Raw genomic sequence first — 57671 nt, 5'->3', positions numbered from 1 at the left:
TGATTTGCCGTTAACAGATGCAGGTGCTCCTTGCCAACTAATGTTTGAGCTTTTGCAGCATCGCTGGTGTCGCTAATAATCACGGTTGCCTGCGCGCGATCCGATTCACGTCCAAGAGCAATCCACACTTGCTCTAAGCTATACAACGCGTTTTCGCAGGCTTGGGTGCAAGCGGAAGGCAAAACATAGAGGATGCGCCAACTCGGATCAGCAGTTTCCAAGAGTACAGTGGCGTCCAATGGCGGTTGTAACAGCTCTCCTCGGTTCGTTGCCGCGCGATTAAACCAATCATTATCAAGCGCAAATTTGGCAAGAATTACCGGCAAAACAAAAACGACAACAAGCAATAAGATTGTTACTTTGTTTGATTTAGTCACTGTAAGAGTTCCTTTTAAACAGGGCAATGAGAAAAATAACCAGCGCAGCAACGGCCAACCCAAACCATTGCAACGCATAACCAAGATGTTTTTCCGGCGGCATAACCACCGGTTGCCAGTTGCGTATAAAGCCTTTGTCAGGAGTCTCAACACTTACCAGAAACGGCAATAGTGAACTGCCAAGCATCGATTCCATAAGGGCAATATCAATTTGCTGGATCACAATGGGAAAGCTTTGCGTTGGAGCAGCCGTTTCACGGATCACGGGATTTAACGTGGGTACGACAATATTACCTGAGATGCTAACCGTCGACTCCGGTAGCTGAACCTTAGGTAACTGTTCACGCCGCTGTCCAGCCATTACCCAACCAAAATTAAGTAATACTAGCCCCTGATTGGTCATACCCGGCACTATGATTTCGTAACCTACAGCACCATCCACGACTCGATTATCCAAGTAAAAGATACGCTCACTGGTCACTACGGCGCTAAACTGCACCGGTAAATCAGCTATCGCCTCATTCACTTGCAAAATCTCACCCAAACCCATCGGTTTTTGCTCGAGGCTTTGCTGCAGCTGATCCAAACGCGTTTGTTTTTCTTGCATCCGCTCCAGTTGCCAAAAGCCAAGCTTTAGCAGGGTGACAATAGCTAAAAATGTCACTAGAGTAGCTATCCATGGAAAGGTTCTTTTGCCTGTCGTCATTCTTTATTTGGAAACCTGATGCTAATAAAAATAATATTGTGCGCACTAATCCTGTTTATGATCTACAACTTATTCAAAGCGATGAAGGTCATGATGAATCACGACCCGGAAGGTGAGCCGATGAGCAAATACATCGGTCGTCGTGTATTAACCTCTGCGATTATCGTGGTAATTATCCTACTAGCGGTAGCGACCGGTTTGATAACCCCAAATCCAAGACCTTTATAAGCACTAAAACAAAAGAGCCGAATCACTTCGGCTCTTCATCTTCCTTCGCTTTATATTCAGCCTACAGAATATAAACAAAGAAAAACAGCATCACCCAAACAACATCAACAAAGTGCCAATACCAGCTTCCGGCTTGGAATGCGAAGTGCTCTTTGGGGGTAAAGTGACCTTTTAGGACGCGCAGATACAACACAATCAGGATGATGGTGCCTAACGTCACGTGCAATCCATGGAATCCAGTCAACAAGAAGAAGGTATTGCCATAAATCCCACTTTGCAAAGTTAAGCCTAAGTCCTTGTACGCGTGCACATATTCATACGCTTGTAGACCTAAAAAGGTAACGCCCAACAAAATCGTCACTAACAACATGAGATTTAGCTGCCCGCGTTTGTTTTGCTCCAAACCGACATGCGCAAAATGCAACGTGACCGATGAGACTAATAAGATAATTGTGTTATACGTGGCTAGCCCTTGCCATGGCATAGCGGTAGTTTCAATACCACCTGGCGTTGACACAAGCGGCCACATTGCTTCAAATGTAGGCCACAACACTTCGTTGGTCATTGCATTGTTAGATGCTCCACCCAACCAGGGTACGGCGATCGCACGGGCGTAGAAAAGAGCGCCAAAAAATGCCGCAAAGAACATGACCTCAGAAAAGATAAACCACATCATTCCCTGACGATATGAGCGTCCTAATTGCGCTGAATACAAACCACTCATTGACTCATCAATTTGGTTTTTGAACCAACCAATGAGCATTACTAACAATGTGAGTAGGCCGGCTGACAACACATAACCGCCAAATCCTGGCTCGCCTTTGGTTGATTCAACAACGAAATTTCCGGCACCTACGGCAATTAAAAATAACGCGACCGCGCCTACAATTGGCCAGACACTTTGGTCAGGCACATAATATTTCTCGTAGTGCGTTGGCGTATCTTGCTGAGACATGGTTTTCTCCTTCTAGCTGTCAATCGCTGCTGTTTTATTTTTTATACTTGCGACTGTTTCTCCGGCCTTCGTAGCAGCCTCAGTCACGTCATAAAGGGTGTATTGCAGAGTAAAAAACGAAATATCATCCGGTAGCTGTGGATCAACGTAGAATTGCATTGGCATTAACGCTTCCTCACCCGCACCCAACGGCTGATGATTAAAACAAAAACATTCGGTCTTATTGATGTACAAAGCGGCTGTCCCTGGAGATACCGATGGAATGGCTTGCGCAATGATGTCGCGTTTCGCGGGGTTTTGAACATAGAAGTTGACCGTATGTAACTCCCCTGGATTCACTCGAATGCGCTTAGTCTCAGCCTCAAACTTCCACGGCATACCACTGTTGGTGCGAGTCAAAAATTCAACCGTGACCCAACGTGATTCATCCACCATTACCGCCTCATAAGTAGCAGCTTGGTCGTCAGTCTTACCGTTGATCCCCGTAATATCACAAAACACTTCGTACAAAGGGACAAGTGCAAAACCAAAGCCAAACATACCAATGACAATACCGACTAGCTTTAACACTAGTCGGCTATTGGCTGATGCGTTCGGAGACTGGCTCATCATCCAAGTCCTACTTAACGACCGGTGGTGTTTCAAAGGTGTGGTAAGGCGCCGGTGATGGGATCTCCCACTCCAAACCTTCAGCCCCTTCCCAAACCTGATCAGAGACTTTTTCACCTTGCTTACGGCACGCTTTAATCAGCAAAGCCAAGAAAATCAGTTGCGATAAACCAAAGGCGAAACCACCAATACTGATCCACTTATTGAAATCAGCAAACTGTAATGCGTAATCCGGGATCCGACGTGGCATACCGGCTAAGCCAACAAAATGCATTGGGAAGAACAGCACGTTCACAGAAATTAATGAACACCAGAAATGCCATTTCGCTAGGGTGATGTCAAACATGCGCCCCGTCCATTTAGGCAACCAGTAATATACCGCCGCCATGATGGAGAAGATGGCCCCCGTCACCAATACATAATGGAAATGAGCAACGACAAAGTAGGTATCGTGGTACTGGAAGTCTACCGGTGTGATCGCCAACATGAGCCCTGACAAACCACCAATGGTAAACAATACAACGAAGGCAATCGCAAACAGCATCGGTACTTCGAAAGTCATAGAGCCGCGCCACATTGTCGCGACCCAGTTAAATACTTTCACGCCGGTAGGCACTGAAATCAGCATCGTCGCAAACATGAAGAACATTTCTGCAGCTACAGGCATCCCGGTGGTAAACATGTGGTGGGCCCAAACGATGAAGGATAGCAAGGCAATCGATGCCGTCGCATAAACCATCGATGAGTAACCGAACAGCTTCTTGCGCGAGAACGTTGGAATGATCTGCGAGATAATACCAAAGGCTGGCAATATCATTATGTAAACTTCAGGATGCCCGAAGAACCAGAAGATGTGCTGGAATAAAACTGGGTCACCACCGCCCGCGGCATCAAAGAAGCTAGTGCCGAAATATTTATCGGTTAGAACCATGGTTACCACACCTGCGAGTACTGGCATTACAGCAATCAATAAGAAGGCCGTGATCAACCAAGTCCACACGAACAATGGCATTTTCATATAGGTCATGCCAGGTGCACGCATATTGAAAATCGTTACGATGACGTTAATCGCCCCCATAATCGAACTGATACCCATAATGTGTACTGAAAATACAAATAGGGCTGTACTATCACTGCTATACGTCGTTGACAATGGTGCATAGAACGTCCAACCGAATGCCGGGCCACCACCTTCAACAAATAACGATGAAAGCAAGATTAAGAACGCAAATGGCAGGATCCAAAAGCTCCAATTATTCATGCGCGGCAGCGCCATATCTGGCGCACCAATCATCATCGGCACCAGCCAGTTAGCTAGGCCAGTAAACGCCGGCATAACCGCACCAAAGACCATGATCAAACCATGCACCGTAGTCATTTGGTTGAAGAAATTAGGGTCGACAATTTGTAAACCTGGCTGGAATAATTCAGCACGAATGACCATTGCCATCGCACCGCCAACTAAGAACATGATGAAGGCAAACCATAGGTACAAGGTACCAATGTCTTTATGGTTAGTCGTAAATAACCAGCGCTTTATGCCGCTCGGTGGCGCATGATGGTGATCATCGTGGCCGTGACTATCATGCCCATCGACGCTCTGGCCGTGAGTAGCGTCATGATCTACGTTTTCAGTTACAGAACTCATCACTCTCTCCTATTGTCCAGTCGCGATTGCATTAACGTCTTTAGCTTGCACCATCTCACCGGTGTTGTTCCCCCAAGCATTACGCTCGTAAGTAACCACAGCAGCAATTTCAGATAAGGTCAATTGCTTACCAAAGGCCTGCATGGCTGTGCCGGTTTTGCCGTTAAGTACAATATCAATGTGCGCGGGAATGTCATTTAGCGCCATTGGGCTGCCCTTAAGTGCAGGGAATACACCAGGTAAACCTTCACCATTAGGCATATGGCAGGCCGCACATGCAGCTAAGTAAACACGTTCACCTTCAGCCATTAGCTCTTCCATACTCATGCTCATTGCTAGAAGTCGTTGCTCTTCTTCGCGGGCTTTGCGCTGAATGTCTTCTTGTTCGTTGATCCACGCCTGATACTCTGCAGGTTCTTTGGCAATAACGACTACCGGCATGTAGCCATGGTCTTTACCGCACAGCTCTGCGCACTGGCCGCGATAGATACCTGGCTCATTAACCATCGTCCAAGCTTCGTTGATGAAGCCCGGATTAGCATCCTTCTTAACGGCAAAATCAGGCACCCACCATGAATGAATAACATCATCTGACGTGATCAAGAATCGCACCTTTTGACCGGTTGGAATAACCAGTGGACGATCCACTTCAAGTAAGTAGTTTTCGCCTTTCGCATAGCGATTTTGAATTTGATTCTGTGGTGTGGCTAACAACGAGAAGTATTCAACCTCGTTGTCCATATATTTGTAATGCCATTTCCATTGAGAGCCCGTCACCAAGACGGTCATATCTGGCTCAGAGGTATCTTCCATCGCTATCAAGGTTTTCGCCGCGGGAATAGCCATTCCAATCAAGATCAGGAAAGGTACCACGGTCCAGGCGATTTCAACCTTGACACTTTCATGGAAATTCGCCGGTTTAGCACCGCGCGATTTACGATGTAAGTACATAGAGATGAACATGACCCCAAATACCAGTACAGCGATAACAACGCAGATCACAAACATCAGCATGTGCAGGTCATACACCTGATTACTGATATCGGTTACGCCGGTGCGCAGGTTTAATTGGTAGGGATCCCCCTTAGTGGCGGTTTCTGCTAACGCAGTTCCAGCCGTGAATAGTCCAAGCGTGGCGGCAGCCTTGTATAAGAGCGATCTCACTCAACACCTCCGTGGAAGTTCTTTATAGTTCGATTTTTAAGCGCGAAAACGAGGTGTATGGCGTCTTGTCCATCACCTATTTGTAAATAGTCTTTTCGACTTTTGTTATTCTTTTGTTAAGAAGTGTATAAGAATTACTCGGATAGGTAGGTTTAGTCTAGTGTTTTCTCAATTTTTTTTTAACAATCGATTGTTTTTTAAACGAAAACACTAGCGACATTGATAAATATCAATGCACTCTTAGTATTCATTTGTTATTTGCAGGAATGTTTCACATGCAACCGCGGATTAGCAAGAAATGACACCTTCATCAAAGACGGGAGTGAGCCAATAACGCATAGGATGCTCACTTCTAATCGTGGCGAGCGCGTCAATTATGCACTTGGAGTGTTCCTTATTGTGCAGCACATCTATTTTAATAACACTTCTGTAACCCGCAACCTGCTCGTTAAGATCATACTTAGCATGCTCTCTGCTGTAGCCTTCTGCTTTAGTGATTGTAAAACCCTGACACTCATTCAAGGCAATCAATGTATCAACGACATTTTCACGTAAACGATTAGTCACAAAAACGGTTAATAAGACCTTAGACATTGTTTCGCTTCTCCACTAAGTAATACATCGCAGGCAACAAGTATAAAGTGATAGCGGTTGAAGTAATCAGCCCGCCGATAACCACTATCGCAAGTGGTTTTTGGATCTCTGCGCCAGGACCAGATGCAAAAGCCAATGGCAATAGACCAAAAATAGCTGTCGTCGCTGTCATTAGAATCGGCCGCAACCTCGTTACAGCACTCTCAACCACTAGGTCGTCAAGCTTGCTTTTAAACGCCCGTTGTTGAGTAAACTGGTCAATCATTACGACACCATTCAGCACTGCAACTCCTAGCAACGCAATAAAGCCAATGGACGCTGGAACGGAAACAAATTGATTGGCTAACCAAAGTGATAACACCCCGCCCATTAGTGCAAATGGCACATTCGCCATGATTAATCCTGCCACTTTAAAGCTGCGAAATAAGCTAAACAGGATAATCACGATCAATAACAACACTACAGGAATAACCGTTAGTAGATTGCGACTTGCCCTAACTTGATTCTCGAACTCTCCACCGAACGTCACATTGTACCCTGCAGGCAGAGACATCTGCTCAGCAACGGTGGCTTGTAGTTGCTCAACAAAGGATACTAAATCCCTGCCCTCTACATTTGTGGCGACAATCGCAAACCGGGCCGCGTTTTCCCTCTCGATAAGTGCAGGCCCCGCTTTCATCTTCAACGTAGCAATACTACCTAATTCAACGATCTCGCCGCTGGGTAGCATAATGGGTAAAGAAGCTAATGCGCTAACTGAGTTGATAGATGCGATACCGGTATTCGGATTAGAAAACTGGATAGGCGTGATAATTCTACCATTCACCAACTGACTCACCCGCTTACCGTTAATTTGACTTTGCAGCTGCTCGGTTAAGGCTTTTACGTCCATGTTGAGCTGTTCTGCAATATAAGGGTGAGGAATAATTTGCAGATAATCACCACCCTCTATCAGAGTCATTTGGACATCGACAGCCCCTTCTACTTGATGCACAATTGCTGCCAGGCGCTCCGCCAATCCGGCTAACATGGCGACGTCATCTCCAAATACTTTTACGCTTACCATACCCGTGCTGCCAGTTAGCATTTCTGAGACGCGCATTTGAATGGGTTGGGTAAAACCTATATTTATGCCCGGAAAATTTTGTAATAGGTCACGAATGGCCTGTATCAAATCTGCTTTTTGGGCAAAGCGCCAAGTCTCTCTTGGAGCCAGTTGCATAAAGATATCAGTCTCGTTGAGGCTCATGGGATCTAACCCCAATTCATCTGAACCCGTACGAGCAACAACTTGCAAAACTTCAGGTATATTGTCTAAAATCGCGCGCTCAATTTGTTTGTCTATATCCAGCGACGCTTGCAAAGAAATTGTCGGTGACTTCTCCAACTGCACAATAATATCGCCCTCGTCCAACGTGGGCATGAACGTTTTACCCATTTGATTAAACACTAATGCGGTTAGTAATAACATCAAAACACTGACCGCGATTAACAGCTTGGGTTTATTGAGCGCTCCCTGCAAACTGCTCGCGTACATAGACTGCATACGTTGAAGTAAAATTGGCGATGCATTTTCCTTACGTTTAATTAGTAGTGATGCCAGCGCTGGGATTAAAGTAAATGCTGTGATCAATGCCGCAGACATTGCAAAGACGATTGTCAAAGCTACCGGGCTGAACAACTTACCTTCCAACCCCGTCAAAGTTAACAACGGCGAGAAAACAATCAATACAATTAGTGTGCCGGCAATGACAGGTGCAGCTACGGCGCTAGTGGCGCGATAAATAACATGAAGTCGTGGCAGTTGCGGTTGCGACGCTAGCTTAGTGACTATATTTTCAACAATAACGACTGCGGCATCAACTAGCATGCCAATGGCTATAACAATGCCTCCCAGGCTCATCAAGTTGGCGGTTAAGCCACTCCACTTCATCAAAATAAAAGTCAGTAAAACCGCCACAGGGATCACACATGCAACAACAAACGAAGCGCCTAATCGGCCTAGGAATAACGCGAGCAATAACACAACGATAACAACCGCTTGACCTAACGCACTAGTAATCGTTGATACAGCGGTATCGATCAAGTTCTTGCGATTGTAAAACACATTGACCGATGTCCCTGGAGGAAGGCCTGCTTCAATATCACTGAGTTTGGCTAAGACCCCTTCAACTACCTCTGCTGTATTACTGTTTTTTAGCGCGACGACTAACCCTTGAGTTGCTTCAACTCCATTGCGAGTAACTCCTCCGTAGCGAGTTAATGTACCAAACGAGAGCTCGCCAAGTTGAACAAGCCGAATGGGATTTCCATTATCGAATGCCACCACCATCTCGCCAATTTCCTCAAGGGTGGTAACTCTCCCCTGCGTTCGCACAATCAGCGAATCAACGCCAACGTCAATGCGACCTACGCTGCCGTTTAGGTTTTGTCGATTAATACCGGCTTCAATATCCTCAAGCGTGATCCCAAGAATTCCCATTGCATAAATATCAGGAGAAAACTGAATAGTGCGCGTAAAGCCACCGAGCACATTGACATCTGCTACGCCAGGAACAGTGCGAAGCGCAGGTCTGATTTGCCAGTCGATGATATGTTTACGCTCTGTCAGTGATAACGTCGGATTCTCGACTGTGAACATAAACATCTCACTCAGTGGCGTACTCATTGGAGCTACGCCACCCGTAGCAATCTCAGGTAGGGTTGGCCAGAGCGTATTTAAGCGTTCCGCAACTTGTTGCCGCGCCCAATAGATATCGGTCCCCTGCTCAAAGTCGAGGGTAATGGAAGCAATCGCATATTTAGTGGTAGAACGCAGGATGGTCTGTTGCGGGATCCCTAGCAGTTCAGTTTCTATCGGTTGAGTGATCTGTGCTTCAATCTCTTCAGCTGTCATACCACTGGCTTGGATAATCACATTTACTTGGGTGGGTGAAATATCAGGGAAAGCATCAATGGGTAAGCTTAACCACGTGTAGATACCACTAACGACTGCAGTAATGAAAACAGCGATTACTACTAAGCGTTGGGTCAACGAAAATTGAATGAGCTTAGCTAACACGCTATTCCTCCCCTAAACCCAGCAGTACTCCTTGCAGCGCACTTACCGAAGTACTCAGTACATCAGCCCCGCGCAACACTGCTACTGGCGCAATAAGAACTTTATCTTGTGCCGTCGCACCGACTATTTCTACAGGCACCAGAAGCACAGCATTGCTGATTAATTTTGCTACCGTCGTTCGCCCCTCAAACTGGAACACACTGGCAGCCGGAACCGCATAAGTCGGCTTATTGATGACTGGGTGTAGGACTTTACCTGCGCCCGATTTCAAATCACAGGTTTCAGCCACCGGCTGAGTCCAGAGTGATACAGATAATCCAGATACAGTAACTCTCCAACTGTCTACGGGGAATCTGCATGACTCATGCTGCAGCGCGACAATATCTTGCGCGATATGCAGTGAAAGCTGTGTGTTAATGCGCAGCGTACTGTGCGGGATTACTTGCCCTAGGTCGGCTTCGTCATTATCTAACAACTCAGTGTGGCGGAAAATCCCGGCAAGCGGACTTAGCAAATATGCTTCATCTGGCTTATCTGTGAATTCGAGCAATTCGGCAAAGTGTTTGAGATGACCCAAGAGTAGGTCCTGTTCGAAATAGTAAGCCATAATGCTTTGCCAACGCTCTTGGCTAATAGCCTGTTGGGCAACCAAAGCTTGATTAGTTTCATAGCGCTGCTTAGCTTGGGCTACAATGACTTGTTGGCTGGCCAAACGCTCCTTGAAGTGATGGATTTCACTCCCCACCAATTTCGCAACCACTTGACCTTGCTGCACTGTTTGCCCATCACCAACCAAGTACAAACGTTGTTGCGGATTAATCGGCGCGCGCAACACAAAACTGTCGGTTGGTCTAGCCTTAACAATTCCCCAAACGGGCTTTGCAAGATAGGTGGGGGACTCACTAACCGGCGAGAATTGCAACTCGAAGCTTCCCAGCTCAGCTAATTCCACCCGCGTTTCAGCAACCAGAGTTGCGCTATGCAGCAATAATGCGATTAAACATAAACGGATCATAATGCAACTCCATAGATTTGATTTAATTTGGCTTGCAACTGACTGCGAGTGAGTACCAACTTCTCGCGCTCATATACAAAGTCCATTTGCTTCAACCTCTCATTCAACCACGCGGTATACTCAAGCTCGCTTTGTTGTTTCAATTGCTGGAGATGAGCCGACAATTGCTGACCGATGTTCGCTATCTCAGTTTGAATGGCTAGTTGTTGACGCAAGGACGCTAACTCTGCTTGCGCATTCTGTGCTTGCTGGTGCAAATCCAGTCTGCGTGTAATCCATTCCTGCTTAAGGGTTTGCTGCATTATTTGCCACTCTGTCGTAGTTTGAATGTTGGTATTCCCAGCGACAGTGAGGGGAATACCAACTGAGATCCCTAACTGGTTTTCACGTAACCCAGCTGTATTGATTTGCTTGAGTAAGAAACCCAACCGCCACGTATGCGCGGAGGATTGGGTAAGCTCTGTGGCCTTGCGACCAAGCTCATAACGCAGGGTAGCAAGCGCTAAACTTGGATGGACTTCAATATTTTCAAGCGGGGGTAGATCTTCGATGTACGTTTGAGGAAGCTGTGAAGTGCCAAACGATTCATGATAACGAGCTAACACCCGCTGTAAATCATGCTCGGCAGCGATTAGGCTTTGCTCTAGCTGCAATTGTTGTTGCTGCCATTGCAGGTACACAAAACTCGAAATTTCCCTGCTGTCATGGCGTTGCTTGAGTTGATCGCCATACTCTCGAATCCAGGCCAGTTTGTCTCGTTGGTGAGCAAGCTCATGCTCAGCTAACACTCGCTCCCATACGATCTGGCGCACAATACCTGCGTAGAACAGATCTTGCTGTCTGGATATCGCCCGATTGATCTGCGCCGAAACGTCACTGAACTCATCTTGCAATCTTACCGTCGTTAAGGAGTTTAATTCCATGTTTAACGCGACTTCTAGCTCATCCGTTCCTAACGCAGTGTCTGATTGCAAAGCGGTAATATCAAGCATTAAGGGACTCGCGAGCCAACGTCGAACATCTTCAGCATATTGGCGTTGCATAACAATAGGATCTGCCGTCGCATTGAGACGGTCTTCTGCACTCTTTTGCAATTGTTGCAATGTCAATGTGTCGTCTGCCCAACTTGCTGCGCAAAACAAGGCCAGAATAAATAGGGAACGACTAACAAAACCACTTTGACAGCGTTGTAAGAATAAAGACTTGGTCATCACACACATTCTTCTCTTTAGGAATGCCCTCATAGTGCAATCAAATGCCAGCATAAGCCATTGGACAAATGTCTCATGCCATTATATGTGACTGTTTTATATGGATTTTTATTTCTTGCTCGGTATGCGGAGAGCTTCTAGTGACATGCGGTACAGGGCTTCTGTCGATAACGATTGAGCGATTGGTTGGGATAACGTGTCAGTGATTATTTTAAAAAGAGTGCAACCACACCATAATAAACACTATTAATAGGGAGAAGCAGTGAGAGATAAAAAAACAATAAAGCCATGCTACAGGTGCGGCATATAAATAATAGTATGAGCGATAGTGCCTTATGCATCTAACGCTCGTTAACTATCTATTTATCGGCAAATTACATCCAATCAGTATTCCGGATGACCCCTACTGCAATTCCCTCAATTGAGAACGGCTGTGATGCTAGATCAACTTTTATCGGTTTGAATTCGTCGTTTTCGGCGTGCAATAAAACCTCTCGCCCGCGCTTCTCCAAACGCTTCACTGTTACATCTTCGTCAACGCGCGCGACGACAACTTGACCGTTGTGAACATCTGTTGTGCGATGCACGGCAAGCAAATCGCCGTCCAAGATCCCGATGTCCTTCATACTCATACCGTTAACACGCAGTAAAAAGTCAGCTTGTGGGTGAAATAAAGCGGGATCTACTTTGTAATGAGATTCCACATGTTCCTGCGCCAAAATAGGCTCACCTGCCGCTACACGACCAATTAAGGGCAATCCCAACTCCTCTTCAAAGCTGTCGTCTAATGGAATATTGAGCTTTATACCGCGTGATGTACCCGGCAGGATTTCGATCACGCCTTTACGTGCCAATGCTTTGAGATGCTCTTCGGCTGCATTAGCCGACTTAAACCCTAACTCGCGGGCAATTTCAGCACGCGTGGGCGGCATGCCCGTATCTGCCATTGTGGATTTTATAAGGGTGAGGACTTCTTCTTGTCGTTGAGTTAGTGGACGCATAAACAGCCTGTTTTTCTATACAGTTAACTGTGAGTATATACAGTTAAACAGAGTATACAAGCAGTTTAAAACAATTTGGACGGGCACTCCGCCCGTCCAGATAGGAGCAAATCAACTAGAACGGTAAAAAATTATAGGTATATTCGATTTCCGTCGTTGTCACATCTTGCGCTCCAAAACTGATTAAGCGTATGCGTGCAATTAGACGCTGAATAAGATCGTCTGAGGCCAAATCTGTACCCACCAGTTCGACACTAGAAAGCACCCCAGAGGGCTGAATGGTTAAACGGATTGTAAGCTTACCCTGTAGTTCCGGCTCAGACCGTAACGCGCGACGATACAGGGAATAGAGTCCACCATCATTCTGCGCGAGGGTGCGGCGAATTGATTCAACGCTGCGATCACCTTTAACTTCCGGCGCTTTATTAATTTGTTGTTTTGCTAACGCTGCCGATCCTTCGGTAGGCGCATCAAACTCGGTGGTCTTACGTTCTGCTAAAGTGCCCCGAGCACCCGCGGTCTTGGATAGATTCGCGGTATTTAAGTTACCGCTATCCGTTGCCAATGATTGACCAATCAATTTACGGCTGGTATCTGCTTGTGCACCGGCTCCCTCAGTCAATTCTGAATCAGCCATATTCTGCAAACTCAATGACTCGCGCAAACTTGCCAAGTCATCGGTAAAATTCATCACACCGGCTTTTGCGGCGGTTTCTTTGGCCACTTGCAGTTTCTCTTCTTGGGAAGGCTCAACTACAACCGGTTTAGCTGCAACGGCCTCTTCTATCGGCTCTGGTGGTGGAATTTCTTCCGGTTCAGGAATGTCCTCCTCCGGTTGCTCAATAACTGTTTCCGGCGCAATCGGTTCAGGCTCAGGTAACTCAATCGGTGCTGGTGGCTCAGCCACAATCAACTTGGCGAGTTGCGGTGGAAGTTTGGCTTTCTCTTCGCGGCTTTGTTCCGGTAACTGGGTAAGTCCAATCGCCACAGCGAATATCAACGTCAGCCCAACCACACCGGCAACAATGCGCAGAAAACGACGGTTTTCTTGTTCACCACTAGACCATGGTAAGGTAGAGAAATAATACGGAGAGACTGCGATCATGGCGCAGCCTCTACTGATGCTGTCGCGTCACCTTCAACATATTCTACGGCTAATGAAATGTCGTTATAGCCTGCTTGCGCGCAGGTCTGCATGATTTTCTTCAGCACACGATACTCAACTGCTTCATCCCCCATTATAGTGAGCGCATAACGGGGAGTTTCAGCTGTTGTCTGTGAGCTGTTGCTATGCTGCCGCAAGCGCTTACGTAAGGCCAATTCGTCGCTGAGAGGTTCGAGGATATCTGTGGAGCTATTCGCCACCTGCTCTAAGGTCATTAAAAGAATGCCATCTAACATGAGACGTTGCTGACTGATGGTGAGCAGTAATTGTTCTTCCGCTGCATTATCTGCCGTTGATTTAGGCAACGTCAGAGAACGATCATTTTGCAATACTTGTACATCTGAGGCGTTGAGCATCAGAAAAAACACCAAGATAGTAAAAATGTCCATCAGTGATACTAAGCTGAGCTTACCTTGTGCAGAGAGTCGCTTGTGGTGGCGCGCCATACGTTTGGCTCTAACCGATTGTTTCATGGCACCTCCGCCGATGAGGAGCGCTGCGGTGCATCCGCAAAAGAGACATTCGGGAACAACTCGGCTGGCACCACCGAAGCAGCAACAACATCTGGGTAGGAGCGTACGGTATCAATTAAGCTGACAATGGTCTGATAAGGAACATCATCGTCGAGTAACAGCACCAAATCGTCTTTATCTGCGTCTTTTGCTAATAGCGCTTGCTTGACTTGCTTAAGGGTTTCCTGCAGTAACTGAAAATCTTGTTCCATCTGCTCGCTTTCAGTGTTTGTGACTAATGGTATGTCACGCACTAGATAACCTTGCGGGAAATACACTGACATACCTTGTTGTGTAACCAACACTTCCAAGGATTGATTCTCGATTTCTTGTGGGGTCGCGGACTCGCTGAGTCCAGGTAAGGCAAGCTCGACCACCGTAATGCGCGAGAACACCATCATCATTAGCAAAACCGGCACCAACACGATCATCAAGTTCATGAACGATGTGATATCCAGTTCGGCATCCTGACGCAGCCGTTTATGTTGCCCTTTGCGGCCTAGCATAACAGTTACTCTTGACTATCAGAGGCGCGGGTTTGCGGCTTTATATTATGACTTGCGATTAAGGTGTTTAAACACTTCACACCGGCCATTTCCATGCTATCAATAATTTCCGTGGTCTTGGTTTGCAGTAATGAATGAAACGCCAGTAGGGGAATTGCCGCAATCAAGCCAAATGCTGTGGTATTCATAGCAACCGAAATACTTTGTGACAACAGACTGGCCTTTTCGGCTGGATCAGCATTGGCTACCGCCGAGAATGCTGCAATCAAGCCAATGATGGTGCCCAACAAACCAAGCAAAGTAGATATGTTAGCCAGCGTGCCCAAGTAACCTGTGCGTTTTTCAAGGCGCGGGATCGATTCCATTAAGCCCTCTTCCATTGCATATTCAATGTCTTCGCGCCGCGGACTGATGCTCAAGCGCGCAATGCCTGCAGCGATAACACGAGCAATTGGCGCACTGCTATTTTTACCAATCGATAGGATCTGCTCCAATCGATTGGCTACCAGCAAAGGCTCTATTTGTGCGAACGCAGTTTTATTGGTACGACGCGCCATACTCAGGTAAATGTAGCGCTCGATGGCAACCGCCAAACCTAGCGCTAACACAATCGCGATTGGAAACATAAAGGGGCCACCTTCCTGAAAAAAGCGAACCACCACCTGCATCATATCCATAGGGGATCTCCCGTTATGCAAAACTGACAATATCAGTCAAAATCTCGAGACTAAACGTCGAGTGTACCTAAAATCATTATGGCTAAGCGTATCGCAGCCTATCCTCAGTTATCATTTGCCGGCGTTGAATTATCATCTCCCGTTAAACGTCGATGCAATTCAATGCGTTGCAAAAATGCGTTTCTTTCCAATGGTGCCATTTGGCCTTGTAGCTGCCCGGTTAAGGCCACCCGCGTTACACGTTTTTGCGGCGGCGAGTCCCACGGCACAATCGACAAGACTCGCGGCTGCTGTTGGTCACCGCGGATCGTCGATTCTAGTGTGATGATACGCTTTTCTTCGGCAGGCGCAGTCTGCGCATGCACATCAGATATGGCTACATGTGAAGCCGATATGACCAAATAGGCAGCAATCCATTCACGCGGTCGACGAAATGGGCGGCGCGGTTGTTTAATTCTCATCCATTGCATGTTGCATCTCCTTTATCCAACGATCGACAATCTGAGTCGATTCTCCTTGTGCCACTAATAGTTCTCGATAACGACCATAATCGCGTAATGCCGAGGCTTTTTTGCCTTGATACAAGTCGAAAAAGATCCCTCGGTTGCGATATCCCTCCGGCAAATTTGGCCAAGCCTTGATCGCTTGATCATAATGGGACTCTGCCTGTAAAAAATCCCCTGCATCCCTGTAGTAAGAGGCCAAGCGCAAATGCGCAAAATAATTAAATTCATTAATTTCAATCGCTTGCCGCCAATGCACAACCGCTTGTTCGACTTCACTTAATTCCGCATAGGCATCACCCAATGCAGAATGGATCAGCGAGGGCGTTCGGGGCTGGCCAGTAGCGCGTAATAATGCAGCAATCGCGCTCGGCAAAGCTTGTCTGTCTTCAGCCTCCAGCGTTTGCTGCAACTCGTTCAGTTGTTGCTTATGCTGCGCCTTCAGGGGCTGTGCGCTTTGTTTAAACAAATCAGGCTCTACACCGGCGCTCACGGTATCCTCGGTTTCTGGCACTACTGTGTGATGAGCACTCTCCTGCGGCAACCATTGCTGCACAGTGGCACACCCACCCATACCGAATAACACCATAACTAACAGCGCAACAGGTTTAAAATTCTGCATAGTTCACCTGCCTAAATTGCTCTGGCTTATCAAACCGAGCGGGCATTAAGCGCGCCAATGCTGCATAACTCTTGCTCACCCAATCGTTGAAGTTACCCTGCCAGCCCCGTTGGATATTTTGTTCGTGAATAGCAATGGCTTGCTCTTCGAAAGGAAAGGCCTGCTCTTCAAGTAAAAATTCATATTGTTCCAGCGCTAGTGCGTCAAGCTCAGGGGGCCGTTCAGATGCATACAACGCTTGTGCTAAAGCCTCATTTGCTGCAGCCAATCGATAGCCAGCCTGAGTACTAAATTCGGCTATTCGATACGCCAATACTTGTTGATAACCATCAATCACCGCCTGCATGGCATTGCGCTTGCGTTGAATGCTTTTATCTAACGGTAACGTCAATTGAATTTTTTGGAAGGCGAAAAACTTATCTTCGGCAAATACGGTTTGTGCCATAGCCGCCAAATAGCGCGAGCGATCCGTGCCATTCGGCCCGGCCTCAGCATGCGCTTGTACCAGTTTGTCTAGCCAAAAGCGTCGCTTGCTCGGCTCGTCAGATGCGAGGTAATAGTTACTCAAAGTGAATCTCGCCTCATTCGCGGCTGCCAGTGGCTGCGGATAGGTGTGCGCGTAAGTCCTATACAGCGGTAACGCTACATCGATGGCTTCTGCTCTGTCGGCATATTCAGCCGCCAAATACAAGGCTTCTCGCCCTTTATCAGTATCCGGTTGTGCTTGCCATAAGGCTTCTAACCGCTGCGCTGCGAGTAACCACTGTCCGGTATTCTCATAGGCAACGATTAAGCGCTCTGGTATGTCTCTAGTAAACTCATGTTGTGGGTATTTCTGCTCGAATGAGAGCATTTGAGTAATTGCAGCAGTCCAATCGGTAAGACGCATTAAATAACTAATCACGTCATATTCGGCATTGATTGCAATCGCCGAATTGGGCGTTTGTGCAACCACTAGTAGGAGCCTTTCAATTGCAGCTCGTAGTGCATTTGCACGTTGTGGTGTCACTGCGCCTGCAGGATCAAGATCAGGTGTTTGTGCTAATATTTGACGTGCTTGCTGAAAGTAAGTGGCCGCTAACTTATCCATCATGTCAGCTCTAATTGGCGAGTTTGCAGGCAATATCACCAACAATTGCAGATAACTTTGCTCTGCCCCGGCAAAATCTTGCAACTCAAATTGACTCTGTGCCAACACTAATTGGGCGGTCTCTTTTGTGACAGCATCAATCGCTCGCGCCAATAACCATTGCGACCACAGCACAGCCGCCGGATAGTTCTCTGCATCATATAAGGATTGCATCAGTGTCAAAGCAACACTGTTAGCGCGTTCGTCGTGTGGAAAAGTGTGTAAAAATTTCGCTTGGCTCGCTTGATAATCCTGTAGCGCTTGTTCGGCTTCTTCTGCAGCGCCTGTCAACAACCTAGCACGCCCCGTTAGTGCCGTGTATGCAGCATTGATCGCTTGCTCGTGCGCTACATGGGTGTAAGCGAATTCTTCATATGCAGCAATCGCAGCGCTTAATTCACCCGCTTGATAATAGCTCTCCGCCAGATAGAACTGCATATCGGCCGCTTTATCACTCGGCGCGAAGGTTTGGATATATTCTTCATACCAACGTTGAGCCTGCTGAAACGCATAGTCTCGCATTTGCCCGAGTAACTGACGCGAGTTCTCGGCCGAATTGGGTAAGCCTTGGATCGAGGCATCGGTTTGTTGTGCCAGCGCATGCTCATGTTGAGCTAAGGTTGTAATGTATTCGTCGAGATAAGGCATCGCCTGTTCTGATTGTGCGGCGGTAAAGCCCTGCCAATACGGCCCATTGATCCCATACGCTTCAACAAAGCGTTGTTTAGCAGGCAGCACGTCCGTAGGAAATTCACCGATAATAAACACATCAATATGCTTAACAAATGCAGGGATGGCCTTAGGATGCATAGGGTATTGTTGCGCAAAAGCTAGATACATTGCCGCACTCTCGCGATACCGGCTGTCGTCGAGTAACTGCTGAGCCAGACTATCGTAAACCAAATAGGTATAAGGTTTTTCACCAAACAAGGCAAAGTAGCCATTGATTGCCATCACCCCGCCCTCTGACAGGAACATCAAGCCGGTCATGCTGAGCGCATCTTCCACTAAACGCTGCTCACTGAGATTCAAATCATCCAGCGGTTTATGTGCTTGGGCATACGATTCCGCTGCTAGGCTAACATCGAGCATCAGCATAAACGCGTCAATGGCTTGCGCATAAGATTCACGTTTGAAGTGACTCCAACCATTCATGTACGCCGACATGGCGTAAAAAGGATCCTGCTGCTTGGCTAAAATCGAATTGTACCGACCTTTAAGGACCGCTTCATAGGCCTCAATGGCTGCCGCGTAGTTGTTATTATTATAGTGGTACTCGCCAATTCTAAAGTGAAGTTCGCTGGCATAAAGGCTATACGGATAACGCTTCAGTAATTGCTGCGCGTAAGTCACCGCTCGCGCATCATCACCTTGCAAACTGTAGGCGCGTGCCAGCTGATAAAGGATATTCTCTTTCGCTAATGGAGTGAGCGGTTCTGCCTGCTGCTCATTTGCTAATAGCGCCTCGTACGCCGCTATTGCAACGGTATAATAATCACCACTGGCGTTCTCAAGACCCTGTGCTTGTGCATCTTCAGCGAGTAGCATTTCAATATCCGCCAAACGATTGCGAATGTCTTGACCTAACACGCCTTGCCACGCAAGTTCTGTGGATGACTTACGAGTCAGCTCATCGACTAAAGGGACTAGGGCCTGATATTGCGCGCGTAAATCTGCGATTGGCACGTTGTCCAGCGTGCTTGATTGCGCAGTAACCGAAGTAAGCGCTAGATTGACTAGGGCATTAGGACGAGTTTGATTATTACTTACAACTTTGTTCGCAGGCGCATAGATCACATCGGGTTGGTAAGCACTGCATCCTACCAATAAGTACACACTCAACAATCCCAACCACTTCATTGGCGCCTCTCAGCCGCGTTGCCGCGGGTAAAATGCAAATCCTGCATGCGTAACATGGCGAGTTGAGTTGCGGTTATTTGTTCCAGTAACACCGCGTCACGTTGTTTGATTTTGCTGACGAGATAACTCGACAAACTCGCTACCAGGCGCTGCTGAATGTCGCGTGTATATTCTGCTTTAACTGCGTAACGTTGCGCTATGTCTCGCAACTGGGCGCGCTCAGCAACAATTTGATTGAGCAAGGTTTGCTCATCAGCAACGCGTGCTCGTAGCGATTGGAAGCGCAAATTGGCAGCACTAAACGCTTGCTCAGCCTCTTGCAACGCGAGGATATGCGCCGGTAATGTGGCTATTTGCTGTTCCATTAGTCGCCACTGCAAGATCCCTTGGATACGTTTGATTCGAGTATTTATCTGGTCACTTTGCAGAGGAGAAATCGCACTGGATGTTAGCAATGCAGACAGCCGTTGCTGGGCTTTTTGCAAGCGCTTAAGCCAATCTTGCTGCGCGGTATTCGCGAGCAATTCAGGCGCATCTTCCGCTTCTGACACTTTGGTTTCTAGCCGTAACAGTTGCTGCTGCGCTTGGTCGATCCGCTTCTGCATCACAAGCAATGGCAAATCTTCTGCACGTTGCAATAAGGCCTGCTCGCGTTCATTGAGCATCAGCAGAAGCGCATCAACTTTACTTTGCTGCTCGGCAATCAACTGGTACATATCCGTCAGTTGCAATAAGGTTCGTAATTGTTTTGCAGTGTTTGGCTGGTTATCACCGCTCAAAATATCAATTAATAAATCTTGGTGTGCCGTTGGCCAAGCGCCTGTTGCAGTGTCTCGGCTAGCCAGAGAAAGCTGTGCATAAAAAGTTTCCTGCGCACTACTCGAAAGCAGTTGCTGTAATGACACTCGGGCGCTTTCTAATTGCTGTAACGACTGTTCTAGCATACTGTATGCTTGCCGATAGTCGGTCAAGTGTTCATAACCATAAGCCAACGCGTGGGTCGCTTGTAACGCGGGTAAGCCACGCCCATTTTGCTGCAAGTAACGCCACACTGGCATCGCCTCCAACCATCGCTCATCATTCGCTAGTGACCATCCATAAGCGAGCAATCCGGGCTCGGCGTACAAGCCATCAGATTGGATATGTTTATACGCATTGAACGCGGCATCAAAATCGTTCTGACGCACAAATGCTTGCCCTAACATGAAGTACAGGCGATCAAGCAATGCATTGTGTTCGGTAAATGCTGAGGTTTTGACCGCCGAACTTTCCGCCCAGGGCCACCAGCTGGCATTGGCTGGATTCAGCCATGCAAATGACCAATCAAATGGCTCTGGTTTAGGCGCTCGCGCAGCCTCTATGGCATCCAAGAATCGAGCAGAAGCCTGATTGAATTTTTCCTGATTAAAGAATTGCACGCCCACGTTGGCCAAAAGATAGGGATACCAATCACTATGCACATCGAAACCGGCTAATATTTGTCGCCACTCTTGTGGTGTTTGCTGGATCTGATAAAACGCCGCTTGGTAAGCAATTTCATGCCGTTGCTCCGGCTCGATATAGTCTGTGAGCGCTTGTTGGTTTAAGCGCTGTGCCGCTTGTTGACTAGTCGCATACTGGCCTTGTTGAAATGCCGTATGGGCAAGCCAATACCAGGCCTGAGCCTGCAACTCAGGCGCCTGGGTAGTCGCGAGCAGTTCCTGCAACAGTTGCGTCGCCGTCGTTGTCATTCCTAACTGTAAACTCGCACCGCCTTGCACCAACTGCAATTGCGCGAGTTGCTCAGCCGAGAGCCCTTTTTGTTTGGCTATCGCGACGGCATGTAAGGTGGCTAGGGGCTGTTGCTGAAAATAATGGTAATAAACGGTTCCCATGCGCAATTCAGCAAGCTTTTGTTGTTCACTTAACTCTTGCGCACAAGCCATCGCTGCTGGAGCCAAGCCCAGCAAAGTGACAATCAAAACGCGAACCAAATTGAACAACAATTGCATGGGTTAACAATAATCCTTTATTGCAAGGCCACGGCCGTGAACTCAGGCTGCTGTGCCATTGATGAATCCACAATCTTTAATTCGATAACTTGTGCATCTTCTGACTTGATAAAGTCGAGCGTGACGCCACGCTTGTATGGCCGCTGCTCGGGGCCAATGCCGTGGAATACCGCCGTCAATTGGTGCGTACCTTGTGATACATTACCTAGATAAACTTGATGCACACCGCCGCGCATCAGAGCCTCCACTTGCTTTTGGGTATACAAGTAATGACTGCGCGATTGGTCATCTATTTTTACCTCAACCGCATCTAATGCAAAATATTCTCCGACATCCATGGATAAGTAGATTGCGATTTGCGTACTGGAGGGGAAAAGTAGATCTTCCTCAAGGATAAAAAGGTCACGATTGAGTTCAATTAGTGCTTGTTGCAACGATTCAATATCTTGCGCTAACTCGCTTTCCTTAGCTACAGAAACCGGTGCTAGCAAGCCTAACTCATCGGCGTCACTGGACTGGCTATAAGCATGAAAAGAGAATATTGCAGCAACACACAACAAAGCTAGCATTAGCAAATTTGCTATTCCGATCCGTTTACACTCTCGCCACACCCTATTCTCTCCCTTCAATTGCATCGTTAATACCACACGGAAACAAATACTTTTATCACATTTGCGGAGAAACCAAACAAGGGTTCCTCACCGATCGGGGCATTCGCCGTGACATCGCGAAAATCATCATAATCAAACTGCATGTAGTCATACTCTAAATGCAGACTGGATTTCTTAATCACATCGGTCGCAGAAAACTGCCATTCATACGCTACACTAACACCTGCGGTCACGCCTGAATAGGTGCTCATTTCTTTGTCTCGAGCCATAAAGTTGAACTCATTCGGACGCGAGAATAAATCTTGATAAAAATCGGCTTTATCTTGTTGGTAGTAGCGCAAAAAAATATCGATAACCCACTCTTGCCCCACGGTATGCACATAGCCAAGCTTGCCATTAGTGGCAGAAATACCCCACGTATCGTTGTACCAGCGTACATCAGCATAAACCGCTGCACGATAAGGTAAGTAATAATTGGCGTTTAGCGAAACCGCATTACTTGTGCGCGTGTTGGGATACACTTCAGTGGCAAAACTAAACCCACGCGCAGCGCTCGTATCGAGGTAGCGTACCGAACGATACGGGTTATTCAAGTAGCCCTGGTCAGAAATGTGTTCTGCCGAAAATCCGATGATCATATTTTTGCTAATGACTTGGGTGATCCCAAGTCCATATTTGTGACGGTCGGCTTGTTCAGAAAAGCTGTCATCGCCACGAACACCAACCTCGTCCCAACCTTTTGCGTAGCTTAAAGAAACGGTGGTTAAGTCACCAAACATGTCTTGACTAATACCTATGTAGGCCGAGTTTGCCTCGAAATCGTTTTCAGAGCTATTGGTATAACTCACACTTAACAGCGTTTTATTATGTAAAAAATCCCCACCAAGTGTCGCTTCTTTGCGCTCTTCAGTATACTGACTCGCAGTGGCTCTGACATCGATAGAGGCTCCAGACACTGTGTCGACATAATAGTTTGCCGACAGCGACACTTTGTCACCCACCTGCTTGCGTAACAATATGGACGGCCCATCAATTGAAACACCGTCTCCCGAGTAGGAATGGTACATCACATCTGAACGATCCTGCGGCAAGACCGCGGCTAACCCCTGGTTTGCGATTAGCACCATGCCAAAAGTGAAAACAACTCGTTGCATCAATTGCATCCGCAGCCTCCCCCAGCTGCGCCATCGGCACCGCGCGCGCCTTCCCGCGATTCGTGCACATGTTTAGCATAACTTCTGGCGATCGGGTTGCGATTCATACTCATGATGGGGTCAGCTAAATTAGAGCGTTCGTAGGGCTTCACCCATGGCTCTATTTCCAACCAAGCATACTCCTGAGTCGTCGCACAGCCACCATTCATCAGCAGCACCAGCAACGCTATACCCCATTTGAGTTGGGCGCAGCGTGATTTACTCACGCAATAGTAATTTAATGGCTTTTTCATACTTATTCTCATCACCCGATTTGTACCCTTTATGGGTTAAGCGAGCCAGTCCATTTCGGTCAACAAATACCGTCGTCGGCATAGCGCTGACAGCATAACGTTGCGATACATCTCCGGCTGAATCGAACAACACGGGAAAGGTCACTTGAATATCATCCAACAAGATGTTGGCTTTTTCTGGTGCATCATCCACATTCACCGCAAGTACGGTAAAACCCAGATCTTGATACTTTTGTTGCAACGCTTCCATTGCGGGTAACTCTTCCCGGCAGGGGCCACACCAGCTTGCCCAAAAATTAACCAAGACAATATTGCCCCGCTCTTCCAGTAAGCGTCGGTTGTCACCGTCACGGCTCGGCAAGGTGAAATCCGGCGCGTTCTGAGCCACTCCATTGGCCCGTGCCTGTGTCGTCAGGTCAGTGAGTAAAATCGCGACCACAAGCAACACGGCCAACTTGGTAAAATCGCTAAAAATTTTAGGTCTGTACGGCATAATCAGCTCCTAGAAAAAAACACTTACACCTAACGTATAAGCCATATTATGAGTCGACTTTTCTTCCCCAATGAGATCACTGTTGAATATGTGATCACGCACATCTAAGCGCATGGAAAGATAATCTGTGAGTAATAGTCGATAACCAGCGCCTAGTGTGAGCGTGAAGTGCTGATTTCCCCCAAAATCCGTTGCTCCACCACCGACTAACAAGTAAAAATTAGTATTAAAAGCCACACCATCACTGAAGAAAACTTCACCGTTGAGCTTATACCCCACTGCCAGATCGTAGGTGGTAAAGTCGCGTTCGTCGTCGGTTAGAAACGCTGCGCCTCCAGACAAGTCCTCGAAACTTGTAGTCCCTGCTTGCGCAACTGCATAGGAAGCTTCGGTAAACCAATTCTCTGAGATGTGATAGCCGAGGCGCACCGCATAGGTCATGTCATTACCAAAATCCTCAATACTCTGGACACCAATACTGGCGGTTACTTCGAAGTTCTCAGTATCAATATCAGCCTCATGAATGGTACGCCGCGTAACATTGGGGTCAATGATGGGCGGTGGTGTCGCCGTTTGCTGCGCGTACACTGGTGCAATGCAGATACTCGATAGGACAAGCAAACTACCAGTAATCACGGCGGGCCAACGGTTCAAAAAAATACGCTTATGCCAAGTTTCCACTCGCTTAACTCCTCTTGTTCATCTCGCTGGGTCAAGGCCAAAAGACTCTTGTACTCCAATCGGACCACCATATTTCGGGTCAGGTAATAACGCAGCCCTGCAGCAACTTCCATAATATCGTTGGTACGTGATTCATCCCCCGATGCCACTAGGTTACTGCGTGGTGTAGTGGTAATTTGCCCACTGCCTAACCCGAGATACGGCGATAATCGCCATTCTGGAAAGGTGTAATGCAATAGCCGAAGCGACCAATAGTGATTTTCTGAAAAGTCGCCCAAGGCTTGCGCTAGATTGACTTCTACACTTACGTTTTCGGTTAATACCCAGCCAGCCGATACCGACATACTGACCACATCATCCAAGGTTCCCGCGGCAAAGCCGAGTTCCCAGCGGCGCAGTTGATAGTCAGCAAAATTACCGCTACTAACCATTACCGCTCGGCCATCCGCATCGGTTGTGGTGTTTAGATCCGCGGCAGAAATCCACCCCTCAACGCCCTTATCAGTGCGCACCTTGTACCATTGTGTCCGCGCCTTCAGTACTTCAATGACTTCGCCTTTCTCGGCAATGTGGAATACTGGATAAACCCCAGCGGGTCCACTGCGCATCTCAATAAAGGGCTTTTGAACCGTTACTGCGAACAGTTCGTCACTCCATGCATTGCGGCTAATCGCTAGGACTAGTCCGGTACAAATGAGAACAAACACCCGCGATATCTTTTTCATCAATTCAATCCCGAGCACTAACCTTGCGGGATCGCAAAGGGGTTGTTGTAGTATTGCCCACCAATATCCAGCCACTCGGCGAGCAATTTCACTTCAACCGGTGTTAGCCAGCCCAAATGCGATGAATCTGTGCGGCTAAACAGATCCGTAAACCGAGAGCTTGCACGCGCGCCATTGGTGCTCATTGACGGAGACACGCGGATCGGACGTGTCAACTGAATGGGGTTACCTTCAGCATCCAGAATCAGCTCACCGTCTTCGTCAACTAAAAAAACCGGATCGCCATTTTCATCAAATACTGGCTCTTGAATATCCACTAATACACCGTCGATTAGCTCTTGCGCATTGTCTGCAAAAAAGAGTTCGCGGTAGCTCGTCGCTACATTGGGGTCATCGGTCGAAGGCGCGGAACGCAAGTCTAACTGTGCCGCTGGCACCTGCGCTAAGCCATCGCTATCTTGGGCGCTGTGGCAACTCGTGCAAGTATAATCGAGCAACAGGTTGTCATTACTGTCGCGGACTTCACGCACCAACTCGAACAAGGGTTGAATGTGCTGCGGATAGTTGATCTCAATGCGACACAACGATTGCCAGGTTTGTGCGCAGGCCTGATTAATAGGTAGAGCCGTCTGTAATTCAGCGTACGGGATCAGGATGCTGTCACTCAGCGGTGTTGTAGCAGGATCACTCCACACATCCGCAAAAACTAAATCCGGGGTAAGTTCTGGCAGTCCAGACACACGGGCTAGGGTTTCAGCCATAGTTTCACCCATGTCAGCAAACAATGCGGGATTGGCGCCAGGGAACCCGACTCCGCTCAACGGCGCACCACTATTGATGGATGGTGCTTCTGCTGTGAGGCGCCCATGTGGCGCGGTGCTTTGTGGCGTATGGCAACCGTTACAGGTTTTCACTTCACCCGCTTTTACTTGCAACCAATTATTATGACGCGCTGAAACCCGCTGACCACTGGCATCTACAATACTTAGCGCAAAAGGGACATTGGCGGGCACAGCGACAAGCACCGAACCGTCGGGTTGGATGGGGGTATAACCCAATATCTCACGCATCAACTGCGCACGACTACGGCCAAAAGCGCGGCGATCGAAGTCTAGTGTGTCATCATCAGGGATCGAAACACTTTTGGTAATTCTCAGGAAGCGTTCAGTACGCTCCTCGGCGCTTACCTGTGTTGGGTCAGCCATAACACTGAGTCCAGCAGGACTGGTATCGGTGCCGGCAAAGTCATACACGCTTCGAATATGAATAGCGCCGAAATTAGCGTCAATTAATGCGGGTATTTGCGGTGCAGATTCGGGATCTTGTGGAAATGGCCGCGACTCCATCGCCACCACTTCGGTATACGCGATGCCTTCTTCAGGGATCGCCAATGGCAACTGAGTATTCTCTTGTGGATCATACATCCATAAACCATACAAGGGAGGCGCTGGTTCATACACGGGGTCAGTTAAATCGACTTGGCTGCAAGGTAAAATTGTAGACTCAACGGAGTCGCCAGTAGCATCTTCACTGGGTGCTACAACCCGACACTGACTCCACGTGAACAAATAACGGCCACTACCGTCCCATAAAGGATATAACGCCGTATACAAACCACCGGGTGAATGCGCTGCAGCAGTATCAACAGTGCTAAATAATGCGGGCGTTTGCGCCGTTCCAGCCGCACCTGGATTATCTTGTGTTGGCACCGTCGCATCAGTAAAACCGGCAATATCGAGTACCGCAAAGTCTTGCCCCAAGCGTTCCCGTTCGCGCTCCCACAGAGCAGTGAGTACTTGCCCGTCGGGCGTAATTTGAGTTTGAATAAAATCAAGCCGTTGATTTTCAACTTGATGACTATGGCGGCCATATAAAATTTCGAGGTCAGTACCATCTGCATTCATTTGGTAAAGGTGGATCCCCTTGTCGCCGGCTACCTGATCCCAACGACTAAAGATGATCTTGCCACTGGGCGCAACTATTGGATCAAGGTCGTGGCTTTGATTAAACGAGATTTGTTCAATATTGGAGCCGTCAGCGTCCATTATATGTAAAACAGACGCATGTGCTTGCAAGCTTTCTTCGAGCCCTGAATACTGGGGCTTGCCTTCATCTAACAATATGGCTTGATTGGCGCGCTGGCGCGTGGAGCTGAAAACAATACGTCCATCCGCTAAATAAACCGGGCCAGTATCATGCCCGATATTAGCGATAGTATCTGACGTGATAATGCGACGCAGTGTGTCAGATACGCGGTCGTATTCCCACACATTCCAGGTCGGCTCCGGCTGCGCCTCACTTGCTGGTAAACGCAGCGCAAATAGCAAGCGATTACCGTCATAAGAAACCGACAAATCTTTAACGTCGTAGGCCGGAATCTCCTCGGGTAAATTCTCCTCCCCAGGAGCTATGAACACACGATCAGTAATGTTCACTTCAAGTGCAGACACCGAGGCGCGTGATTTTATAAACAAGGCGCTGCCGGGTAAAAATTGTTGTGGTGCTTCAATGTCACGTAATCCCGCTACTCCACCATTACTATCGACGGTTAAATCGCGCTTGATATACGCTACGGGTACATCAACGAGCACTGGGTCAGGATCTTGATTATTACTGATGAGTAAAGTCTCTTCACCACACCCCAGCAAAAATGCACATACGCCACTCAAACACGCGGCATGCACAGTTACTCGAAGGTTATGTTGAAGATTTTGAATCATTGCTAAGTCCCACAGTTTTCCAGCGCTAGCATAGCTAAATCAACACAACAAAATAGTGTCTCAACACGACCACACCCCCTCTTAACTGAGCGATGTTCCGCGTGCACTTAATCAGCGACTAGGCTGTGCAAACTCCCACGGGACTTACACGCAAACAAGTGTGAAAAATGAGCGATGGAATAGAAATCCATACCTAAAGTTTAAAGTGATTTGTGCAACACAAATGAGTAAATGCATGATTTTATTAAAAAAATAAATCCCCCATTAGGCGAAGCCACATCATCCTATCCGTCTGTGTTGCCAAATAGCCACGCCAATTCAATACCTAATTTTCAGCCATGGCGTGCACATATAGCCCAAAAGAAGTCGGTTTTCGTCACACTGGCTGAGTTTTCTCTCGTTAGGTATCGCGTATGACTGTGCAAATTTAGCGACATATTTTCTCGATCAGGCCTGATTAAACTCGAGAAAACCAAAATATAGCTTTATTTATCAGCCACCTATAGTAATAGGCATAAAAAATGATTAGTTATCCTGCCAACTGAATTCGGGTATGAGAAATCAGACGTAACGACAAAACTGACGATTTATTGCTCACCAATACCCACCTATATTGCTGTTTCGATACGTCGACGTTGTTTGTTCCGATGTGTCCAAGGAGAGATTATGCAGTCCCTATTTCATCCGAGCAGAATGATCAACTGTGCCCAGTTATTCCTCATTATCCTAGTCTGCTCGATTGGCCAAGCACAGGCTGGCACTTTAGAGCAAAGTAAACGATTGCACGACCGCATCGCGGGTGTTCCCGCTGATAGCGCGACTCTCGAGCAAATGCAAAATCTAATCGAAGCAGGAGATACTCGTGCAGCCGCCGCGATTGCAATGCAGCATCCGGCGTTCTACAACGTTACGCTCAAGCAGTGGGTGACACCCTGGACCAACGAAGAGTTTGACGTTTTCGCCCCGCTCAATGATTACACCGCCACTGTCATCGGTGTCGTACGTGACGATCGCGATTTTCGTGACATATTAACGGCTGACCTTTTATATATTGCGGATAGCGCCTATAACGTTCCCGCCTATTCGGCAAGCAATAACGCGCATTACCTTGCGCTTGAGGAGCAAGGTATTGATTTATCGCAAGCACTCATTGCCACAACGCAATCGTCACACAGCGAGTTACCTGCAGAAGCCACCGCTGGGGTTATGACTACCCGCCAAGGTGCACGCGCGTTTTTTAAAGACGGAACCAATCGAGCTATGCTGCGCTTTACCCTAATGAATCACTTGTGTACTGATCTTGAAGGCCTCAAAGATACCACTCTACCGCCCGACCGGATCCGACAAGACTTAAGCCGCAGTCCGGGTGGCGACTCGCGTATATTCATTAATAGCTGTGTGGGCTGTCATTCAGGCATGGACCCGTTAGCACAAGCATTTGCGTATTACGAATATGACTACGACATAAATAACGATCCGGATGGTGAAAATGGCCGCATCAGTTACAACCAAAGTGGTGAAACCGATGCACAAACCGGCTTGCGTGTACAAGCAAAATACTGGATTAATGCGAATAACTTTCCTTTTGGTTTTATTACCGAAGATGATCGCTGGGATAATTACTGGCGAGCGGGGATCAATCAAAATTTAGGTTGGTCAGACTCCCTTGCCGGTTCAGGCTATGGCGCCAAGAGTATGGGTGAAGAGCTTGCCAACAGCCATGCCTTTGCCCAATGCCAAGTTAAAAAGGTTTTTAAGAATGTGTGCTTACGCGAACCGCAAGATGCGGCAGATAGAGCCGCCGTCAACACGATTACCACAGACTTCAAAAGTGATGGCTATCAGCTGAAACAGGTCTTTGCAGCAACCGCTGAATATTGCATGGGAGAATAAACATGAAAAAACTACTACCCTGCATAATTTTAGGTACTCTGTTGATTGGCTGTGGCGGCAGTGAAACACAAGTGACGCCAACACCCGGGCCACCGCCGACGGATAGCCCAGTGGTTAATTACAATGGTCCGGCTCCAGCGACAGATGATGTATTAAATTTCAAGTTAAACGTGTGGGATAATCTTGCGACCGCCGATCGCTGTGGCGCGTGTCACGTACAAGGACAGCAGTCGCCTGCCTTTGCGCGCAACGACGATATCAATCTTGCCTACGCAGACATTAATGCCTTTATCGACTTTTCTCAGCCCAGTAATTCTGCGTTAATTGAAAAAGTTGCCGGCGGGCATAACTGTTGGTTATCCAGCACCACTGCATGTACCGACATCATGGCGACTTGGCTAACAATTTGGACCGCACAAGAGCAACAAGCGAATCAAATCATACTGCAACCACCTGCTGCGCGGGCCCCAGGAGCCAATAAAAACTTTCCCAGTGACGCTGCAGATTTTGCCGAAACGGTTTACCCACTATTAAATGAATACTGCGTGAGTTGCCATACCAGTAGTGCTGCAATCCCAATTTCACCCTATTTTGCCAGTAGTGATGTGGTTGAAGCATACGCAGCAGCCAAGGAACGCATTAATTTAGATGTTCCAGTACAATCACGTTTAGTGGCTCGTCTGCGCGATGAATTTCATAACTGTTGGTCAGATTGTCAGCAGAATGCGCTTGAGTTAACTGATGCAATTAGCGCATTTGCTGCCACTATCGACATAACTGCCATTGATCCTAATTGGGTGGTGTCAGATGCCACAACCTTATTTGAAGGTACCTTGGCCAGTGGTGGCGGCCGATTTGAAAATCATATAATTGGTAAGTGGGAATTTAAAACTGGATCGGGTAATCAAGCCTTTGACACCAGCGGTGTTGAGCCTGCTCTAGACCTTACCCTAAGCGGCAGCTTTAACTGGGTCGGAGGTTGGGGCATTCAGTTACTTAACGGTAAAGCGCAAGGCGCCACAACCAACAGCAAGAAACTGCATGATTTGATCAGTGCAACTGGCGAGTTTGCCATCGAGGCATGGGTGGCACCGGCAAATGTCACCCAAGAAGGTCCAGCACGGATCATTAGTTATTCCGGTGGTCGCGACCGACGCAATTTCACTCTGGGCCAAACGCTTTATAACTACGACGCGTTAGTTCGGACCAGTACTACTGATGGAAATGGTGAGCCTGCATTGTCCACCGCCGACGGTGATGAAGACTTGCAGGCAGCATTGCAACACGTGGTTGTTAATTATGATGGCGTGAATGGCCGCCGGATCTTTGTTAACGGCGTTTTTACTGACGATGTTGATAACACTGTTGCCGGCAACCTTGCGGAATGGGACGATAGCTTTGCATTCGTGCTCGGTAACGAAGCATCCGGAGATGTGCCTTGGGCGGGCACCCTACGCTTAGTTGCCATCCACAATCGCACACTCGACCCTACGCAAATAGAGCGTAACTTTGCTGCTGGCGTGGGGCAAAAGTTTTACCTGATGTTTGGCATTGGCGACATTATCGGCGTAGCTGATACCTATGTGGTGCTTGAAGCAAGCCAATTTGATAGCTATAGCTATCTATTCAGTGAGCCCTTCGTGATCAATACGCGCGACCAGCAATTAGCTGAAGATATTCCGCTGGAGGGCATGCGTATTGGCATCAACGGACGGGAATCAAGCGGCGGTCAAGTCTACAGTCCATTAAGAACGGTGATTGAGGCAACGGTAGTCGATACCGAAGCCGGCTATCCGCTTTCGCGTCAGGGCACCATTGTGGCAGTAGAGAAAGGGCCCGAACAAGATGAGTTCTTTCTTACCTTCGACCGTTTGGGCAACCAAAGTTATGTGCGCGTTCCTGCGCCGGCACCTCCAACAGCCGTCCCCGTGGATTTGCCGGCGCAACCTGATATTGGTTTTCGCCAGTTTGCCGAAATTAATGCCAGCATGGCACACTTGACTGGCGTGCCCGCTGAGCACCCCGCTGTGCGCCAGACCTATACGACTCTGCGCCAGCAGTTACCATCTGTAACCGACATCAGCAGCTTCGTGGCGTCGAATCAAATGGCCATAACCCAACTAGCTATTCGTTACTGTGATGTGTTGGTTGAAGAACCTCAGTATCGACAAATGGTGTTACCGGGGATCGATATTACAGCAGCCCCTGAGCAAGCATTTACCCCCTCTGCACGAGCAACATACATTGACGCATTGATTACACGCATGCTTGGCACAGGTATTTCCACTCAGCCAGATACCGTCGAGGTTACTCAAGAATTAGACGCATTAATTGATCGCTTAATCACCTGCACTCAATCAAATAGCTGCTCAGCAAGTACAACTGCTACGGTAGTCAAAGCCACTTGCGCCGCAGTGATTGGCAGTGCGGCGGTAACGTTGCAATAGCGACGAAGGAGAAGCCCAAAATGACCAAACTTAACACTAGAAAAACCTTCAGCTTTGCGCGTCGTACTACAGGTAAAAGAGATCGCCTGCATGCTCCACTCGATCATGATGCGCCGTTATTATTGAATGACCATGCGCGTCCGTTGTCGCGCCGTGATTTTATTGCCCAAGGCTTTGCTGCAGGTGCTGCTACCATTGCCGGCACTTCGTTAATGAGTTTATTTGCCGCTCCGCGTAAAGCATTTGCTGAATTATCACCGGATATTGAGGCACTAAAAGCCGGCTGTGGGATTGCCACTCAAGGCGCTGGCAAGATCCCCTTTATCGTATTTGATCTAGCCGGAGGCGCAAACATTGCCGGTTCTAACGTGTTGATTGGTGGTCAAGGCGGACAGCTCGACTTTCTCAGTACGCAAGGTTATGACCGTCAGGGTTTACCCGGCGATATGATCCCCAGCATTGCCAATCCAAACACCGGTTTAAGCGACTTTATAAATCAAGAATTGGGCTTAGCCTTCCACGCAGATAGCGCGTTCTTGCGCGGTATCTTGGAAAAGGTATCAGTGACTAATCGCGCCAATATCAATGGTGCAGTCATACCCGCGCGTTCGGAAAATGATACGGGTAACAACCCACACAATCCCATGTACGGCATATATAAAGGGGGTGCCGACGGCTCGCTGTTAAGTTTGATTGGCTCGCGAACCAGTGACTCTGGGGCTAATTCTATGGCCCCGTTCAATATGATAGACCCCAATGCCAGACCAACCAAAGTCGACCGCCCATCTGATGTCACCGGATTGGTCGACACCGGTGATCTGGTAGGCCTTCTAAGCCAACAAGACTCGGTGGCAGTAATGGAATCCATCCAACGCATCAGTGATATGAAGTTAGGTCGTGTGGACACTCAAATTACCACCGACGATGTGTTAAAAGACTTAGTCCGCTGTGGATATGTGAAGAGTGCAGATATTACTGACCGATTTGGCGATCCCAGCACTCTTGATCCCTCACTTGACCCGCAGATTGTAGGAGAGCAAGGCATATTCACACGCGCAGAGTTCGATAGCGATCGGGAATTTCAAAAAACCGCATCAATTATGAAGCTCGTTATCAATGGTTTTGCCGGTGCCGGCACGATAACCATGGGCGGATACGATTACCATGTCGGCAATCGCGCCACGGGTGAAATTCGCGATTTGCGCGCCGGTCGCTGCATGGGGGCATGTTTAGAATATGCCGCCAGAGTAGGTGTGCCGCTGATGATGTATGTGTATAGCGATGGTTCGGTATTCAGTAATGGCATGATTGATGACTCTGAATTTGGCCGCGGTAAAGGGGTATGGACTGGCGATAACTCTTCTACCGCGGGTTCGTTTTTTCTCGTTTACAACCCCGGCGGAGTCCCTCAACTCATTGGTGCCACACCAGAACAACAAGCACGCCACCAGCAAATAGGCTTTATGCGTCGTGATGGTTCGGTGGAAACTGCCGCAACACCTGCCGCGAATAACGTCAACTTGCTGGTTGAAACAGTGATCCTGAATTACTTAGCGTTGCATGGTGAACAAGCACGCTTTGCTGAATTATTTCCCGCCCATGGTTTAGGTAATGCCGCACTCATGGACTCACTTACCGCATTTGAGCCGATTGTGAATAGTACACTTGGTTAGCTTAGTGGTTAAAAACCGCTATGACTTGGTTGACGTGTTTAATAAACACCGCATTATGTGGTGTGTTATGGCAAACAACGCTTTCGCGCGCAGTATAAATCGGCTGGTCTGAACGATAAGCCGGTAGTGGAATATCCAATGCTTTAGAGGCGCCCATTAGGTCATCAAGATAACTAATCACCGCATCAACACGGCTAAGTTGCAAAAACTGTAAGACCGCATATTCGGTTTCTAACTCAACGAAGTTGGCTGGCAGCTGTTCGCGAATACCGCCGTAAACATAACCTCTTCGAATGGCAATATCTGATCCTTCATTGATGGCATTTAATGCTGCTTCATCTCTTGCAAAAACAAATGCTGGAATACGTTTTAACGGCCGACTTTCCAACAATTCCATGGTATCACCCATTGTTTCAGTGCTCGCCGGAAAAATACAATCTATGTAGCCCTTCGGGAACTCGACTTCAATTCGGGCCGGCGGCATAAACGCCACTTGAATATTCTTTAGCTGGTCAAGAAATTGATTATACAGACCGGGCATCGCTGGAGGTTGGGTTAGGACATTAGAGATTTCAGATACAGCAAGCGTGTAGCGTTCATGCGCTGTTACTGGCGCAATCCCCAGAAGTAAGGTTAGTAATACTCCAATTGCAGTTTTCATGACGCTGACATCAATCCATTAGCGTGTGCTGACATAGCGCAGCGTGTTGTGTACCCATTAAACTAGCACGCTATTAGGCTAACACCCAAACACTAAGGATCTTTTTGCCCTGCTATTGCTTTGCTGCACCACACTGGCTTAGCTTGTTTAGTGAGCGCTGGCGCTGAAAAAGAATGTTCTTAGTGACTCAACCCATTTGTGACATAGCTCATTGAATTACTGGGAAATAACCGTTTTGATATAGATGCCGTTCATTCGGTGAACAGCACCTTGTGTTAATTAAATGTAATTTTTTGTTTGCGATCATAAAAATCCTGTTGTATTGTTCATTTTAACGACAGCGTTGTCATTGTGTTTTAAACAGCAGAATGACGTAGAGCGCTTATTTTTTTTAATTAAATGACAACGTTGTCGTCCATCGACTTGGATATAGGATTGAGAAATGAAAACAGCAAAAACGACTCGGCTTGCAAGATGCGTAAAGACCGCACTGCTCTCAACCGCCTTTAGCGGTATAGCTCTTGCTCCAAGCTACGCGCACGCTCAAGCGGATGCCACAGCAGAAAATGTAGAACGCATTGCAGTTACCGGTATTCGCGCCAGTAATAAAGAGAACTTAAACAACAAGCGTTTCGCAGACGGTATTCTAGATGCAATCAATGCAGAGGACATTGGTAAGTTCCCCGACCAGAATGTCGCTGAATCGTTACAACGTATCCCTGGCGTTACGATCCAGCGACAATTTGGTGAAGGTGCCGGCGTATCTATTCGCGGCGCGGGTTTAGACTTAACACTGACAACTCTAAATGGCCAGAATGTGGCGTCAACGGGCTGGTTTGTGTTGGAGCCCGCCAAGCGTTCATTCAACTATGAATTGCTGCCCTCAGAGTTAGTTGGCAAATTAGAAGTCTATAAAAGCTCTCAGGCTGACTTAGCAGAAGGCGGTGTTGGTGGTACTGTAGTAGTTAAAACCCGTAAGCCACTCGATCTTGATGCCAGCACCTTCTATGGCTCTGCAGAAGGCCAGTATCAAAGTGATTCTGGCGAAACTGACCCGCAATTGTCAGGCATGTACAGCTGGAAAAACGACGATGAAAACTTTGGTTTCTTAGTCTCTGCTGTTAAACAACAACGCTCTCTCCAACGCCAGGGTAACGAAGCGTTTTGGGAGTGGGGTGCAGGACCCGTTGGATTTACTCAAGACCGCGACAGACAATCATTGTCAGCAACGTTGCAGTATCAACCAACCGATGCGCTCGAGCTCGTATTAAACGTAATCGACATGGAAATGGACGCCAACAATACCAATTATGCGTTGTGGTTAACTCAAGCTGATACATCATGGGGTGGTGGTGAGACAACTGCGTGGATTGGTGGCGACGGTACCGCGCCAAATGTCGGTGTGCAAGCGGCTGGACCACTGAATGTTGCTTTCTATCAAGCCCGCCCCCGCGAAGCCTCGATGAAATCAGATGTAATAGATTTAACCTTGAACTATTCAACCGATGATTACGATTTAACCATCCAAGTGGGTGACACTAGTTCCAGTGGTGGTACTGATTTTGAGATGGTTGTGGATGATGGTACTGGTGGTACTCCTATTGTTAACGGTACTTATGACTTTACTGGCGGTAATCAGACATGGAACTTACCTAATCTTGATATCGCAAGTTACGATCCAGGTTCACTCGTCATGGGTACGGGGGCTGCGTTTAACCGCACGCCGAAAACAGATGATGAAAGTTATGCTCAAGTTGATCTGCAGTTTGCGGTTGATTTCGGACCAGTGAACAGCGTTAAAACCGGTGCTAAATTCTCTAATCATGAAACCACGAGTCGCCAGTTCTTCTTTGATCAGGCCGCCGGTTTTGATAATCGAATTTCGACCAGTGGGCTGGCACAAGGTACTTATGATGTCGGTGCTGGTAACTACCAAATTCAACAGTTTGACGCAGAAGCGCTAAAAGCCTGGGCTAAGGCGAGCATCGTTGGACAAACCGAAGACTTAGGCACTTACAGTGGTATCGAAGAAGACAACTTTGCCTTGTACGCCATGGCTAACTACAGCACAGATGGTATCCGCGGTAACTTTGGTGTGCGTTACGTAACCACCGATGCGACGTCAAGCTACTACCTTGACGATGTTTTCACATCGACTAAAGCTGACTATGCAGAGATGCTACCGAGCTTTAACATGACGATGGATCTACAAGACGACTTACTGCTGCGATTCTCTGCTGCCCGCGTAATGGCTCGCCCGCAATACGTTGATATGTATGTTAATCCAAGTCCAGTGGGTGCCAATGATGACACGCCTAATAACCAATTTTGGATTATCGGCAACGTTGGTTTAGCGCCATTCGTGTCCAATCAATTCGATCTAGGCCTTGAGTGGTACTTCAACGATGACTCATTGCTTTCTGCGACGTTCTTTAAGAAGGACGTGAAGAACTTTGTGACCATTAATGAATACACCGCCAGCCAGGATGAAGTCCAATTCCAAGGCGTTCTGCGTCCAGATGAAACGCAATGGACAGTGCAGGAAAAAGATAACGGTAAAGCGGCTGAAATTGAAGGTATTGAACTGCAGTACCAACAGGACTTTGGCAATGGTTTCGGGACTATCGTCAACTACACCTACACAGATACTCAAGCTGACGATGATACCTTTACCGACGGTAATAATGTGTTGAGCGATAGTTCACGGCATTCATACAATGTTTCTGGTTACTATGAAACAGATGATTTCCAAGTGCGCGTTTCATACAACTGGCGCAGTGAGTACATGATCCGTGAAAGTGGGGCCTACGGGAATCGTTTACATGATGACTTTGGCAGCTTAGATCTAACTGCCGTCTATAGCGTTACCGACAATATTGACCTGCGTTTAGCGGTGAACAATCTCACTGAAGAGTCGTCGGTACAAAAAGGCAATAACAACTTCCAAACTAACTACAGTGGCTTCGCTCGCGGTTTCCCACTCTATGAGTACGAAATGGCACGCCGGATCACCGCTGGGGTGTTAGTTAGATTTTAACACTTGTTGTGTCCTGGTTGACTAAGTTAGGTCCTTTCCTAACCTGGCTTAGTCAACATTTTTTATTCACCTATTTCATGCCCTTTTAGGATATAGTTTTAACTATTCAAACAGCACAATTGAGGTCGTAGTTATGTCATCCCAGGTTTTCCCCTTAAATGATTCCAAGCATCGCCATTTACGGGTAAAGCAAGATGAATGCTATGCGCATGCGCAATATCAGCACCTTGTGCCTATTATGGTAGATGAAGTGCTTGATGCGGTTACTGAATATCCCGTGGTATTTGTTAAGAACGCGCAAACTGGCAGTTTTACTTTATGCGTGCTGATGGGCTTATCTCCGCAAGAAAATCTTTATTGCGGCCGCCGTTCATTTACCGGTATGTATATACCGCGAGCGCTGCGGCTGTATCCGTTTTTTTTGCGTGAACAAGCAACCTCAGCGCACGCTGAGGTTTGTTTATTTGAAGACAACGACCTTCTCAATCAACAAGAGGGCGAACCGCTTTACACCGCTGATGGCAAGCAATCTGAGTTTTTAGTCCAGCAAGTCGGTCGACTGACCGCTCATCAGGAGCAAAAACAGCAAACCGAAAGTTTTATTCAATTACTGTTGGCGCAGGATCTGCTTCAAGAACAAACCATTCGCATCACCCTAAATGGTCAGGCCAAGAGTTTTGATGGCGTGTATGTGCCAAATCAACACACATTACAACAATTGGCAGCGGACAAATTTCTCGCGCTGCGCGACAATGGTGGATTAGCCATTTTGTATGCGTTGCAAAACTCACTCAAACAGCTCAATCGATTGATGGTGCGCTATCAAGCAGAGCATGGCTAATTCGCTAGGATTTCATGCATGAGTCAGCAACGTATCGTTATTGTGGGTGGCGGAACGGCTGGATGGCTCGCCGCCAACCACCTTGCTAGGGCGCTGCAAGAGTTTCAAGGTCAATCCCATATAACCGTTACTCTCATTGAATCCCCCAATATTCCTTCCGTTGGAGTAGGGGAAGGTACTGTGCCTTCAATTCGTGACAGTCTGCATTATTTTGGTATCTCTGAAACTGAATTAATGCGCCGCTGCAGCACCACCTTCAAGCAAAGTATCGAATTTATTGATTGGCAAACACGTTCCAACCCAGATACACCACACCGTTATCAGCATGTCTTTGACTACCCCGCAATCCGTGCAAGCGAAACGCTGCTCGACTGGATTCAGCATGGTTATGCACATGCGTCCTTCGCAGACACCTTTACTGTGCAAGCACATCTAATTTCACGCGGTTTAGCGCCTAAGAAATTTGTCCAAGCTGAGTATCAGGGTACAAGCAATTATGCCTATCACTTTGATGCCGCAGAATTTGCCCAGCTGTTATCTGAAAACGCGGTTAACAACCTTGGCGTCATTCATCGAAAAGTTGAGATTGTCGAGGTTGTAAGCGGTCATAGCGGTATTGAGTACTTACTAACTGAATCTGATGAAAAAATTAAAGCCGATCTTTACGTTGATTGTAGCGGTGCCCGCTCACTGCTGTTAGGAGAAAACTTACAAACCCCGTTTATCAGCAAATCAAGCGAATTATTTACTGATACCGCACTGGCAACCCAGGTTCAACTGGATGCTCCCGCAGGCCCTATTCCTTGTTCTACACTAGCCACCGCTCATTCTGCGGGATGGATCTGGGATATTGGGTTAACTCAACGACGAGGTGTAGGGATTGTTTATTCCTCACGGCATATGACAGAAAGTGATGCATGCGCGACGTTAGAGCAGTATTTGGGTAGAGCGAGTTTCAAGTCGCTCGCAAGCGCACCGCGCAAAATCCCGATGAAAAGCGGTTACTATCAGCAGTTCTGGAACACTAATTGTGTCGCAATTGGTATGTCGCAGGGATTTGTTGAGCCACTAGAAGCTACCGGACTACTGATGTTTGATAAAAGTGCGCAGCTGTTGGCGCAAGTCCTGTCCAACCATGCGTGGCAGTTCGAAAAACTATGCCATGCGGACAATCATGCGCAGCAACAATTCAATCACGAATTGCGCGACGTCTGGGAAGGGGTATTCGACTTTATCAAGCTACATTATTGTCTCTCTAAGCGCGACGACAGCGATTTCTGGAAGCTACATCAAGACCCATCTACCTGGTCTCCGCGCTTGCGCGAGCAAATGTCGCAATGGCACCAACGCATTCCAACACAACAGGATTTATTGCCTGGTGTGTTTAATTTGGCCAACTACTTTTATGTACTTTATGGCATGCAGGCTGCACCCAATGTCTCTAGCATAGCATCACCACGGGCAAGCAAAGACAGCAGTGCTTCACACTATGCAGAGATGCAAAGTACGGCTACTCAGCTAGCGCAAGAGTTACTCACGCATCGCGATTTAGTCAATAAAATTCATACATATGGACTGCAGAGGATATGACAGCATGACACCAGCATCACGCTCTCTTACCATTGTCGGCGGAGGCAGTGCCGGCTGGATCAGTGCGCTATATTTGCAGCAATATTTTAATCAATGCGGGCAAAAATTAGCGATCACTGTACTGGAATCTCCACATCAGGGACCCATTGGGGTTGGAGAAGCAACGGTACACAGCATTCGCTTTTTGTTTGCCGCATTACGTTTGGATGAACGCGAGTTGCTGCGCGCAACCAATGCTACGCTCAAACTCGGGATCCGTTTTGACCAATGGATGAAACCACAAGCAGGCAAGCCCCATAGTTATTTTCACCCCTTTGAGCAACAGCAACGTGGCAATCAATATGACATTGCTTCCGAATGGATTGCTGGCAAACATCACACCTACCAGCGCTATGACGAAGGCGTTTGCTTAAGCTCTTATTTGGCAAACGACAACCTTTCGCCAAAGCACTCTCGCCATCCCGACTATCAAGGGTTTCTGCCTTACGCCTATCACATCGACGCGGTATTGTTGGGCGAATTCCTCAAGCAAAAAGCGACTGAGCGCGGTGTTACACATAAAATAGCAACCGTCACTAAGGTCCATACAGAAGCCGGAGAAATTGTCGATCTAGAAACCGATGAAGGTCGTCATAAAGCGGATTTTTATGTCGATTGTAGTGGTTTTAAAGGACTATTAATTAACGCGCTACAAGATGATAACTGGGTGTCATTCAAATCTGTTTTACCCTGTGATTCTGCGGTCGCCATTCAATGTGACTACAATACCGGCCAAACCCCTCGCAGTTATACGACAGCAACAGCTCTGTCCAATGGCTGGGCATGGCAAATCGACCTCGCTAAGCGAAGAGGAAATGGCTACGTATATGACTCCTCGCGCCTCTCAGCCGAAGCAGCAGAGCAAGAGTTACTTGCTCATTTAGGCCACCCGACCGACTACAAGCAGCCCTTACATCTGAAGATGAAGGTTGGCCGGCTAAAACAGAGCTGGGTAGGTAACTGCGTCGCGATCGGTCTTTCGGCAGGATTTATAGAGCCGCTTGAATCAACAGGGCTGCATCTGATCAATTTGGGGGTTCGGCTATTCGCCACCCACTTTTCAAGCCACTCAAATGCAGCAGCTATGCGGGCCAGTTACAATGCTAAAATGGTCGGTATTGTTGAAGACTTAAAACAATTTATCGTGCTGCACTATTGCCTAACCGATCGCGATGACACGGAATTCTGGCGGGCCGCAAAAGCAAGCGCTGAATTGCAGCCAGGGCTAAATGAAAAACTCACCATCTGGCGGCATAAAATTTGTGAGTTTATGGACCTAGCAGGGGGGTATTCAACCACCTTTAATGACGAAAATTATCGCTACATTCTGTATGGCATGCAGCATTTTCCCGACCTGAGCCTAGCATTCGATGAATCGGCCAATCAACAATGTATAGCCGCAGTTAAAGCCCAGGCCCATCAGCTCAAGCTGCAAGCCATGACACATTTCGATTATTTACGCCACCTGCAGCAGGCGAAATAAATGCACACAACTACAAACCAAAGCCTAGGCCGCGTTGCGGCAATTGACATCTTTCGTGGGCTTGCGCTGGCCGCAATGTTATTGGTTAACAACCCCGGTTCATGGGGCGCTGTTTATGCCCCTCTGTTGCATGCCGATTGGCATGGCCTTACCCCCACAGACTTGGTCTTCCCTTTTTTTCTATTTGCGGTGGGCGCATCTATGGCCTGTTCATTCCGCCAGCGCGTACTTGACAATAACGTGCAATGGCTCGCAGTCATTCGACGAGCAGCCCTGCTTTTCACCATCGGCCTATTGTTACACGCATTTCCATTTGACCAAGCCTTAAGTGAACTGCGCATTTTTGGTGTTCTGCAACGTATCGCTTTATGCTTCTTATTGTTCGCCATCTTGCTTGCGATTGTATCCGAACGCACTTTAGTGGCCGTTGCAGCATTGTTTCTGCTGAGTTATTGGTGGTTGCTTGAATCAGTTTCACTAAGTCCATACGCGTTAGAAACCAATCTGGTAAGGCAGTGGGATATTGCCATTCTAGGCGCTGCACACCTTTGGCAGGGCAAAGGGGTAGCGTTCGACCCAGAAGGGCTCCTAAGTACCCTCCCAGCGACAATAACGGTGCTAAGCGGCTACTGGGTTAGTATCACTGTATTTCAACAAGCCAGTTATCACCGTCAGCGCAATCGGTTATTGGCTATTGGCACTCTGCTCCTGACCCTCGGATGGCTCTGGTCTCACTTTCACCCCATTAATAAAAGTCTTTGGACGGGTTCTTTCGTGCTGGTTACCAGTGCGAGTGCGTGCTTTGTTCTCGCGGTAATTATCCAGTGTTGGCATATTTGGCAAATTAAGGTCGGTTGGCATGCATTGAAGGTGTATGGCAGTAATGCGCTTGCTCTTTATGTAGCAGCCTGGCTTTTTGCGGCATTATTGCGCAGTGTTGAGATCACTGTTGCAGAGCGCACTATTGCAATTAAAACCTATCTGTTTCAGTTCTTCGCCTCGGTAATGCCTGACAAACTTGCCTCCCTTTTGTACGCCGTGCTCTTCACACTCATTTTTTACGTGTTAGCAAGGTGGCTCTATCAGCGTAAGCTGTTCATCCGCCTGTAATGTGCGGCCGCTTATTCTGGCACAAAGGTGGATTCTCGAATCACTAGTTCTGGATGGAAATGCGTATGCTTAGCGGCCTCAGACTGCCACTTACCTGCGCGTTTTGCCTGAATCTCCTCAATTAGGGTGGCGGCTGCTTGACGCGCTATTTCACCGGTTGGCTGCGCAGCTGTGGTTAACTTCGGCCAGGTCTGGAGTGAAAATGGGCTGTTCTCGAACCCGGCTATTGCCAGTTCGCCTGGGACATCCAATCCATTCAATCGGGCGGCAAATAAACTTCCCGACGCGATTTCATCGTTACAGGCAAATATTGCGGTAGGAGGGCGTTCCACTTGACGCAGTTGTTTGAAGCCCTTGACCCCGCTTTCAAACGAGTAAGTACCATCGACCTCTAGTTGACTATCATACTGAATACCATGGTTTGCGAGCGCTTCACGATAACCGAGTTTCCTTTCTTCAGTAGAGCGGTGACCTTGATCGCCCGAAATAAAGCCAATGCGAGTATGGCCCTGCGCAATTAGGTGCTCAACGATATTACGTGCAGCGTCGCGGTCGTGAACAAATACACATGGACGATGATTGCGCTTCGTCGCGCTACCCGACACAATGCGCACATAGGGAATGGCTAGTTCATCCAAAACATCCATCACATTCGCCATTTCAGACATTGGAGGCGACAATACCAAACCGGCGAGCTGGGAACGTTTACACATTTTCACAATCTCTTCGGTTAGGGTAGAGGTATTTGCGTGGCAAGGGTGAATAATCAATTCATAACCACGCGCTCGGCATTCGTTTAATATCCCATTTTGCATGTTAATAACATAGTAAGCATTGGGGTTGTCATAAACATACCCAATAGCATAAGTATTGGTGCTAGCTAAATTCCTAGCAGCGGTATTCGGCTGGTAATTCAGTTGGGCTATCGCCTGATTAACCTTATCGATTGTTTCCTGTTTCACCGATGGCTCATTATTGATCACGCGAGACACCGTTTTAAACGACACACCCGCCAATTTGGCGACATCTTTGATGGTACTCTTCACCCAGAATTTCCTTAACTATTAGAGGGTTACAAAATCAGAACAGAAAAAGGCACTGAAATGTTAACAAAAGTTTGCATGCATTATTGCCATGTTGTAAAGTTAAATCAATGACAGCGTTGTCAATTGCTTGAGCACAGGCATCAATGGCACAGCTAAAAACATTATAAACAGGGGTATTAGTGCTATTCACCGTAAGTATTCTTACAATGACAGCGCTATCAAAATGGCAAAAATAACGATGACTGCAATAATCAAATATCATTCTATCGTGCTTGGACTACTGTGCTTTATTAATTTTGCACATGGTGCCAGTATCGCCGGCATAAACGGCTTCAATCAGGCAGCCCTTGATGATTTAGCCAACACCCTCCACGTCAGTTATCAAGTGCTAGATAATCAGGCTCAAGAAGCATGCAGTAACGTCGGTCTAACTGAATGCTTCACTGCAAAGCTGCAATTAAAGTTTAGCGATAATACGCCTGCCAACGGCTGGTCATTATACTTTAGTCACTTAACGCCGATCGTTGCTGTAAGCTCCGTGAATGCCACAATTGAGCATATCAATGGTGATTTACATCGTCTCTCGCTAACGCTGCCTGTAGCTGCCGGCGAAACAGTGGACGTACCATTTACCGCCAAGTTTTGGCATGTCAATCAGTCCGATATTGTGCCGAATATGTATGTGGATGGTGATCACTTAGACGCCCGTTTAGTCGCGTCTACGCAAGCGGTCATTGACTCTAATACGCGGATTAATACTGCGCAGCACAACAGTGATCTTAATGCTGGCTCGTTGTTTTTGCGCGGTGCCGACGACCAACTGCCTAAAGCAAGCAGTACATGGTTATACGACTACTACACGAGCTTTCCAGAAACGCCTGCTGTTGCGCCCCGAGTAATACCGGCACTCAAGCACGCTGTTTGGTCAGGCGCTAACGTTTCAATTGCGAACGGACTTGATATCCGAGCTTTTTCGGATAGCGGGTTTAAGCCTGCGGTAAACGAATTGCTGCAAAGCGGGATTGTATCCAGTGCGTTAGGCCTACCGTTACACTGGAAGAAAGTGAGTATGCCGCCAGAGAGTTATTCCTTGTCAATCGCTACCGACGGGGTAACTGTTGAAGCAGCAACTACGCAAGGAGTGCAGTACGCGTTGCTGTCAATCGCCCAGTTGTTCGATCCACAAGCGATGACCCTGCCCATCGGGCAAGCGCAAGATTCGCCGTACTACACATACCGAGGCATGCATATCGATATTGCACGCAATTTCCCGGGTCATACCGCAGTGTTTGAGTTATTGGATGAAATGTTTATCGGCAAGCTCAATCGCTTACATTTACATTTTGCCGATGATGAGGGATGGAGAATTGCCATAGAGGAATTCCCTGAATTGACACAAATAGGCGCATACCGTTGTGCAGATGACGACCATTGCCTACTGCCACAATTGGGTTCAGGGCCCGATCAAGCAACATCGGTAAACGGTTTTTTCAGTGCCGAAGAGTATGTAACATTACTGCGCTACGCGGCGGCCCGTAATATTGAAGTAATCCCTTCATTTGACACCCCGGGGCATGCCCGTGCAGCGGTACAAGCAATGGAAGCTCGGGTTAAACGAACCGGTGATAAAACGTTTCGCTTGATTGATCCTGACGATACGACCGAATACGCCTCGATCCAATATTACAATGACAACACGATTAATCCATGTCTGGCTTCAAGCTATCGTTTTGTTGATACCGTTATTGGACGTTTGCAAAATATGCACGAAGCTGCCGGCACGCCGCTTAAAACCTTTCATCTGGGTGCTGACGAGACCGCTGGAGCCTGGATCCAATCGCCGGCATGCCAAGACCAACTTGGGCGCGAGTTAAATGCAGAAGACGTGCATCTATTGCTCGGTCAGTTTGTCGAACGCGTATACCAGTTAACGACTGCACGCGGACTGACCCTGGCCGGCTGGAGCGATGGTATGGGAACCGTGCCTGACGCCAAACGCAGTGCCAGTATGCTTGCAACCGTATGGTCCACATTAGCGGCTGGGGGTGACCAAGTTGCCCACGCCTGGGACCGTTCTGCAGCCCACAGCGTATATGCTTTCCCCGATGTACTATATTTTGATTTTCCGTATCAAAATCATCCCCATGAACCGGGTTATTATTGGGCCTCCAAAAACACTGACGTGTTTAAAGTTTTTCAGTTTACGCCGCAAGCACTGCCCGTTCATCAATGGCTATGGCAGGATCGAAAAGGACACCCTTATCGCAGCGAAAGCAACCTCATCGACACTGGAGCACTGGGTATTCAAGGGCAGCTTTGGTCTGAGGTCGTGCGCTCGCCAGCAACTTTAGAATACATGTTATATCCGCGTCTGTATGCGCTCGCTGAACGCGCATGGGCAACGCCTGAATGGCTCAAGGATGCGCAAAAAGTAGTCGCGCAAAATGGAGCCAAAGCGCAACAACTGCTGGCACAACAAAAGGCGGCATGGTCATCTTTTGTCACACAATTGAGCCGTTTTCATCTGCCCCGACTCGCACAAAATGATATTAACTTTCGCATTCCACCTCCTGGGTTACAACACCGAGATGGCACGCTACACACCGCCAGCCACTACCCAGGTTTATACATTGAAGTATGGCATGCTGACCGGTGGCAGACATTCACCGACGCCATCCCAGTAACCACAGCAACACGTTTCCGCAGCCGCTTCCCGGGAGCAACACAGGCGAGCCGAGCCGTCTGCTTAGCCGAATGTCCAATGGACATGAAGAGATAAACACAATGATTAATACCCCTTATTTTATTGGCGTAGACGGTGGTGGTACAAAATGTAAAGCCACCTTGTTTAATGCCGAATTCCACCCCATAGCCAATGGCATTGCTGGGCCGGCGAATGTATCCCGCATGCTCACGCTCGCACAACAATCAATCGTTGATGCAGTTGAAATCGCCTTACGTGAGGCGGGTGAAAACCCCAAGATGTCGCTTAAAAAGCTCCCCGTATTCGCCGGATTGGCGGGCGCTAATATCGCCTCAGCCAGCCATGCGCTCGGCGAATGGCAGCACCCCTTTAAGTCTTTTCAATTTACCTCTGACTTACAATCTGCAGCATGCGGCGCTCATGGCGGCAAAGATGGTGCGGTGCTAATTGTTGGTACGGGCTCATGCGCTGCAGCAATAAAGAATAAAGATTTCAAACAATTTGGTGGGTATGGCTTCCTATTAGGTGACAAAGGCAGCGGCGCTTGGCTGGGTCGGTCACTGGTGATAAAAGCCTTGGAATGCGTTGACGGCATCCTTACCAAGACCGAATTAATCCACCAGCTATTTGCTGCAGTTGAATGCGCGTCCGCTGAACAATTGGTTGATACTTTCAAGGACAGTGCGCCTGCTCACTTTGCTCAACTTGCCCCGATGATTATAAAAGCCGCCGACAACGGAGACATAGTTGGACATGCGATCGTCAGTGAAGCCGCCGACTATTTAAATGTTATTGCCGATCAGGCATTACAGTATTCCGGCGGATCATTAGCACTGGTTGGAGGCGTTGCCAGTGCCATTAAACCGTGGTTGGACACAGCAATTCAAGCCCGCTGCACGGCACCAATGCACAGCCCAGAATGGGGCGCTGCATACTATTTTCAGACAGGAGAAAATCATGGCTAATCATAGTCTCATGCGACAAGAGGCGAGCGAAACGCCAGAAATTATCGACCTTCAGCGGATCCAAAATCAAGCGGCCTGTGCCAAACTTGCCACTGAATTACAGTTGGATCCACCGCGCTTGATCTTCATGATCGGACGCGGCACATCGGATCATGCAGGTGTGTTTGCAAAGTATTTGTTTGAAGTCGGCTGTCAAATCCCTGTGTGTGCCGCTGCCCCCTCCGTTGCGGGTGTTTATGGAGCACAGCTTAAGCTGGATGGTGCATTGGCGATTGTTATTTCACAGTCAGGTCGAAGCCCAGATATTTTAAAGCAAACCGAATCTGCCAAAGCCGGCGGCGCCAAAACGCTTGCGCTAGTTAACGACGTTGAATCTCCCCTTGCAGCCATGGCTGATTACGTTCTTCCCTTACACGCCAAGCAAGAGCGAGCAGTGGCAGCAACCAAAAGCTACTTAGCATCGTTACATGCATTGTGCCAATTATATGCCCATTGGCGCGCCGACAGTACATTGTTAGCAGAACTAAACAAGCTGCCTTCAGCATTAAAACAGACCATTGATTTGCCGCAAAATCTGACTCAAGATGACTTACAAGATGTAAAACATTGTGTGGTTCTTGGGCGTGGCTTTGGTTATGCCATTGCCCGAGAAGTTGCCCTTAAACTCAAAGAAGTCCTTGGTATTCATGCCGAAGCCTTCAGCAGCGCTGAGTTTTTGCATGGGCCGGTAACCTTAGCGCATAATCAATTGTTGGTGTTAGATATCGGTATCCATGATGAGACCCTGCTGTCACACTTGCAACAAATAACGGATGTCGGTCAGCGCGGAGCACGCGTGAAGTCATTGAGCAACTCCAGTGAACTGCATCCCCGCTTACAAGCCCTGATGATAATGCAGCGCTTTTATTTAGACATTGAGGCGATTGCAATAGCGCGCGGGCTTAACCCTGATGAGCCCATCGGACTAAAAAAAGTGACCCAAACTCTATGAGAATTAATTGCCAAACGTTAATGACACCCGCGGGCTGGTTAGAAAACCAGTGTGTAACCATAGGCAACGGTGTTATTACCGCTATCAACCCGATCTCTGAGTCGCCCGCCGATTTCTCTGTCACTCGCCTAGTGCCTGGATTTATTGATCTGCAAGTCAATGGCGGCGGTGGTGTGTTGCTGAATCAAAACACCTCTGCCAACGCAGTGACGACAATATTCCAGGCGCACCACACCTATGGCACTACAGGTATGCTACCCACGCTGATCACAGATAGTACTGAGACCATGCGTGCTGCAGTTAAAGCTATTAGTACAGCACGTCAGCATAATCCGGGCGCGATAATCGGGGTACACTTTGAGGGCCCTTGGTTGAGTCAAGCCCGCAAGGGTGTGCATCCAAGTGAACATATTCGCCCCCCGACTACAGAAGAATTGAATCTACTTTGCCATTCCGAGTTGGGCCAAGTCCTAGTTACCTTGGCACCGGAAACGGTTTCACCCACAACCATTAAAACGTTGGTTGACGCTGGCGTTATTGTCTTTCTCGGCCACTCAGAAGCAAGTGCAGAGCAAACCCAAGCTGCCTTGGATGCTGGTGCCTCTGGTTTTACTCACCTATTTAATGCAATGTCGCCCCTACAAACCCGTCAACCGGGTATGGTTGGCGTAGCACTACAATCTGAGCATAGTTACGCCGGTTTGATCGTTGATGGCCATCACGTCGACCCCATTTGCTGCACAATCGCACTCAAGTGCTTGGGCCCAGAACGGCTCTGCCTAGTGACCGATGCAATGGCTCTTGCTGCAAGTGAGCAGACGGAAATGCCATTCTTTAATACCACCATTAGCAAAGCGAACAACAAACTGACTACGCCAGATGGAACACTTGCAGGCTCATGCCTAACCATGCTTGATGCGGTGCGTAATCTGGTTAATCAATGTCAAGTTTCACTTTATGATGCAATCACAATGGCTTCATCCACCCCCGCGAAAGCACTTGGTGTGGAGCAACAACGCGGCAACATCGCTGTTGGCATGCGCGCTGACCTAGTGGCCCTTGATGCTGACCTCAATATTCAAAACGTTTTTTTGGGTGGCGTCGTACGCCAACCAGAGCGCTAGGAGTAACCCATGACAGTACAAACCTTACCGGTAACCAAAACACCCAGTGCATTAGTTCCAATGCTGATTATTGGTGGTTTATTTTTTATCTTTGGATTTATCACCTGGCTAAATGGTGCATTAATTCCGTTTCTACAGATCGTATGTGACCTAACTGAAACACAAGCATTATTAGTAGCGTTCTCCTTCTACATTGCATACACCGTGATGGCATTGCCGATGTCTTGGGTGCTCGATAAAACAGGCTATAAGTGGGCGATGGTGATTGGTTTACTGATCATTGCTGTCGGATGCATTTTATTTATTCCAGCGGCCTATTCGCAAACCTTTGCCATGTTTTTAGTTGCGCAGTTTATTGTCGGCTCAGGCCTCACCATTCTGCAGACTGCATCCAATCCTTACATTGTCAAAATCGGTCCGCATGAGACCGCTGCTGTGCGCATTTCGGTTATGGGATTCTTGAATAAAGCGGCAGGTTTTATTGCGCCTATCGTATTTACCGCGTTGGTTCTTGGTGAATTTGCCGGTGTAACCGCACAATCTGTTGCCCAGCTCAGTGACGTTGCCCGTGCAGAAAAAGTTACCCAATTGGCCGATGGCCTAGTCTTACCGTACTTGGGAATGGCTGTTGTGTTGGTACTCTTAGCTGGCGCGTTAAAATTATCCTCTTTACCAGAGTTGGATTTATCAGCAGAAACCCAAGATAACACTCAACAACAATCGCTATTAGCCCACCCACAATTAATTTTGGGCGCTTTGACCCTGTTTGTGTATGTTGGGGTCGAAGTTATCGCTGGCGACACGATTGGCTTGTTTGGTTCGCAACTTGGGGTTGCCAATGCTACTGCGTTAACCAGCTACACCATGGCATTTATGGTATTAGGCTACGTTATTGGCTTATTGGTGATCCCTCGTTTTGTGTCCCAATCACAAGCACTAGCAATGTCTGCCTGGTTTGGTTTGGTATTGTCGGTATTGGTCGTATTCTCTTCTCCTGACTCTACCCTCGTGGCCGATACTTTATGGGGTTGGCTGGGCATTGCAACCGTGCCTGACACTATCGCCTACATCGCCCTACTCGGACTCGCCAATGCGCTCGTTTGGCCAGCGGTTTGGCCGCTCGCATTAGCTGAGCTTGGCAGCTTAACCGCGCGCGGCTCAGCATTGTTGATCATGGGGATCGCCGGCGGGGCAATACTACCATTAGCCTATGGTGTCTTGGCTGAAAGTACCGATAGCCAAAGTGCCTACTGGATGCTCTTACCGTGCTACGCGTTTATCGCCTACTACGCACATGCTGGCTACCGCTTGCGTCAGTGGAGTAAGCGTTAAATTAGTATTGTCCAATCAGGTTACGCTGCTTGGCGATACGCTCAAAAAGTCGAAAAACTTGCCAGCCAATCGCTAAATACAGCACCGAGTTCAGAGCAACGATGGCAATATAAAATCCATGCGCGGGAAGTTGTTCAAGCACGACTTCTCGCGCTAATGAAGCCCCCGCGACAAAGGGCAAAAAAGTAAACACATTGAGCGGTAAGCCGTCTAACGCAACCAGCCCCATCAACCCAATGGTCAGTAAAGCCCCTAAAGTTTCGACTTTTTTGAACACCAGAGCAAAGCCACTGATGATTAAACCTAAACCAATTAAGGACGGTGCGGCTAAGAACAAAATGGCGAAGAAATGCAAAAAATTAATGTTCAGCCAATTTCCTGTCAGCCACATTGTTATGTAAGCCATGCCTATTAACATGATGATGCCGGTCAGTAGTTCTGCGACCGAGCGACTGAGCAACAAGCGCAGGATCCCTTGTGGACAAAGAAACAGCTGCTCAATATATCCCCGCTGGGTATCTTCGATAATGCTTTTAGTGACTGAACTATAGGCACTGGTAGCAAACGACCAAAGTAAGAAGCCAAACAGCAATCCATCGAGTGATTGATTGTCACCTTGCTCAACCACGAAACCTTTAACCCCATAGAAAAGCCCCAAAAACACTGCGATCACGAAAAATAATCCGCTTACTGTTTCAAACCAGTATTGCTTCATTTCCATTACTTGCAGGCGAAGCTCATTGTAGATCAGCTTGAAAGTCATGCTCGTTGCTCCCGCACTAACGCTTGATAGGCTTGTTCTATAGATAACGGTTGGATCTGAAAATCGTGTACCGATAATTGCTGTTCATGCAGGAACGCGATCGTTGCAAAGCTTTGTTCAGACTGCTCGAATAAAATCCTGACTTCTTCAAGGCTGTAGTAAAATTCGTAGCGGCCTCGCCACAATGATTCGAGGACTTTTCGATCCGGTAAATCCCTAGCAGACAATGTTAATTGATATTTGAATAAGCGTGATTTCAAAGCATGGATATCGCCATCAAATATCAAGCGACCTTGCTCTAGCACTAACACGCGATCACACAGTGTATCAATAAAACCTAAATCGTGACTGGTAATAAGAAACGCTTGTTGTTGCTCTCGAGCTTGTTGCAGAATGATATTTTTGAGTTCCTCAACCGTGCTGAAATCTAGTCCAAGGGTGGGTTCATCCAATAACACGTAGGCCGGCTGATAACTGAGAGCGCAAAGTAATGCCGCTTTTTGCTTATTCCCTGTGGAAAGTTTCATCACTTCTTTATTGGCATGTTCATCTAAACCCAATTGCGCGTGTAATTGGTCGATGGTTGCTTGCACTGAATGCCCTGAGAAGCCACGCAGGCGCGCAAAGTATTCAGCGTTTTGTTTTGCGGTTAAACGCCAATTACAATTTCGGCTGCCGCCCAACACCGCGCCGACATTGCGCAAGAAGTTTGGCGAGGTTTGAGTTGATACTTGATCGACTAAAATATCACCTGAATCCCACGCCAATAGCCGACATATGGCATTGATAGTTGTAGTTTTTCCGGAGCCATTAGCCCCTAACAGTGCTACAATTTCTCCGGGACGCACGCTAAACGTAACTTCTGCGAGGGCTTGGTGATCACCGTAGCGCTTAGTTACCTGTTGAACATCTAACATGCTACTGACCTTCCTTAGTGCACTGAAATTGCTGATTTAAAGGTAATATTTAACCGGATTTTAGGTCTTACGCAAAGTGCTCGTTTGTTACGGTTTGTTTCGATAAACACGCAAATCAGACCTATAAAGTGAAGCATCAGTACAACACGACTCCTAAGGCTGAGACTACGATGACTTAATCTGTTTACTACCGCAAAATCTCGCTTTTTATTCAATCTCGTTACATTTATTAACAATCTCCGTTTCGCATGTTCTCTCGTGCAACGCTATGATGCGCTACAAATACCCAATCGATTGAGTTCGCCTTCTCAATGAAAAATTCTGTCAATGTGAAAACGGTCCTGATGCTTATTGGCGTTACCCTATGCGCTCAATTACTGCCACTCATTGCGATGACCACCATGCGAGGCGATCCAGTAATAGGGTTACTGTTACCAAGTACCTTGTTCATTCTCTTATTGACGATACCGGCCGTCATTATTGGCGTCCTGCTAGGTCCTAAACTCAATCTAGGCCTGTTTAATCAAAGCTCGTATGAAGCACGCAGAAGCGGGCTAATTTTTGCGTTTATTAGCGCAGTGCTATTGGGTGCTGGGTTACTGGCGTTACGCCACTTAGTCGCTGATCAACTACCAGACAATATCCCAGCCTATGGTTTTCGTGGGATTTTAGGTGGATTCTTAGTGTCTGTGTCGGCATCTATTGGTGAAGAGGTTTGGTTCCGCTTTGGATTAATGACCCTTGTTTTGTGGTTAATGGCCAAGGTACAGCGGCAAGAACGTCCTTCAACGCTGGCAGCGATACTTGTTATTACCTTAGTTGCCTTTGCATTCGGGCTGGCGCATATTCCTCAATTAGTATCCTACTCCGCGGCCAATGTATTCGCAGTTTGGGCTACAATCCTCGGCAATGTCGCCGTCGGTATTTTATATGGTTGGTGTTATTGGCGACACGGTTTAATCACCGCCATTGTCGCCCATTTCAGCCTAGATCTCGTACTGCATATGTTGCCGGCATTGGTTTAATCATTAATTCGCAACCAGCGATTAAACTTACCCATGGCAATAGCATTGCCAATCAACACCAGAATGACTCCCAAGGCGGCGATGAGGGTCCATTGGTAACCTTCGAATAAAGTCGAAAGCCCCAATGCGACGATAGGGTAAACCAACACTACATAGGTGGATTTATCCGAACCCATGCGCTGCAGTAACTTCATGTAGGCACCAAAGGCCAATACTGAGCCGAATATCGCCAAATACAGCAGAGCCCAATAAAAGCTAGGCTCACTTGGCAATGCATAAGAGGCTGAAGTGAAAAATCCAAAACCATAGATAAAGACCAAACCATAAGCCATGGCATAAAAGTTCATCTGTAGCACAGGTGTCCCTTCGTCTAGTATGCTTTCAGAAATAATGTTGCCAATCGCCGCGCACACAAAGCTGATCAACGCAAAAAACAAACCTACGGCTAACCCCTGTTGCAAAGACATCTTGTCAAACTCAGGCGCGAATATCATCGCTATACCCAACAGTCCAAGAGTTGCCCCAATGATCACTTCTACACGCAAAGGCTTCTTCAGCACTACCCGTCGAAACAATACCGTGAAGTAGATCACACTAGAACTCAACACAGCTAATAACGCACTGACAATATATTGTTGCGCGGCATACAAAAACGAGTAGTCCAAAGTATATAAAAACAAGCCAACCAAGGCTGCCTTAAGATGACTGGGTGCAGACATCCGAAAGGTCCGGCGGCGCACTAAAATCCACCCGCCTAAGACAATAACAGCTAGGGTAAAGCGCCATGCAACAGCAACCACTGGGTCTACTTCACCAACCTGAAAAGTAATTGCGAGCCACGTTGAGCCCCAAATAAATACACAAGCGATAAACAGTAATGCATTCATACGCTGCGGCCTGTTAGGTAGTCTTTTACATGCTTGATCACGCCATCAAACAACCGTTGACGGGATTCCCGGGCAGCCCAAGCAATATGCGGTGAAACAATGAGATTGGTAGGGGGATTAGCGAATATCCCATGCGTTGCCGGCGGTGGTTCTTCGCTCAGCACATCCAGTGCCGCTCCAGCAATCTGTTGGTTGCGTAAAGCGTTGAGTAAGGCCGCTTCGTCTATCAGTCCCCCACGGGCAGTATTGATCAGAAAGGCTGTCGGTTTCATTAAAGCTAAGCGGTTGGCATTCATTAGCTCTTGGGTTTCGGCAGATAATGCACAGTGCAAACTAACAAAATCAGCCATTGGCAGACCTTGCTCTAAACTCACTCGTGTTTGCTCGTATTCCGCTGCATTTGCCCCAGGGCGATGCGCAATCACCACCTGCATACCAAACGCCTCTGCCAGCTTCGCTACTGCTTTGCCGAGGTTACCGTAGCCAACGATCAGTAGAGTTTTACCGCACAATTCAATAATCGGGAAATCCAACAAACAAAAATGCTCCGCCTTTGACCAAGCGCCGCGCTTCACTGCGTGCTGATAATCGCCTATCGACGTTGCTAGCATTAACATCAGCAACAAGGTGTGTTGGGCAACGCTCGCCGTACCGTAATTGGCAACATTACACACAGTCACACCGCGTTTTTTACATTGCTCATGATCAATATTGTTAGTGCCTGTTGCCATCACCCCTACATATTCCAAGCGGTTGGCGTGCGCAATAACATCTGCATTAAGCACCACTTTATTGGTTAATACGATGTGCGCATCAGCAATCCGTTCGGCGGTTTGCTGTGGTTGGGTATTCGGATAAATTCGCCAGTCAACATTCCCCATGTGATTGAGAGCTGATGTATCTAATGAGTCAGGATCAAGCGAATCCATATCTAAGATCACGCCTTGCAACGCTTGGGTCATAGCCTCACCTATTGCCGGATTGTGCCATCACCAATAACCACAAACTTTTCTGTGGTCAGGCTTTCAGCCCCCATGGGGCCATAAGCATGCAATTTACTGGTCGAAATGCCGATTTCAGCGCCGAGGCCTAGCTCACCGCCATCAGAAAAACGTGAACTTGCATTAACCATCACAACGGCCGAATCAATGGTGCGAATGAATTTTTGGGCTGTACTAAAATGTTCAGTTGCAATAACTTCAGTATGACCTGAGCCATATTGACGGATATGAGCAACCGCATCGGCAAACCCGTTAACCACCTTCACTGCGATTTCAAGTGCTAGGTATTCGGCATACCAGTCAGCTTCTGTGGCTGGTAGTGCACCATTGAAGTACTCAATTGCTTGCTCACAGGCATGAACTTTTACCCCATGCTCTGCTAACATTTTTGCGGCCATAGGTAAGAAATCCTTAGCTATCGCCACATCGACCAACAGTGTTTCTAAGGCATTACACACACCCACGCGTTGAGTCTTCCCGTTTTCCAGCAGCTTTAGCGCCTTAACTACATCAGCGTGGGCCTCAACAAACAAATGACAAACACCATTAAAGTGCTGAATGACTGGAATACGGCTATTCTCAGAGACAAAACGGATCAATCCTTCGCCGCCACGTGGGATGACCAGATCAATGTCATCACTTAAGGTCAGTAATGTGTGCATAATATTGCGGTCAGGGTCTGGGATAACCGTTACCGCATTCACACTCAGGTGATGTTGTTCAAGAGCTCGGTGAAAACATTCAGCTAAAGCAAGATTCGAATGCAACGCTTCTTTACCGCCCCTCAAAATCACGCTATTGCCGGCTTTAAAGCACAAAGCTGCGGCATCGATGGTTACGTTTGGACGAGATTCATAAATCATCGCAATCACGCCCAATGGAATACGCATTTTAGCAACCTGTATACCGCTGGGCATGGTTTGCGTGGCACTCATACTGCCCACTGGGTCGGGCTGTGCGGCAATAGTTTCTACAGCTTGTGCCAGCGCTTCAATGCGGGACTCGTCCAAGCGCAAGCGGTCTACCATCGCAGCATTTAATTGATTGGCTTCCGCATGCGTCAGATCCTGCGCATTGGCTGCTAAGATAGCATTTGAATGAAGGCGCAACTCACTGGCAACGCTATTGAGTACGGCTTGCTTTTCAGCATGACTGAGTTCAGCCAGCGCGGGCGCCGCAAGCTTGGCAGCATGCGCAGCTCGCTGAATTGAGAAAGCAGAAGAAACTGTCATAATTATTCCTTATCTAGCTGCTGATTAACCACGACCAAATCGTCTTTATGCACAGCAACATTGCCATAGGTGTAGCCTAACACCGCTTCGATCTGACGACTCTGTAATCCCTTTATAAGCGTTAGATCCTGACTTGAGTAAAGGCTGAGCCCCTTGGCGACAACCCCAGCATTAGTGGCAATTTCGATTAAGTCGCCGCCGGTAAAATGCCCATCAACATGAGTAATACCACTAGGTAATAGCGACGCGTTACGCTCTATTAACGCCTTACTCGCCCCCTCATCAATGGTAATTTTGCCCCGCGCCTTCAAAGAATGTTTAAGCCATTGAGTGCGCGCGCGCAGGGTGGATTGCGTCGGCTCAAACAGTGTTCCTGGACACTGCCCATTTAATAAACCATCGAAAACGTCACCTTTGCGTCCGTTGACTATCAGGGTTTGAATGCCACTTTGCGTGCATTTTTGTGCTGCCTCGATTTTAGTTTTCATCCCCCCTGTACCTAACCGCGTACCCGCTCCTCCTGCGAGTTGCTCAATCGTTTCGTCAATAACGGTTACTCGGGGAATCAGCGATGCATTCGCATCTTTGCGTGGATCTGCAGTAAACAGACCATCGATATCTGAACACATGATAAGCGTATCCGCTTGCGCCACCAACGCGGTATAGGCCGCCAGATTGTCATTGTCACCGACTTTGATC

49 protein-coding genes (2 of these 49 cut by a window edge) are annotated in these 57671 nt (G+C 47.8%); 15 read left to right on the top strand and 34 right to left on the bottom strand.

Annotation, left to right across the window (positions count from 1 at the left end):
• A protein-coding gene (locus tag AC121Z_RS00500) for a redox-active disulfide-containing membrane protein (RefSeq protein WP_498125733.1) crosses the window boundary here: on the bottom strand, nt 1–377 show its 5' portion. The gene continues 178 nt to the left of window position 1, outside the view; the window shows 377 of its 555 coding nt (coding positions 1–377); it begins with the start codon at nt 375–377; its stop codon lies beyond the left edge, outside the window.
• Nucleotides 370–1041, bottom strand: coding sequence for an SURF1 family protein (locus AC121Z_RS00495; RefSeq protein ID WP_498125731.1), 672 nt, complete (start codon nt 1039–1041; stop codon nt 370–372). The genes AC121Z_RS00500 and AC121Z_RS00495 overlap by 8 nt, the downstream gene beginning before the upstream one ends.
• A 60-nt stretch (nt 1042–1101) precedes the next feature.
• On the opposite strand from AC121Z_RS00495, the gene AC121Z_RS00490 reads away from it, so the two are divergent.
• The gene (locus tag AC121Z_RS00490; RefSeq protein WP_498125730.1) at nt 1102–1311 is read left to right on the top strand and encodes a DUF2909 domain-containing protein; all 210 of its coding nucleotides are present in this window, start codon (nt 1102–1104) and stop codon (nt 1309–1311) included.
• Nucleotides 1312–1372: 61 nt separating this feature from the next.
• On the opposite strand, the gene AC121Z_RS00485 is transcribed toward AC121Z_RS00490, so the two are convergent.
• From AC121Z_RS00485 to AC121Z_RS00370, 24 genes are all read right to left on the bottom strand, one after another.
• Nucleotides 1373–2266 carry a cytochrome c oxidase subunit 3 gene (locus AC121Z_RS00485; RefSeq protein WP_498125728.1) on the bottom strand — a complete coding sequence of 298 codons (894 nt, stop codon included), beginning with the start codon at nt 2264–2266 and terminating at the stop codon, nt 1373–1375.
• Nucleotides 2267–2278: 12 nt separating this feature from the next.
• Nucleotides 2279–2875, bottom strand: coding sequence for a cytochrome c oxidase assembly protein (locus AC121Z_RS00480; protein WP_498128106.1), 597 nt, complete (start codon nt 2873–2875; stop codon nt 2279–2281).
• Nucleotides 2876–2885: 10 nt separating this feature from the next.
• On the bottom strand, nt 2886–4523 hold the full coding sequence (gene ctaD, locus AC121Z_RS00475; protein ID WP_498125726.1) for a cytochrome c oxidase subunit I: 1638 nt from the start codon (nt 4521–4523) through the stop codon (nt 2886–2888).
• 9 nt (nt 4524–4532) lie between these two features.
• Nucleotides 4533–5687 (bottom strand): cytochrome c oxidase subunit II, encoded by a 1155-nt coding sequence (gene coxB, locus AC121Z_RS00470; protein ID WP_498125725.1) that lies wholly within the window; start codon nt 5685–5687, stop codon nt 4533–4535.
• A gap of 288 nt (nt 5688–5975) precedes the next feature.
• Nucleotides 5976–6281, bottom strand: a complete 306-nt coding sequence (locus AC121Z_RS00465) for a DUF3240 family protein (RefSeq protein WP_498125723.1) — start codon at nt 6279–6281, stop codon at nt 5976–5978.
• On the bottom strand, nt 6274–9342 hold the full coding sequence (locus AC121Z_RS00460; protein WP_498125722.1) for an efflux RND transporter permease subunit: 3069 nt from the start codon (nt 9340–9342) through the stop codon (nt 6274–6276). The genes AC121Z_RS00465 and AC121Z_RS00460 overlap by 8 nt, the downstream gene beginning before the upstream one ends.
• A 1-nt stretch (nt 9343) precedes the next feature.
• A complete protein-coding gene (locus AC121Z_RS00455) occupies nt 9344–10357 on the bottom strand; it encodes a hypothetical protein (RefSeq protein WP_498125720.1) in 1014 nt (337 codons plus the stop codon).
• Nucleotides 10354–11568, bottom strand: coding sequence for a hypothetical protein (locus AC121Z_RS00450; RefSeq protein WP_498125718.1), 1215 nt, complete (start codon nt 11566–11568; stop codon nt 10354–10356). Before AC121Z_RS00450 ends, AC121Z_RS00455 begins: the two co-directional genes overlap by 4 nt.
• 374 nt (nt 11569–11942) lie before the next feature.
• A complete protein-coding gene (lexA, locus tag AC121Z_RS00445) occupies nt 11943–12569 on the bottom strand; it encodes a transcriptional repressor LexA (protein WP_498125716.1) in 627 nt (208 codons plus the stop codon).
• A 115-nt stretch (nt 12570–12684) separates the two neighbouring features.
• Entirely contained in the window at nt 12685–13674 is a 990-nt protein-coding gene (locus AC121Z_RS00440; RefSeq protein WP_498125714.1) for an AgmX/PglI C-terminal domain-containing protein, read from the bottom strand.
• Nucleotides 13671–14207, bottom strand: coding sequence for an ExbD/TolR family protein (locus tag AC121Z_RS00435; RefSeq protein WP_498125712.1), 537 nt, complete (start codon nt 14205–14207; stop codon nt 13671–13673). Before AC121Z_RS00435 ends, AC121Z_RS00440 begins: the two co-directional genes overlap by 4 nt.
• Nucleotides 14204–14752, bottom strand: a complete 549-nt coding sequence (locus AC121Z_RS00430) for a biopolymer transporter ExbD (RefSeq protein ID WP_498125710.1) — start codon at nt 14750–14752, stop codon at nt 14204–14206. Before AC121Z_RS00430 ends, AC121Z_RS00435 begins: the two co-directional genes overlap by 4 nt.
• 5 nt (nt 14753–14757) lie before the next feature.
• The gene (locus AC121Z_RS00425; RefSeq protein WP_100658504.1) at nt 14758–15429 is read right to left on the bottom strand and encodes a MotA/TolQ/ExbB proton channel family protein; all 672 of its coding nucleotides are present in this window, start codon (nt 15427–15429) and stop codon (nt 14758–14760) included.
• Nucleotides 15430–15533: 104 nt separating this feature from the next.
• The gene (locus AC121Z_RS00420; protein ID WP_498125708.1) at nt 15534–15899 is read right to left on the bottom strand and encodes a hypothetical protein; all 366 of its coding nucleotides are present in this window, start codon (nt 15897–15899) and stop codon (nt 15534–15536) included.
• Nucleotides 15880–16554, bottom strand: a complete 675-nt coding sequence (locus tag AC121Z_RS00415) for a hypothetical protein (protein WP_498125706.1) — start codon at nt 16552–16554, stop codon at nt 15880–15882. The genes AC121Z_RS00420 and AC121Z_RS00415 overlap by 20 nt, the downstream gene beginning before the upstream one ends.
• Nucleotides 16541–19543, bottom strand: a complete 3003-nt coding sequence (locus tag AC121Z_RS00410) for a tetratricopeptide repeat protein (RefSeq protein ID WP_498125704.1) — start codon at nt 19541–19543, stop codon at nt 16541–16543. Before AC121Z_RS00410 ends, AC121Z_RS00415 begins: the two co-directional genes overlap by 14 nt.
• Nucleotides 19540–21534: a hypothetical protein gene (locus AC121Z_RS00405; protein WP_498125702.1), complete on the bottom strand. Its 1995-nt coding sequence runs from the start codon at nt 21532–21534 to the stop codon at nt 19540–19542. Before AC121Z_RS00405 ends, AC121Z_RS00410 begins: the two co-directional genes overlap by 4 nt.
• 17 nt (nt 21535–21551) lie before the next feature.
• A complete protein-coding gene (locus tag AC121Z_RS00400; protein ID WP_498125700.1) occupies nt 21552–22169 on the bottom strand; it encodes a hypothetical protein in 618 nt (205 codons plus the stop codon).
• A gap of 2 nt (nt 22170–22171) precedes the next feature.
• The gene (locus AC121Z_RS00395) at nt 22172–23308 is read right to left on the bottom strand and encodes a DUF3570 domain-containing protein (RefSeq protein WP_498125698.1); all 1137 of its coding nucleotides are present in this window, start codon (nt 23306–23308) and stop codon (nt 22172–22174) included.
• Nucleotides 23299–23508: a DUF4266 domain-containing protein gene (locus AC121Z_RS00390; RefSeq protein WP_498128104.1), complete on the bottom strand. Its 210-nt coding sequence runs from the start codon at nt 23506–23508 to the stop codon at nt 23299–23301. Before AC121Z_RS00390 ends, AC121Z_RS00395 begins: the two co-directional genes overlap by 10 nt.
• Before the next feature lie 49 nt (nt 23509–23557).
• A complete protein-coding gene (locus AC121Z_RS00385; protein ID WP_498125696.1) occupies nt 23558–24085 on the bottom strand; it encodes a TlpA family protein disulfide reductase in 528 nt (175 codons plus the stop codon).
• Between the two features lie 9 nt (nt 24086–24094).
• Complete coding sequence (locus AC121Z_RS00380) at nt 24095–24766, bottom strand: outer membrane beta-barrel domain-containing protein (RefSeq protein ID WP_498125694.1); 672 nt, start codon at nt 24764–24766, stop codon at nt 24095–24097.
• Nucleotides 24736–25491, bottom strand: a complete 756-nt coding sequence (locus AC121Z_RS00375) for an SH3 domain-containing protein (protein ID WP_498125692.1) — start codon at nt 25489–25491, stop codon at nt 24736–24738. The genes AC121Z_RS00380 and AC121Z_RS00375 overlap by 31 nt, the downstream gene beginning before the upstream one ends.
• Before the next feature lie 17 nt (nt 25492–25508).
• Complete coding sequence (locus tag AC121Z_RS00370; RefSeq protein ID WP_498125691.1) at nt 25509–28211, bottom strand: HzsA-related protein; 2703 nt, start codon at nt 28209–28211, stop codon at nt 25509–25511.
• Nucleotides 28212–28877: 666 nt separating this feature from the next.
• Between AC121Z_RS00370 and AC121Z_RS00365 the strand changes: the two genes are divergently transcribed.
• From AC121Z_RS00365 to AC121Z_RS00355, 3 genes are read left to right on the top strand one after another with little or no spacing between them, the layout of a single operon-like run.
• Nucleotides 28878–30104: a hypothetical protein gene (locus tag AC121Z_RS00365; protein WP_498125689.1), complete on the top strand. Its 1227-nt coding sequence runs from the start codon at nt 28878–28880 to the stop codon at nt 30102–30104.
• Nucleotides 30105–30106: 2 nt separating this feature from the next.
• Complete coding sequence (locus tag AC121Z_RS00360) at nt 30107–32551, top strand: LamG domain-containing protein (protein WP_498125687.1); 2445 nt, start codon at nt 30107–30109, stop codon at nt 32549–32551.
• A 20-nt stretch (nt 32552–32571) separates the two neighbouring features.
• Nucleotides 32572–34224 (top strand): hypothetical protein, encoded by a 1653-nt coding sequence (locus AC121Z_RS00355; RefSeq protein ID WP_498125686.1) that lies wholly within the window; start codon nt 32572–32574, stop codon nt 34222–34224.
• Nucleotide 34225: 1 nt separating this feature from the next.
• On the opposite strand, the gene AC121Z_RS00350 is transcribed toward AC121Z_RS00355, so the two are convergent.
• Nucleotides 34226–34885, bottom strand: a complete 660-nt coding sequence (locus AC121Z_RS00350; protein ID WP_498125685.1) for a transporter substrate-binding domain-containing protein — start codon at nt 34883–34885, stop codon at nt 34226–34228.
• 442 nt (nt 34886–35327) lie between these two features.
• Here AC121Z_RS00350 and AC121Z_RS00345 point away from each other — a divergent pair, with 442 nt between their 5' ends.
• From AC121Z_RS00345 to AC121Z_RS00325, 5 genes are all read left to right on the top strand, one after another.
• Complete coding sequence (locus AC121Z_RS00345; RefSeq protein WP_498125683.1) at nt 35328–37922, top strand: TonB-dependent receptor; 2595 nt, start codon at nt 35328–35330, stop codon at nt 37920–37922.
• Nucleotides 37923–38055: 133 nt separating this feature from the next.
• Nucleotides 38056–38763 (top strand): SapC family protein, encoded by a 708-nt coding sequence (locus tag AC121Z_RS00340; RefSeq protein ID WP_498125681.1) that lies wholly within the window; start codon nt 38056–38058, stop codon nt 38761–38763.
• 18 nt (nt 38764–38781) lie between these two features.
• Nucleotides 38782–40353: a tryptophan halogenase family protein gene (locus tag AC121Z_RS00335; RefSeq protein WP_498125680.1), complete on the top strand. Its 1572-nt coding sequence runs from the start codon at nt 38782–38784 to the stop codon at nt 40351–40353.
• 4 nt (nt 40354–40357) lie between these two features.
• The gene (locus tag AC121Z_RS00330; RefSeq protein ID WP_498125678.1) at nt 40358–41875 is read left to right on the top strand and encodes a tryptophan halogenase family protein; all 1518 of its coding nucleotides are present in this window, start codon (nt 40358–40360) and stop codon (nt 41873–41875) included.
• Nucleotides 41876–42985 (top strand): acyltransferase family protein, encoded by a 1110-nt coding sequence (locus AC121Z_RS00325; protein ID WP_498125677.1) that lies wholly within the window; start codon nt 41876–41878, stop codon nt 42983–42985.
• An 11-nt stretch (nt 42986–42996) separates the two neighbouring features.
• Here the strand turns inward: AC121Z_RS00325 and AC121Z_RS00320 are convergent, their stop codons facing one another.
• Nucleotides 42997–44031, bottom strand: coding sequence for a LacI family DNA-binding transcriptional regulator (locus AC121Z_RS00320; RefSeq protein WP_498125675.1), 1035 nt, complete (start codon nt 44029–44031; stop codon nt 42997–42999).
• Between the two features lie 238 nt (nt 44032–44269).
• Here AC121Z_RS00320 and AC121Z_RS00315 point away from each other — a divergent pair, with 238 nt between their 5' ends.
• The 5 genes from AC121Z_RS00315 to AC121Z_RS00295 are packed head-to-tail and all read left to right on the top strand — an operon-like array spanning nt 44270 to nt 51147.
• The gene (locus AC121Z_RS00315) at nt 44270–46810 is read left to right on the top strand and encodes a family 20 glycosylhydrolase (RefSeq protein ID WP_498125673.1); all 2541 of its coding nucleotides are present in this window, start codon (nt 44270–44272) and stop codon (nt 46808–46810) included.
• A gap of 5 nt (nt 46811–46815) precedes the next feature.
• Nucleotides 46816–47700, top strand: coding sequence for a glucosamine kinase nucleotide-binding domain-containing protein (locus tag AC121Z_RS00310; RefSeq protein WP_498125672.1), 885 nt, complete (start codon nt 46816–46818; stop codon nt 47698–47700).
• On the top strand, nt 47693–48691 hold the full coding sequence (nagB-II, locus tag AC121Z_RS00305; RefSeq protein WP_498125670.1) for a glucosamine-6-phosphate deaminase NagB-II: 999 nt from the start codon (nt 47693–47695) through the stop codon (nt 48689–48691). Before AC121Z_RS00310 ends, nagB-II begins: the two co-directional genes overlap by 8 nt.
• On the top strand, nt 48688–49815 hold the full coding sequence (gene nagA, locus AC121Z_RS00300; RefSeq protein WP_498125669.1) for an N-acetylglucosamine-6-phosphate deacetylase: 1128 nt from the start codon (nt 48688–48690) through the stop codon (nt 49813–49815). Before nagB-II ends, nagA begins: the two co-directional genes overlap by 4 nt.
• A gap of 9 nt (nt 49816–49824) precedes the next feature.
• A complete protein-coding gene (locus AC121Z_RS00295; protein WP_498125668.1) occupies nt 49825–51147 on the top strand; it encodes a sugar MFS transporter in 1323 nt (440 codons plus the stop codon).
• Between the two features lies 1 nt (nt 51148).
• Here the strand turns inward: AC121Z_RS00295 and AC121Z_RS00290 are convergent, their stop codons facing one another.
• Both AC121Z_RS00290 and AC121Z_RS00285 read right to left on the bottom strand, forming a co-directional pair.
• Nucleotides 51149–51910: an ABC transporter permease gene (locus AC121Z_RS00290; protein ID WP_498125666.1), complete on the bottom strand. Its 762-nt coding sequence runs from the start codon at nt 51908–51910 to the stop codon at nt 51149–51151.
• Complete coding sequence (locus tag AC121Z_RS00285) at nt 51907–52827, bottom strand: ABC transporter ATP-binding protein (protein ID WP_498125664.1); 921 nt, start codon at nt 52825–52827, stop codon at nt 51907–51909. Before AC121Z_RS00285 ends, AC121Z_RS00290 begins: the two co-directional genes overlap by 4 nt.
• 311 nt (nt 52828–53138) lie before the next feature.
• Here AC121Z_RS00285 and AC121Z_RS00280 point away from each other — a divergent pair, with 311 nt between their 5' ends.
• Nucleotides 53139–53852, top strand: coding sequence for a CPBP family intramembrane glutamic endopeptidase (locus AC121Z_RS00280; RefSeq protein WP_498125662.1), 714 nt, complete (start codon nt 53139–53141; stop codon nt 53850–53852).
• Here the strand turns inward: AC121Z_RS00280 and AC121Z_RS00275 are convergent.
• The 4 genes in view from AC121Z_RS00275 to proB are tightly spaced (at most 8 nt apart) and all read right to left on the bottom strand, a layout consistent with a single transcriptional unit that may run on beyond the window.
• Nucleotides 53849–54739: a DMT family transporter gene (locus AC121Z_RS00275; RefSeq protein ID WP_498125660.1), complete on the bottom strand. Its 891-nt coding sequence runs from the start codon at nt 54737–54739 to the stop codon at nt 53849–53851. The two genes, AC121Z_RS00280 and AC121Z_RS00275, sit on opposite strands and share 4 nt — an antisense overlap.
• The gene (locus AC121Z_RS00270; protein ID WP_498125658.1) at nt 54736–55701 is read right to left on the bottom strand and encodes a D-2-hydroxyacid dehydrogenase; all 966 of its coding nucleotides are present in this window, start codon (nt 55699–55701) and stop codon (nt 54736–54738) included. Before AC121Z_RS00270 ends, AC121Z_RS00275 begins: the two co-directional genes overlap by 4 nt.
• An 8-nt stretch (nt 55702–55709) precedes the next feature.
• The gene (locus AC121Z_RS00265; RefSeq protein WP_498125656.1) at nt 55710–56972 is read right to left on the bottom strand and encodes a glutamate-5-semialdehyde dehydrogenase; all 1263 of its coding nucleotides are present in this window, start codon (nt 56970–56972) and stop codon (nt 55710–55712) included.
• A 2-nt stretch (nt 56973–56974) separates the two neighbouring features.
• Nucleotides 56975–57671 carry the 3' portion of a glutamate 5-kinase gene (gene proB, locus AC121Z_RS00260; RefSeq protein ID WP_498125655.1) on the bottom strand. The gene runs 422 nt beyond the window's last position, so 697 of the gene's 1119 nt are visible here — the last part of the coding sequence; its start codon lies off the right edge, out of view; it ends in the stop codon at nt 56975–56977.

Source organism: Alteromonas sp. DYW1 (assembly GCF_059752595.1).
Note: the sequence above shows the minus strand (reverse complement) of the source record. Positions and strands in the feature narration are given on the sequence as shown.

Bases quoted from the DNA above. Each gene is read 5' to 3' on its own strand.
- AC121Z_RS00415 (WP_498125706.1), bottom strand. From the start codon at position 16,554: ATGCAGAATTTTAAACCTGTTGCGCTGTTAGTTATGGTGTTATTCGGT.
- ctaD (WP_498125726.1), bottom strand. From the start codon at position 4,523: ATGAGTTCTGTAACTGAAAACGTAGATCATGACGCTACTCACGGCCAG.
- AC121Z_RS00295 (WP_498125668.1), top strand. From the start codon at position 49,825: ATGACAGTACAAACCTTACCGGTAACCAAAACACCCAGTGCATTAGTT.
- AC121Z_RS00480 (WP_498128106.1), bottom strand. From the start codon at position 2,875: ATGAGCCAGTCTCCGAACGCATCAGCCAATAGCCGACTAGTGTTAAAG.
- AC121Z_RS00450 (WP_498125718.1), bottom strand. From the start codon at position 11,568: ATGACCAAGTCTTTATTCTTACAACGCTGTCAAAGTGGTTTTGTTAGT.
- AC121Z_RS00430 (WP_498125710.1), bottom strand. From the start codon at position 14,752: ATGCTAGGCCGCAAAGGGCAACATAAACGGCTGCGTCAGGATGCCGAA.
- AC121Z_RS00435 (WP_498125712.1), bottom strand. From the start codon at position 14,207: ATGAAACAATCGGTTAGAGCCAAACGTATGGCGCGCCACCACAAGCGA.
- AC121Z_RS00455 (WP_498125720.1), bottom strand. From the start codon at position 10,357: ATGATCCGTTTATGTTTAATCGCATTATTGCTGCATAGCGCAACTCTG.
- AC121Z_RS00265 (WP_498125656.1), bottom strand. From the start codon at position 56,972: ATGACAGTTTCTTCTGCTTTCTCAATTCAGCGAGCTGCGCATGCTGCC.
- AC121Z_RS00390 (WP_498128104.1), bottom strand. From the start codon at position 23,508: ATGAATGGTGGCTGTGCGACGACTCAGGAGTATGCTTGGTTGGAAATA.
- AC121Z_RS00360 (WP_498125687.1), top strand. From the start codon at position 30,107: ATGAAAAAACTACTACCCTGCATAATTTTAGGTACTCTGTTGATTGGC.
- AC121Z_RS00275 (WP_498125660.1), bottom strand. From the start codon at position 54,739: ATGAATGCATTACTGTTTATCGCTTGTGTATTTATTTGGGGCTCAACG.
- AC121Z_RS00290 (WP_498125666.1), bottom strand. From the start codon at position 51,910: ATGACTTTCAAGCTGATCTACAATGAGCTTCGCCTGCAAGTAATGGAA.
- AC121Z_RS00270 (WP_498125658.1), bottom strand. From the start codon at position 55,701: ATGACCCAAGCGTTGCAAGGCGTGATCTTAGATATGGATTCGCTTGAT.
- AC121Z_RS00280 (WP_498125662.1), top strand. From the start codon at position 53,139: ATGAAAAATTCTGTCAATGTGAAAACGGTCCTGATGCTTATTGGCGTT.
- AC121Z_RS00375 (WP_498125692.1), bottom strand. From the start codon at position 25,491: ATGAAAAAGATATCGCGGGTGTTTGTTCTCATTTGTACCGGACTAGTC.
- AC121Z_RS00400 (WP_498125700.1), bottom strand. From the start codon at position 22,169: ATGCAATTGAAGGGAGAGAATAGGGTGTGGCGAGAGTGTAAACGGATC.
- nagB-II (WP_498125670.1), top strand. From the start codon at position 47,693: ATGGCTAATCATAGTCTCATGCGACAAGAGGCGAGCGAAACGCCAGAA.
- nagA (WP_498125669.1), top strand. From the start codon at position 48,688: ATGAGAATTAATTGCCAAACGTTAATGACACCCGCGGGCTGGTTAGAA.
- AC121Z_RS00325 (WP_498125677.1), top strand. From the start codon at position 41,876: ATGCACACAACTACAAACCAAAGCCTAGGCCGCGTTGCGGCAATTGAC.
- AC121Z_RS00285 (WP_498125664.1), bottom strand. From the start codon at position 52,827: ATGTTAGATGTTCAACAGGTAACTAAGCGCTACGGTGATCACCAAGCC.
- lexA (WP_498125716.1), bottom strand. From the start codon at position 12,569: ATGCGTCCACTAACTCAACGACAAGAAGAAGTCCTCACCCTTATAAAA.
- AC121Z_RS00385 (WP_498125696.1), bottom strand. From the start codon at position 24,085: ATGCCGTACAGACCTAAAATTTTTAGCGATTTTACCAAGTTGGCCGTG.
- AC121Z_RS00440 (WP_498125714.1), bottom strand. From the start codon at position 13,674: ATGATCGCAGTCTCTCCGTATTATTTCTCTACCTTACCATGGTCTAGT.
- AC121Z_RS00335 (WP_498125680.1), top strand. From the start codon at position 38,782: ATGAGTCAGCAACGTATCGTTATTGTGGGTGGCGGAACGGCTGGATGG.
- AC121Z_RS00490 (WP_498125730.1), top strand. From the start codon at position 1,102: ATGCTAATAAAAATAATATTGTGCGCACTAATCCTGTTTATGATCTAC.
- AC121Z_RS00395 (WP_498125698.1), bottom strand. From the start codon at position 23,308: ATGCAATTGATGCAACGAGTTGTTTTCACTTTTGGCATGGTGCTAATC.
- AC121Z_RS00485 (WP_498125728.1), bottom strand. From the start codon at position 2,266: ATGTCTCAGCAAGATACGCCAACGCACTACGAGAAATATTATGTGCCT.
- AC121Z_RS00420 (WP_498125708.1), bottom strand. From the start codon at position 15,899: ATGCAATGGATGAGAATTAAACAACCGCGCCGCCCATTTCGTCGACCG.
- AC121Z_RS00465 (WP_498125723.1), bottom strand. From the start codon at position 6,281: ATGTCTAAGGTCTTATTAACCGTTTTTGTGACTAATCGTTTACGTGAA.
- AC121Z_RS00405 (WP_498125702.1), bottom strand. From the start codon at position 21,534: ATGCAATTGTTGTTCAATTTGGTTCGCGTTTTGATTGTCACTTTGCTG.
- AC121Z_RS00365 (WP_498125689.1), top strand. From the start codon at position 28,878: ATGCAGTCCCTATTTCATCCGAGCAGAATGATCAACTGTGCCCAGTTA.
- AC121Z_RS00355 (WP_498125686.1), top strand. From the start codon at position 32,572: ATGACCAAACTTAACACTAGAAAAACCTTCAGCTTTGCGCGTCGTACT.
- AC121Z_RS00350 (WP_498125685.1), bottom strand. From the start codon at position 34,885: ATGAAAACTGCAATTGGAGTATTACTAACCTTACTTCTGGGGATTGCG.
- AC121Z_RS00315 (WP_498125673.1), top strand. From the start codon at position 44,270: ATGACTGCAATAATCAAATATCATTCTATCGTGCTTGGACTACTGTGC.
- AC121Z_RS00370 (WP_498125691.1), bottom strand. From the start codon at position 28,211: ATGATTCAAAATCTTCAACATAACCTTCGAGTAACTGTGCATGCCGCG.
- AC121Z_RS00410 (WP_498125704.1), bottom strand. From the start codon at position 19,543: ATGAAGTGGTTGGGATTGTTGAGTGTGTACTTATTGGTAGGATGCAGT.
- AC121Z_RS00345 (WP_498125683.1), top strand. From the start codon at position 35,328: ATGAAAACAGCAAAAACGACTCGGCTTGCAAGATGCGTAAAGACCGCA.
- AC121Z_RS00340 (WP_498125681.1), top strand. From the start codon at position 38,056: ATGTCATCCCAGGTTTTCCCCTTAAATGATTCCAAGCATCGCCATTTA.
- AC121Z_RS00425 (WP_100658504.1), bottom strand. From the start codon at position 15,429: ATGGATATGATGCAGGTGGTGGTTCGCTTTTTTCAGGAAGGTGGCCCC.
- AC121Z_RS00330 (WP_498125678.1), top strand. From the start codon at position 40,358: ATGACACCAGCATCACGCTCTCTTACCATTGTCGGCGGAGGCAGTGCC.
- AC121Z_RS00310 (WP_498125672.1), top strand. From the start codon at position 46,816: ATGATTAATACCCCTTATTTTATTGGCGTAGACGGTGGTGGTACAAAA.